This window comes from Sphingobium sp. TomTYG72 (assembly GCF_055394715.1).
Genome location: NZ_AP027337.1, coordinates 352,672 through 408,642, shown reverse-complemented (window position 1 = coordinate 408,642; position 55,971 = coordinate 352,672). Strand labels below are relative to the sequence as shown.

The following is a 55,971-nucleotide window of genomic DNA, read 5'->3' as shown; positions in this document are numbered from 1 at the left end:
GTTGCGTGGCCTTGATGTACACGCCATCGGGCACCCACTGCGCAATCAGCAATAATGTCCTTTCACCAGAGTGGAACCGTGTGCCTGCGGCAGAGGTAACGGCATGCTGACGGTTAGCCGACCAGGGCGGATACCCTAAATCCTTTTCAAAGCGGCAATCCCACATAATTTTCCGCGATAGCCGCCTGCGCCGCCCTGGAAGAGGCAATATAGTCTAGCTCAGCAACCTGCATTCGCCGGTCGAACGCATCCATTTCCGGAAAGCGGTGCATCAGCCGCGTCAACTGCCAGGAAAATCGTTCCGCTTTCCAGATCCGCGCCAGCGCCTGCTGGGAATAGCCCGCTATCGCGTCCCCGTCCCCCCGCCGGAACCATCCGATCAAGGCTGCAGAAAGGTAGAATATGTCCGACGCCGCGAGGTTCAGCCCCTTCGCTCCCGTCGGCGGCACGATATGCGCGCTGTCCCCCGCCAGCATAAGCCGCCCATATTGCATCGGCTCGAATATGAAGGATCGCAGCGGCGCGATCGACTTCTCCAATGCTGGCCCGCGTACCATCCGCGCGCCCGCTTCAGGCCCCAGCCGCACTGCCAGCTCATCCCACAGCCGATCGTCCGGCCAATCCTCGATCCGTTCATCCAGTGACACTTGAATATAATAACGGCTGCGCGTCCCCGACCGCATTGACGCCAGTGCAAAGCCGCGCTCATGATTGGCATAGATCAGTTCGTCATCGCACGGTGGCACGTCCGCCAGGATGCCGAGCCAACCGAACGGATATAGCTTCTCATAGGCCGTCGCCACGCCAGCCGGAATGGCTCGCCGCGAAGGGCCGTGAAAGCCGTCGCAACCGCAAATGAATGCGGCGTCAATCCGCTCCTGCCGGTCATCCTTGCGATAGGTCAGGTACGGGGCGTCACTATCAATGTCATGCAGTGCCACCTCATCGGCTTCGTAGATGATCTCCAGACCACGCCCGGCCGCCGCTTCCATCAGGTCGCGGGTCAATTCCGTCTGGCCATATACCATGACCTGCCGTCCGGTCAGGCCCGCGATGTCGATGCGGATCGACCGCTCGCCGCTGGCCAGGTGAAAACCGTCATGCGGCAACCCTTCACGATGCATCCGCTCGCCAAGGCCCAACCGGTCCATCAAATCCGTCATGGTCCGCTCCAGCACGCCTGCGCGGATGCGGCCCAGGACGTAGCTGGGCGATGCTCGCTCCACCACGATGACCTCCAGCCCCTCCGCCCGAAGCAAATGGCCGAGCAACAGCCCGGCAGGCCCCGCGCCTATGATGGCGACCTGCGTCTTCATGAAAGCTCTCCCGCATCTGACGCCGTGCATGATGTGCGGAACGCGCCTTGCCGGACATGGGCGAACTGGCCTATGACTTGGATGATCCAGCAGCTTTCTATGGCGAACCATGGCCAATCCCGTCCACAGCTTTTACCTTTATGGAGAGCCTCAGCGCAGCGTTGCGGAGGGCTTTGTCCATGTCGAAAGCCTGGACGACCGCTCCCGCCCCAGCGAGTGGACGATCCAGCCACATCTCCATCGCGATCTCAACCATATCATCCTCATCGCGGAGGGCGGCGGATCGATGCGGGCGGATGGGGAAAGCGTCACATTTGAAGCGCCCTGCCTGCTGCTGATCCCGGCCGGGATCATCCACGGCTTTTCCTGGCACCGCGACTCGCGCGGGTGGGTGACGACCATCGCGGACAGCTATCTGCGCCACCTGCTGGAGCGTGACGCCGACCTTCAGCCGCTCTTCCGCGCGCCCCGCGCCATCGCCATACCCAGCGCCGCCGAAGTGGAAACCCGCATCGGCGCGCTCGCCCGCGAGCTTGCATGGTCCGGGCCGGGACAACGCGCGGCGGTCGAAGCGCTCCTCCTCTGGCTCATGGTCCAGGCGCTGCGCCACGCCGCCCTGTCCGACGCCAGCGCCAGCAGCGGCGGCCGCCAGGCCCGTCTCGTCGCCCGCCTGCGCGATCGGATCGAACAGCGTTTCCGCCATCGCGAGCCTGTCGCCGACCACGCCCGCGCGCTGGGCGTCAGCGAAACCGCGCTCCGCCAAGCCTGCGCCCGCGTCGCAGGGCTCTCCCCTGCCGCCATGCTCGACGAGCGCGCCCTGCTCGAAGCCCGCCGCCTGCTCCTTTATTCCAACCTGTCGGTCGCGGAGGTCGGCTATGCCACGGGGTTTGACGACCCCGCCTACTTCTCCCGCTTCTTCGCCCGCCACACCGGCCGCTCACCCCGCGACTGGCGCGCCGCCCGGGGACAGAGTGTCAGCGGCGGATAAGGGCGCATCTCTCACCCCGCCCCCGATATGACTCCCTTCAACTCAAGCGATCGCGACATAATTTTTGGTAAAACGATCGCTATGGATTTCCCACAGGACCGACGTGCCGCGTTCGACGAACCATCCATCTCCGGGACCATAGGTCGTGGCTTTACCCGTGCTCTCGTCTGTCAGCGTAACGCTGCCTTCGACCACGATGGCATGTTCGGAAAAAGGATAAGTCATGCGGAACTTGCCCTTGACCGTCGCGAAATATCCGCATGAAATCGGCATGTCGGGCGATCCATGGACCATCTTGCCAAAGCACAATCCCTCGCCCTGGACTATTTCGGAACCCAGGTCGGCAACAGTGCCCCAGCTATCAAGGTCTGGAACAACATTCTGATGAATGGCGAACATGATTACCCTCCTATGCCCCGCTGATCAGCGGCGGCCATTGAAAAAACCCGAAATTTGATGCCAGGTCTTGGCGCCCGATAACATGCCCCGGCGCAGCGAATCCTTGCCCAGTACGCGCAGATGCGGGATCGAACTCATCAGGTCGTAGCGGGCCGATCCTTCGCTCATTCCCTCTGCCAGCACCTTGCAGACGATATGCGACGGGGTGACGCCAAAGCCCGAATATCCCTGAACAAAGAAAGCGTTCGGGCGGCCGGACAAGGTCCCGATCTGGGGAAACAGATTGGCGCTGCACGCCATCGGCCCGCCCCAGGCATACTCAATCTTCACATCCTTGAGATAAGGGAAAGTCTTGAGCATCAACGGCCGGGTCCAGGCAGCGATGTCGGACGGAAAATATTCGACCATCTGCGTGGCCGATCCATAAAGCAGACGGTTGTCAGCGGTGACGCGATAATAGTCGATTACCGGCCTGATGTCGCTATAGGCGCCCCGGATCGGACTGATACGCTGGATCAGTTCATCAGGCAGCGGCTCGGTCGCGATCTGATAAGCATAGGTGTTGATCGTCTTCCCGTATATTTCCGGTTCCAGACCGGCCAGGAAACTGTCGCAGGCCCAGAGCAGCTTGGACGCCCGGACGCTGCCTGCATTGGTGCGGACGGTGATGCGGTCGCCATATTCGACGCTGATAACCGGGCTGTTTTCGAATATCCGCGCGCCATGACCAACTAGAGCCATGGCTTCGCCAAGCAACAGGTTCAGCGGATGGACATGGCCACCCCCCATATGCTTGATAGCGCCAGCGAACCGGTCCGATCCGATCACCTTCTGGACGTCCTTGCCCACCAGCAATTCTATATCCTCGCCGGGGCTGGCGGCACGAAATTCATCAACCCAACCGCGCAGCGTTTTGAGTTGGCGATCATTGTAGGCGAGATAGGCGTAACCGCGCTGGACGTCGGCATCGATGCCATATTTTTCCGCCCGCCCGCGTAGAATGCCCGCGCCCAGGCTGGCAATGTCGAACAGCGTCTCCAGCCCTTCCTTGCCAACATGCCGAGCAACCTTGTTGATGTCGTGACCGATGCCCGCCATCACTTGCCCGCCATTACGGCCCGTGCCGCCATAACCCAAATGGCGCGCTTCCAGGACAACGCTGTTGGTGAAGCCTTTCTCGGCAAGTTCAAGCGCGGTGTTGATGCCTGAAAAGCCACCGCCGATCACGACGATGTCGACGTCAATGTCCTGCGTCAGGCGGGGATATTGAACGTCATATTTTTTCGTGGCCGTGTAATAATTGAGGGCGTCCAGCCGCCGCATCACGTCTCCCATCGACCCTCTCCCCAAAGTTCAGGAGAAAATCTGGCCCGGAAATGATCGCACCGATATGGCAGGTTGCGACAAGAAAATGGCAAAATGCGCCAACGGCTGTGTGACGGACGGGGCGAGGTTTATCCCCCCCGCAGCACCTTCCGTCCCCGCACCAGGGAGCGCCCAGTCCAGTTCCGATAGGCACGAGACAATACCGACCGCTCCGAATAGCCGAGGGCCTGCGCCAGCCCCGCTACATTCCCCCGTCCTTCGCCCAGCCGCGCATCTGCCAGCCGCGTGCGGTGATCGCGCAGCAACTGACGTAGCGAAGTTCCCTCTTCGGCAAGACGGCGTTGCAGGCTACGAGCGGGAAGACCCAGCGCGGCTGCGATCCCCTCCAGCGTGATCGGGCGCTTGTCGAGATACATGCCGATCAGCCACTCAACGCGTCCGGCATAGCTGTCCTCCGCTAGGTGGACCTGGAGCAGTTCGGTGACGTGCCGCTCCAGAACGTGCAACAGGTCACGATCCTCCACACGGTTGATCCGCTCGACATCCTGCTTCGCCAGCAGCAATCCGTTCGTAGGCTGATCGAACAATATCGGCGCACGGAACAATCGGCGCAACGGCCCGGGGTCCGCTGGCGCGGCATGTTCGAAATGCACCTCGATCGGCCACCATGGGGTTGTCAGGCAGCTGCGGATCAGCTCGCAAGTCGCCATCACCGCATATTCCGCGTCCTGCCGCCGGGGCCAAATCCGCGGGTCGTGGATCCGGTACGCCCACAACATATGCTCGCCCGCATTCAGAAGACCGGAGGACGTCGATGTCTGAAAGGCGGGCAGGTAGCGGCCCATGCGCGCGAAGGCATCGCCAAGCGTGCCCGACAGGGAAAAGAGCAATCCGGTAGGGCCAATATCGGCGGGCCGGAAACAGCTGCCCATCTCCGCGCCCAAATGCGGCGCGTCGAGCAGGTCGGCGGCGTCCTCCAACAGCGCGACATAATGGGCGAGCGGCATGATCGCGTAAGGATCGAGCAATCCGGCAAGGGCAACCTCGTGCCGGGCCAGCAGTGCGGCGACCTTTTCATCATCCTTGTCGATCCGCTCAAGCAGGCGTTGAACGCTCACCGCCCTGATAGTCGGAACCTGCGGCGCGCCGGATGATTTTCGCTGCGGCAATGTCGTGCCCTCGCCTTTATTTTCGCGATGCGGTTCGCGTCTGTCCATCATGAAAATGCCAATCGCGGAAACAGAAAACCATATAGAGATCCATCCCTTGAATAATTTATCATGATAAGTTATTGCAGCCAACATCTAAGCAGAAGGATGGCCGCGAATGACATATGCTGGCGCTATCATAGCTGGGTCGCCTGAATATGGCGAAACGCTGTCCACTATAGCGAATCCCGCGACCGGGGATGCTGCGGGGGCGATTGCCACAGTTGATGCTGCGGCATGCGAACGCGCAATCGCGGCGGCGCGTGCCGCCTTCGCCGGATGGGCTGCGACGCCCGATGCGGATCGGCAGGCCGCTGTTGCCCGCTGCGCCGACATCATCGAAGAGCATGCCGAAGAACTTGCCCGGCTGCTGACCGCCGAACAGGGCAAGCCCCTGAACGGCATGGGCTCGCGTTTCGAAGTGGGCGGCGCGGCGGCGTGGACGCGACATACGGCGGGTCTGGTGCTGCCGGTCGAATATGTGCAGGACGATGAAGCCGCGCATATCGCAATCCATCGCCGTCCGCTGGGCGTGGTCGCGGCGATCACGCCGTGGAACTGGCCGCTGATGATCGCCATCTGGCAGATCATGCCCGCGATCCGCGCCGGGAACACGGTGGTGATCAAGCCGTCGCCCTTCACCCCGCTGACCGCCTTGAAGCTGGTCGAATTGTTGCAGTCGGCGCTGCCGCCCGGCGTCCTCAACGCCGTCGCTGGACCCGATGAGCTTGGCGGCGTGCTGACCAGCCATCCCGACATCGCCAAGGTCTGCTTCACCGGGTCCACAGCGACGGGGCGCAAGGTGATGGCGAGCGCGGCGCCGACGCTGAAGCGCCTGACGCTGGAGCTGGGCGGCAATGATGCGGGCATCGTCCTGCCCGATGCTGACCCGCACGCCATTGCCGAAGGGCTGTTCTGGGGCGCGTTCATCAACAACGGCCAGACCTGCGCCGCGTTGAAGCGCTTGTTCGTCCATGACAGCATCTATGATGCCGTGTGCGATGCGCTGGTCGCCTATGCCGCGTCGGTCAAGACCGGCCCGGGCACGGAGGAGGACAGCCTGCTCGGCCCGCTGCAAAATGACATGCAGTTCCGCAAGGTCGCCCGACTGGTCGATGAAGCGCGCGCGGATGGCGCGCGGGTGTTGACCGGCGGCAGCCCGATGGCGGGCGCAGGCCTTTTCTATCCCGTCACTCTGGTCGCCGATGCAAAGCCCGGCATGGCGCTGGTGGACGAGGAACAGTTCGGCCCCGCGCTGCCGATCATCCGCTATTCCGATGTCGGCGAAGCGATCGCCTCCGCCAACGCGGCGGAGGTCGGTCTGGGCGGGTCGGTCTGGTCGTCTGACATCGATCGCGCCCGCGACCTCGCGCTGCAACTGGAATGCGGCACCGCCTGGGTCAACAAACATGGCGCGATCCGTCCCGACACCCCCTTCGGCGGGGTCAAGGCGTCGGGCTTCGGCGTCGAGTTCGGGCCGCATGGCCTGAGTGAATTTCTGTCCTTTCAGGTGCTGCATGACTGAAGCGGCCCTTTCATCCCGGAGTTTGCCGATGACTGACAAGCGCGCCCTTGCCATGGCGGCGATCGATCGTTTCACCGCTGCCCCGCTGGGCCATTTCATCGGCGGCAAACCGGTCGCGGGGGAAGGGACGCTGTTCGACATACTGGAACCGGGCACGGGCGATGTGCTGGGCCAGTGCGCCGATGCGACCGAAGCGCAGCTGGAGGCCGCCGTGGCCGCCGCGAGTGAGGCGTTTCCCATCTGGGCGGCCACCCCGGCTGACGAACGGCGCAGGGTCCTTAACCGCATGGCAGACCTGATCGTGGCTCACGCGGACGAGATCGCGGCGGTCGAGTGCCTGGATGCCGGGCAATGCTGGCGCTTCATGTCCAAGGCGGCGCTGCGCGGGGCGGAAAATTTCCGCTTCTTCGCCGACCGCGCACCCACCGCCGCTGACGGGCAGGCACTGTCGGCGCCCGATCATCTTAACTACACTACGCGCAAGCCGATCGGCCCGGTCGCGGTCATCACCCCGTGGAACACGCCCTTCATGCTGTCCACTTGGAAGATCGCGCCCGCCCTGGCGGCGGGATGCACGGTGGTGCACAAGCCCGCCGAATGGTCGCCCTATTCGGCGCGGCTGCTGGTCGAAATCGGCGCGGAAGCCGGGCTGCCCGCGGGCGTGTTCAACGCGGTCAACGGCCTTGGCGAAACCACCGGCCGCCGCTTGACCGAGCATCCGGGCATCAAGGCCATCGCCTTCGTCGGCGAATCCTCCACCGGCAGCGCGATCATGCGGCAGGGCGCGCAAAGCCTGAAGCGGGTGCATTTCGAACTGGGTGGCAAGAATCCCTGCATCATATTCGACGATGCCGATCTGGATGCGGCCCTGGATGCGGCGATATTCATGATCTATTCGCTCAATGGCCAGCGTTGCACATCCTCGTCCCGACTGCTGGTCCAGCGCAGCATCTACGACGCCTTCGTCGCGAAGGCAGCCGAGCGGGTGAAGGCGCTCAAGGTCGGCGACCCGTTCGATCCGGCGACAGAGGTCGGCCCGCTGATCCACCCGCGCCACTTCACCAAGGTCGCAAGCTATGCCGGGATCGCCGTGGAGGACGGCGCGACCATCGCCGCTGGCGGCAGGCCGATCGATGGAACGTCGGGCTTCTTCTTCCAGCCCACGCTCTTCACCCAGGCCGAACAGTCGATGCGCATTGCGCGCGAGGAAATTTTTGGCCCGGTGCTGACGGCGATCCCCTTCGACGATGAAGCCGACGCGATCGCCAAGGCTAATGACGTCGATTACGGGCTGGCGGGCTATGTGTGGACCCGCGACCTTGCCCGGTCGCTGCGCGTGTCGGAAGCGCTGGACGTCGGCATGGTGTGGGTGAACAGCGAGAATGTTCGCCACCTCGCCACCCCGTTCGGCGGGGTAAAGGCAAGCGGCATCGGCCGGGATGGCGGCGACTGGAGCTTCGACTTCTACATGGAGACGAAGAATGTCGCCCTCGCGCGCGGCACGCACCAGACGCCGCGACTGGGGGTCCAGTGACACTGGACCTGAGGCCTGACGCTTGTCTGATCGGCGGTGAGTGGCGCAGCGGCAACGAATGGCTCGACGTCCGCAACCCCGCCGACGATAGCCTGATCGCGCGCGTGCCCGCCATGGGTTCGCGGGAGACGCAGGAAGCGATCGCGGCGGCGGCGGATGCGCTGCCCGGCTGGGCCGCCCTCCCCGCCTCCGCGCGCGCCGATGCGCTTCGCCGCTACCATCAGCTGGTCATGGAGCATCAGGAGGAGCTGGCGCGCATCCTGACCGCCGAGCAGGGCAAGCCGTTGGCCGAGGCGCGGGGCGAGATCGCCTATGCCGCCAGCTTCCTCGAATGGTTCGCGGCCGAAGCCATGCGCGCCTATGGCGAAGTCATCCCGGCGACGCAGGCGGACCGCCGCATCATGGTGATCAAGCAGCCGGTGGGCGTGGTCGCCGCGATCACGCCATGGAATTTCCCGGCGGCGATGATCACCCGCAAGCTCGCGCCCGCGCTGGCGGCGGGATGCACCATCGTGATCAAGCCCGCCGAACAAACGCCGCTCACCGCCTTCGCGCTGGGGGTGTTGGCGCAGGCCGCCGGGATTCCGCCGGGCGTGGTCAACATCGTCACGGGCGACCCCGTGGCGATCGGCGGCGCGCTGACGGCAAGCCCCATCGTGCGCAAGCTGAGCTTCACCGGATCGACCCGTACCGGCGCGCTGCTCTATGCACAATGTGCGCCTACCGTGAAGAAGCTCGGCCTCGAACTCGGCGGCAACGCGCCCTTCATCATATTCGACGATGCCGATGTCGACGCGGCGGTAGCGGGCGCGATGATCGCCAAGTTCCGCAATGGCGGCCAGACCTGCGTCTGCGCCAATCGCTTCTATGTCCAAACCGGCATCTACGATCGCTTCGTCCAGGCCTTCGCCGCCGCCGCCGCTGCGCTGACGGTCGGCCCCGGCGACGCGCCCGGCACCGCGATCGGCCCGCTGGTCGATGATGCGGCGGTCGCCAAGGTGACGGCGCTGATCGCCGACGCCAGGGCGAAGGGCGCGGTGCCGGTGGGCACGGAAAGGCCTGTCGAAGGCCGGTTCGTGCCGCCCATGATCCTGGCCGATGTGACGCCCGGCATGCGCCTTTTAGAGGAAGAGATTTTCGGCCCCGTCGCGCCGGTCATGCGCTTTGCCGACGAGGCAGAGGCCATACGCCTGGCGAATGCGGTGCCCGATGGCCTTGCCGCCTATGTCTATACAAGCGACCTCGCGCGCAGCTGGCGCGTGGGTGAAGCGCTGGAGGCCGGGATGGTCGGCGTCAATACCGGCGCTATCTCCACCGAGGTCGCGCCCTTTGGCGGCATCAAGATGTCGGGCCTTGGCCGCGAAGGATCGCGCCATGGGCTTGACGATTATCTGGAACTCAAAACGATGACGGTCGCGCTATGACGGGCTGGCCGTCAGCGGTCGGGGGAAAAGCGTTCGAGCGCCTTGGCCAGTTCACGCGCTTCGGCAATGAAGTCGCGCAGCCGCTTCTCGCCAAAGGCTTCGGCATAGGCGGACAGCATGGGCACCGTATAAACCGCCGTGCCCTCCACCAGCTTCCGCCCTTCGTCGGAAATGGAAATGACCGATCGGCGGCCATCGTTCGGATCGATGCTGCGAACGACCCATTGACGTTCGGTCAATTCCCGCAGGATGCGCGTGACGGTAGGGGCATAGAGCAAGGCTTCCTTGGCGATGCTGCTTGCGTCCAGCTCATCGACTTCGGCCAGTACGCGCAGCACGCGCCATTGCTGTTCAGTCACATTCGCTTCCCGCAGGATCGGACGGATCGGCGCCATCACCGCTTCGCGCGCCGCCAGCAAGGTGCCCGCCAGCGATTGCGAATATCTGGTCAGTCCCGCCTTTGCCTTCGCCACGTCCACCCCCTTCAGCGGAAGCCCCGGTTGATTCCGGTGCAACCGCTTCCCCTGTTACCCTGTGCCCGCGAGAGGACAAGATGATGATTTGCAATGGGCACATCTATGGGGTGGTCCTGAACGACCGGGACGAGTTGACCCGGCTCGCCCCGGCCTTTCATGAAAAGCCCTATCTCGCGCCTCCAGCGGCGCCCGTGGTCTTCATGAAACCTGCGGTGACCCTGTCGCGCGGCGCCGTGCGGCTCGAACCGGGACGAAGCGCCGTGGCGGCGGCGACGGTCGCGCTGCTGATCGCGCGGGACACGACCGGGGTGAGCGCGGAAGACGCGCTGGACTGTGTCGGCGCGGCCGCCATCGCCGTCGATATCGCGTACGGACAGGCCGATTATTATCGGCCTGCCATTGCGCAACGTAATGCCGATGGCTCCCTACTGATGGGAGAATGGCGAGCGCCCGCTCTGCCTGATCAGGTCACGACTTCTGTGGATGGCAAAGTGGCGCATGAATGGCCGCTCGACCGCCTCATGCGCGCACCGGGCCAACTGATCGCGGACATATCTGCCTTCCTGACGTTGCGGGCAGGCGATGTGCTGCTGATTGGCCTGCCCGGCGACGCCCCCGAAGTGGAGGCGGGCATGGCTTTACGCGCGGAGGCGGCGGGTTTCGCCCCGGCCACTGCTCTTGTTGAGGAGTATGCACGATGAAGCGTGCGCGCATCTATCATCGTGGCCGGGACATATGGGTGCGGGTGTCGCAGGACGAACAAAGCCTGATCCTGCCCGGTGGATCGTCCATCCCCGCCGCGTCCGCGCAATGGCTGCCGCCGGTCGTCCATGGCGCGGCAGTCTATGCGCTGGGCCTCAACTTCGCCGATCATAACAAGGAACTTGGTTTTGCCCCGAAGCTGGCGACGCCGCTTGTGTTCATGAAAGGCGGCAATTGCTTCGTCGGGCATGAAGGCGACACGCCCCGACCCGCCGACGGCAACCAGATGCATCCCGAATGCGAGCTGGTGGCAGTGATCGGTCGGCCCGCGCACAACGTGGCGGAGGCCGAAGCGCTGGCCTGCGTCAGCGGCTACACCGTCGCCAACGACTATGCGATCCGCGAATATCTGGAAAATTACTATCGGCCCAATGCGCGGGTGAAGAACCGTGATGCGACGACGCCGATCGGCCCATGGATCGTCGATGCGGCGGACGTGCCCGACCCGCAGGCGCTGAAGCTGACGACCCATGTGAATGGCGAGCTGGTTCAGGACGGCACGACCGCCGACATGATCATGTCCGTGGCGGATCTGGTCGCCTATCTGTCGCGCCACACCACATTGATGCCCGGCGACTTGATCCTGACCGGCACGCCGCAGGGCGTCCATTTCTGCGCGCCCGGCGATACGGTGGTGACGCAGGTGGAAAGTGTCGGGCGGCTGGTCAATCATCTGATCGCGGCCTGAAGGGGAGGAACGCGCATGGCCCATGCAACTGTCGAATATACCGCCAATATCGAGGGCGCGTTCGACCTCGACGCGCTGCTCGCCCTGATCGCGCGCCATATGCGCGAGGAGGCCGATGGCGTGTTCCCCGTTGGCGGTATCCGCGTGCGCGGCATCAGGTTGGACCATTATGTCATCGCCGATGGCAAAGGGCCTGACGACGCCTTCGTCAATATCGACGTCAAGATGGGCGCGGGCCGTCCCGCCGAGTTCCGCCAGGCCTATTTCGATGCCCTGTTCGCCGCCATCCGCACCTTTCTGGACCCGCTGTTTGCGCAGCGCCCGCTGGCGCTGTCCATGTATGTGGAGGAAGCAGAAGGCTGGAAGGCGAACACCATTCACCAGCGACTGCAAAAGGCAGGCGTAGTTCACGGCGCATAGGTTTTGAGGAAAAGGAGTGCCGCAATGGGCAAGGTTTCACTGGTGGCCAAGATCACGCATGTGCCGTCCATGTATCTGTCGGAACTGGATGGCCCGCACAAGGGCTGCCGCGAGGCCGCGATCGAAGGGCATCGGATCATCAGCCGCCGATGCCGGGAATTGGGCGTCGATACGCTGGTCGTGTTCGACACGCACTGGCTGGTGAATTCAGGCTATCATGTGAACTGCTCGGCACGGTGGGAGGGCGTCTATACCTCCGGCGAGCTGCCGCATTTCATCAAGGACATGCCCTATGCCTGCGACGGCAATCCGGCGCTGGGCGAATTGCTGGCGGCGGCGGCCACACAGGCGGGGGTGCATACGCGCGCGCACCAGATCGCGTCGCTGGAGCCGGAATATGGCACGCTGGTGCCGCTGCGCTACATGAACCCGGACCAGCATTTCCGCGCCGTGTCGGTGTCGGCGCTCTGCATGGTGCATACGCTTGAGGATTCCATGACGCTCGGCCGCGCCATGCGCGAAGCGGTGGAGCGCGACTATGACGGCAATGTCGCCTTCCTTGCCAGCGGGTCACTGTCCCACCGCTTCGCCCAAAATGGCGAGTCCGAAGAATATAGGGACAAGATCTGGAGCCCGCTGCTCGAAGCCGTCGATCGGCGTGCCGTGGAAATGTGGGAACAGGGCGAATGGCGCAGCTTTGCGGGCATGTTGCAGGACTATGCCAGCAAATGCCATGGCGAAGGCTTCATGCACGACACCGCGATGATGATGGGCGTGCTGGGCGGCGCCGACTATACCGGCAAGGCCGAGGTCGTGACGCCCTATTTCCCCTCATCGGGTACTGGACAGATCAACGCCATCTTTCCGGTATGACGCGCTGAAACTCTCCTGTGCTCCTGCCGCGCAGGAGCGCCTATTCTTCCGGGATCAGTTAGCGTCGGCGAAAGCGCCATGGGGATGGATCATGATGACATGCCGCTTGCGCAGCGGCAGGATCAACAGGACGAAACTGAGCAGGAAGCAACCGATGCAAACCGCTTCCACCAGGGTGAAATCGCCGCTGCCGATCAGGCGTCCCGACAGGATCGGCCCGCCCCCCAGGCCGACCATCTGCACGGCGATCGCGGCGCGCATCATCAGGCCCTTGCCGTCCATCTCGTTGACCGCGCCCAATATGAAGGGCTGCACCATGTTCCAAAGGAAGTTGAACCCGCACACCCCAATCAGGAAGACCGTGGCGCCCGGCTTGCCGATCAGCATGCCGATGCAGGCGACACCCCCCAATATTCCCGCCGCGAAGACGGACATGCGTCCGATCCGTTCGGCGAGCACAATGGCGGCAAGCGCGCCGCCCACCGCCACGACTTGAGAGATGAAGAGGGCATCGGCAACCTTTTGTTCGCCAAGACCAGCCGCAATGCCGATCAGGAACAGGTTCGCCCATGCGATGCCCTGCGCCAGATTATAAACCAGAACGCCGGTAAGCGCAGAAACCATGAGCAGTCCAGACGATCGCGGCGCGACCTGTCCTTCGTGCCGATCGGCGTCACTGGACGATCGCGGCAAAAAAGGTGCGCAACCGATGGACAGCAGCGTCGCCGCCATGAAGATCAGGAATATCCCCTTCAGCCCGATCGTCGCAAACAGCATCGGCGCCTGCCATATGCCGAACGCGCCGTAAGCGAGCAGGAGGACGAGATAATAAGCCAGATTACGGTCGGTGCGCCGGGTCAGGCCCACAAAGCTGAAACTCAGGCTGATGACCCCGCCCTCACCCAATCCGGCGAGGAAGCGCGCTGCGCCGAAGCCGCTTCCTCCCGCCGTCACCGCCGACGCCAGATTGCCCGCGCCCGCGACCAGCAGGCATCCGATGGTCAGCATGCGCCAGTCGAAGCGGTTGCCCACGAACGCCAATATGACGGTCATCAGCGCGACGGCCGACATCTCGATCCCGGCCAGGTCCACCGCCTGCGCCTCGGTCAAGTGGAGCTGCGTGACGAAACCCTGAACCAGAGCGGGCTGCACGATGAAGGACAGGACGCCGATCGTCCCCAACAGGACAAAACTGGCGATGGCCAGCGGATGGTCGGGGTGGGATCGATCGCGCGCCGGACCCCGCATCACAGGGACACCCGCACCGTCGCGCCATAGCTGGCGGGCGGCGCATAATAGGATGTCGTGCCAAGGATGCCGAGGTTCAGGGTATAGGCCCGATACTGCTCGCCAAAGACGTTCTTGCCCCATAGCGATACGTCGAACCGCTTGCTTGGATCGGTCCAGCTGATCGACGCGTTCGTCACATTATAAGCGGGCTGGACCGAAGAGGCGGCGTTGGTGACTTCCAGATACTGCTTGTCGTACCAGGCTCCATCGACCTGCACCGCGCCCGTGCCTGCGCCGACGTCGAAATCATAGCGGACAAGATAGTTCAGGCTGAACCGTGGCGCGTTGGGGAATTCCGCGTTCCTGACGGTCGCATCGGGAAAGACGCAGCGGAAGGCGCCGCCGATATTGGTGCAATATTGCGCGTCCGGCGCGCCGGGGAACAGTTCCGGCCCGATCTGTTCACCCGCGGCGCGCACGGTCTTGACCTTGGACGTTTCCCAACTGCCGCCCAGCATCATGTTCAGATGTTCTACCGGCTGCCAGGTAAGTTCAACTTCCGCGCCGGTAGCGAGCGCATCGCTATTCGACACTTGCGGCGTGCCGCCGATCATGGCGAACGCCTGATAATCTTCGTAAATATAGTGGAACAGCGTGGCGTTGACCCGCAATTTCTGATCCGGGGTCGACAGCTTCGCGCCAAGTTCGAAACTGTGCAAGGTTTCGGGCTTATGCTGGAACAGTTCCGCCGTCACCGTCGGGGCGAGCGTCCAGTTTCCGCCCTTGATGCCGCGATTATAGGACGCGAACAGCAACAGGTCGCGATTGGGCTTGTAATTGATCGACACGCGCGCGGCGTAATCGCCATGGCTGATGCGGTTCGCGCCGGGTCGCTGGCTCGCAAATGTCTCGTCAGTCGCAAGCGTCTGGTCCGGAAAACCCGCATCGCTGAGCGTCGAGATATAATCCATGGACTTCGTGTCCTTGGAATAGCGCAGACCCGCGATCAGCGACAAGGCGGGCGACAACTGATATTCGCCCTGCCCGAACACGGACCAGTTCTTCGACACCAGCGAATAGCGTTCAAGCACGCGCGGGGCGTTGGCCGAACCATTCAGGTCGATAGCGTTGCCGATCACGGGCGCGCCGATCGTGGTCATCGTCCCCTTGGTGCGCATGTCGAGATAATAGCCGCCGACCTGCCACTTGAGCGGCCCGGACTCGCCCGACAGGCGCAATTCCTGCGAAACCTGGTCATATTTGGCGGTCGTGCCGAACACGATCACTTCGATCGGCAGGCCGTCACCATCCTCCAGATAATCTTTCTTGAGACTGGTATAGTTGGTGATCGACGTCAGTTCGACCTCGCCCAGCGACCAAGTGACGTTCGCCTGGCCGATATGAACGCGGCGATTGAGGTGCCCCGCCGTGCCGGAGAAATTGTCATAGGGCGACGCTTTCGCTCCGGTAATGCCATTGACCACACCGCCGGGACCATTGGTCAGCCCTGCGGAGTTGACGCGGCAATAGCCATTCGCCTCGAATACGCAATTTTCGAAGGAATAGGCGCCGGTCGGCACTTCATGGTCGCGCGAATATTTATACCATAGTTCGACCATCAAGTCGGGCGTCACGTCGATCTGCGTTGTCGCGCGCAGGGAAAAGGCGTTCTGCCCGCCGACATCTTGCCCAGAACTGACCAGACCATTGGCCGCGTCGGTATCCTTCGCCTTGATATAGTTGCCGCCCAACGCCCGGCGCATGGACAGGCGAGCGCGCCAGCCTTCCGCAATCTGTCCGCCCACGGCGCCTTCCAGCGAGCGCTGCCGAAAACGGCCATAGCTGCCCTCGACATAGCCGTTCAGGTCGCGGTCGGTCGCGCCATGGCTGAGATAATGGACGACCCCGCCCGTAGCATTGCGTCCGAACAACGTGCCTTGCGGGCCGCGCAGCACCTCCACCCGTTCGATGTCGAACAATTGTCCGCTGATGCCGTTGATCGAACCCATATAGGCATTGTCGGTATAAACGGCGACAGGTGCTTCCAGATAGTCGGTGAAGTTGTTCTGAGAAATACCGCGCAGGTTGAATATCGTCACATTGGGCGACCATGCATTGATGTGCATCGCCGGGATCTGCTGCGTGATTTCAGTAGTGTTGGTGATACCCAGCTTCTTGAGTTGATCGCCGGAATAGGCAGAGATAGACACCGGCACGTCGCGCAGGCTCTGTTCGCGTTTTTGCGCAGTGACGGTAATTTCGCCGAAGGGACTGGGAGGCGTTGGCGTCGGATCGTTCTGAAGCGGTGGAGAGGCGTTCTGTGCCATGAGCGGCTGGCTGCACAGCAACATCGCCGTCAAGGATACCGAGCTCAACCGTGAAGCAGACAAGGTCATCATCAATCTCCCCCTATTTTGTCACTGCCGCGTCCAACATTGTTATGGTTATTCGACAGGTCGTTCGGCCAACCGTCATGGCGGCACAGGCGAAAGCTTCTCACTCAAGCCTATTGAGTAACTTATCATGATAAGTTACTCAATAGGGAAATTCGGCCGTATCCACAATCACCAGAGAATGAGAGATGGCGACAAGATTTGACGGCAAGGTCGCGCTGATAACGGGCGGCGGCAGCGGGATCGGGGCCGCCACAGCGCAACGTATCGCGAACGAAGGCGGCCGGGTCGTCTTGTTCGGGCGGCGGCACATATCGCTGACGCAGGTCGCCGAACAATGCAATGGCATCGCGATTGTGGGCGACACCACCAGCCCAGCCGACGTACAATGGGCGGTCGACAAGACGACGGCGGAGCTTGGCGGCCTCGACATTCTGGTGGTCAGCGCGGGCACCGAACAATTCGGATCGGTGGAAAGCATTTCGCTGCCCGACTGGCATCGCGCGTTCGACGTCAATCTGGATGGCGCGATGATGGCGGCGCGGGCTGCCATCCCGGCGATGCGCGCGCGCGGCGGCGGGTCGATCATATTGATATCATCGGTTGCTGCCTCAGCCGGAGCGCCGTCCTATGCCGCCTACTGTGCATCAAAAGCGGGGTTGCTGGGGCTTAGCCGGTCGATCGCCTTCGACTATGGACCGGAAAATATCCGCTGCAACGCGATGTGCCCGGGCTGGACGCTCACCGAAATGGCGCAGCGCGAAATTCAGGACATGGCGCGGGAAAAAGGCATCGATCCCGCCCGGCTTCAGCAAGAGCTGACCCGCGCCTACCCCTTGCGACGCATGGCGCGGCCCGACGAGATGGCGGCGGTCGTCGCCTTCCTCGCGTCCGATGATGCATCCTTCATGACGGGGACGGCGCTTAGCGTCGATGGCGGCGGCGGCATCGTCGATGTCGGCACTCTACCTTTCCTGTAACTGTCAGCAGTGGTTCAGCATTTCCGACGACTACGACTTCGTCTTCAGATACCGTTCCGCCAGATCGCACGTCCGTTGGATTATCATCGGCCCCTGGGTCTGCGCCGTTTCCGTTTCATAGCGCGTTTGCGTCCAGCCCATATAGGTCGTGCCGCGCAGGAACAGGAAGAGCGGCAACAGCGCTTCATGCTCGGCGGGCAGCACGCGCTCCTGACGATAACCGCGCAGCAGCGCTTGCGTCAGCGGCGCATAATCCTCCTGATGATGCAGGAAGAACAGCGCGGTCGCCAGTTCGAACATATGCCAACCAAAGCCGCAATCGTCGAAATCGATCAGATTGATCCGCTCGCCGTCGAACAATAGATTTTCCGGCACGAAATCGGCGTGGATAAGGCCGTATCGATCGCCATCCATGCCAAAGGCCGCCAAGTCGCGCGCGGCGTGCTTCCGCGCTTCCTGCAATAGTGCAAGCTGCGCCGATGTCAGCCCCGGCATTTCCCAGAAGCGCCCCCAAAAGGGTTCCGATCCGATCAACCCATCCGCGTCCCACGCATGACGCACCATCGTCCCCGCACTTGCGCATGCGTGCGAATGACCATGCACGCGGGCCGCAAGCGCCCCGACTTTTTCCATTGCCGCGATTGCATCCGCGCCAGTCAGGGACAGGCCGTGGTCCGCCGACCCGATCGGCGTTCCGGGCAACCATTCGAGGAAATCGACCTGGCGCGGCTCTGGCACTGCGGGATGCGCCACCGCGACCAGCGCCTCGCCCGTATGGCTAAGCGCGGACAGGGGCGCACCCACGCCCGCATCGGCCAATGACCGCATCCAGGCGAGTTCCGATCGCAGCGCCTCGGGGCTGTGGTATCCATATCGGTGGATGCGCACGGCAAAGCGGCGGCCATCGTCGCGGAACACCGAAAATACGGCATTCTCCCGATATTTGACGGGCGTCAGCTCCGTGAAGCGCCCCGGCCATTGCGTCAGCGCCGCTTCCGCCAGCAGTTGAAGCGCGGCGATCTGTTCATCCGGCGTCCGGGAGTAAAAAGCGTCGTTTGATGCGGGCATCAGCAGGCCATTTCTTCCAATGTTTCGTCAAGCGCCGCCAGAAGGATGTCCGCCTGTTCGCAGGTGAACACCATCGACGGCCGCATCTTGAGGATGTTGTCGAATGGACCAATGCGGCTGAGCAGCACGCCCTTGTCCTTCATCGCGTTGACGATCCGGCCCGCATGGGGCGAAGGTTCTTTCGTCGCGCGATCCGCCACCAGTTCAAGGCCGAAGAACATGCCGCGACAACGCACATTGCCGATGATCTCATAGCGCATCATCAACGCCTTCAAACGCTCTTCGACATAGGCGCCAACGGTGGCGGCGTTGGCGATCAGCCCTTCATTCTCTATGACGTCCAGCACTGCGGCGGCGGCGGCCGTCGCCACAGGGTTTCCGCCGAAAGTGTTGAAATAGTTCGCGCTCCGGCCAAACTCGTCGATCACGTCATAGGTCGATATGACGCTGCCGATTGGGAAGCCATTGCCCATCGGCTTGCCGGTGGTGATGATGTCTGGAATGATGCCGTGATATTGATGAGCCCACATCGCGGCACCAGTTCGGCCAAAGCCTGATTGCACCTCGTCCGCGATGATCAGGCCACCTGCCGCACGCACCAGTTCGACCAGGCCGGTAAGGTATCCGGGCACGAATTCGGGCAAGCCTTCATTGGCCAGGGAAGGATCGATCAGCAGGGCCGCCAGCTTGACGCCACTATCCTGCAACGAAGCGATCGCGCCGCGCGCCTCATCCAGATAATGACTCGCCAACTCGGCGTCGGATCGGCCCAATCGGTGGCGATAAGGGTCGGGCACCTGCACCAGCCGGGCGAAGTCCGGAAAGGGTTCAGGGACTGGAAAGGCGGTGCACAGGGATGCGAGCACTGCCGAATTGCCATGATAATTGACGCTGCTGGCGATGATGCCCGTGCCGCCCGTCACATGCCGGGCGATGCGCAGAGCCAGCTCGTTCGACTCCGTCCCGGTACATGTGAAGAAGACGCCGGCATGATCATAATCGGTAGTGGCGGCCAGCCGTTCGGCGTAATCGACGACATTGTCGTGCAGATAGCGCGTATTGATGTTGAGCGTCGCCAATTGCCGCGACGCAGCCTCCACCACATGGGGATGGCAATGGCCGACATGCGGCACATTATTATAAACGTCCAGATATCGGCGCCCTTCCGCGTCCAACACCCACGCTCCCTCGCCCCGGACCAAATGCAAAGGCTGGTCGTAGAAAAGCGGCGCGCCCGTCCCCAGCACCTGCCTGCGTCTTTGCAGGAGAGATTGGTCGTCATCATTCATGCAGGGCATCTCCCAACTCACTCATGATTTTATTTATCATGATAATTTATTGCCGTCCAGAGCGCCGCAGTCCAAGTTTACGCTCTAGGGCCGATCGACATTCAGGAGATGGCGAGCCGAAAATGGTGGTTTTCCGTGACCCGGAGCACAGCGTACTCAAAGTACGTGAGCACCGGAAGCGCGGAGAACCGCCATTTGCAGGCCGCCAGAACTGAATGTCGATCGGCCCTAATCCTTGTTCTCGTCGGCCAGCTTGCGCTGCTGCGCCCGCCAGCGGGCCGGAGACAGGCCGGTTTCCGCGCGAAACGCCCGGCCGAAATGCGCCGGATCGCTAAAGCCCAATGCAAAGGCGACATCTCCCGAATTAAGGGCGGTATAATGGAGCAGCCGCTTTGCCTCCAAAAGGACCCGGCCCCGGATCACTTCAGACGCATTCCGCCCCGCCCCTTCCCGGCACGCGCGATTGAGCAGATAGGGCGTCGTTCCCAGCTGCGCGACATAGGCATCGACCGTGCGGCACTCCCGAAATCTCTGTTCGAGCAGGCTGATGAAGCGGGAAAACAGCGTGGCTGCCTTCGGCGGGGCATGGCACGCAAGCCGGTCGGCCTCGAACAAGCGGGCGAGCATGACCATGATCAGTTGCACGTGCGCGCTCACCACATTTTTCAGGCCCCAGGACGGAAACTGATGTTCTCGTTCCAGGTCCAGAAACGCCTCCCGTACGCGGCCAGTCAGTTCCGCAGGCATTTTCGAGATCAGCGGGTTCCGGGCAAGCGCGTCAACCGGCACGGCATCGACATGGTCAAGGACGTTGGACAGGAAATCATGCGACAGGCTCAGCACGATGGCGTCGGCCGCCGCGTCCGCCCTGAAACCGTGGACCGCGTTCGCGGGTATCCATGTCAGCGTGCCGGGCGAAAGGTCATGCTCTGCGCCGTCGATGGTGAAACGGCCTTCGCCCTGCAACCAATAGGAAAGCTGATGCAGGTGGGGATGGACGTGCGGCTCGACATTACCATGGTGCAGCGTGCCGCGATCGCTGATTCTCTCGACATGGATAAAGCGCGGATCGAGATCGCGGATATGTTGTCCGTAGATGAAATAATAAGGGGGCATGGTGGACTGCGGCACCGCCTAAATCCTATTCGATTTTTGAGTAAATGGCCAAAGCTTTTCGCACGTCACCAGCGCCGTGCTCCTTCTTAAATGCCATGTTGGGGCAAGGATTGAAGGAGAGACAGGATGTTCATTCGCGACGCATGGTATGTCGGCGCATGGAGCCACGAACTGGACGTGACGTCGATGATGTCGCGCAGGTTGCTCGGCGACAACATCCTGTTCTTCCGCACGACGGGCGGCAAGGTGGCCGCCATTCGGGATCGATGCAGCCACCGCTTCGCTCCACTGTCGATAGGGCGGCGGGAAGGCGACTGCGTACGCTGCATGTATCATGGCCTGTTGTTCGACGCCGATGGAAAATGCATCGAGGAACCCGGCCGAAAGGGGGTCAGCCCCAACACCAATGTGCGCAGCTACCCGACGGTCGAACGGTACAAACAGGTATGGATATGGATGGGCGACCCGGCAAAGGCCGATCCCAACCTCATCCCCGACTGCCATTATCAGGACGATCCGGCCTGGGCGTCCATTCCGGCATATATACATTACAAGGCCGATTACCGTCTGATCCTGGATAATCTCCTCGACTTTTCCCATTTGACCTATGTGCATGAAAATACGCTGGGCGGTTCAGCGACGATCGCCCATATTCGCCCCAAGATCGAGCGGGATGCCGACAAGGTGCGGCTGACCCGCTGGTATTTGGGGGAGCCGGGCATCGCCCCTTATCTTAAGGGCTTCAACACGTTCGAAGGCCCCGTCGATCGCTGGCATATTTATGAATTGCACATCCCGGGCAATGTGTTCCTGATGGATTCGGGCAGCGCCCCTGCAGGCAGCGGCGCCCCCGAAGGCCAGCGCGTCAGCGAGGCGATGCAGTTCCGCGCGACGCAGATCGTCACGCCCGAGGACGAACAGAACAGCCACTTCTTCTGGAGCTATGCCCATAACTTCAACATCGGCGACCGCGAATTCACGGCGAAACTCGCCGCTCGCATAGCCGAAGGCTTCGAAGAGGACCGGCTAATGATCGAAGCGCAACAGGGCGAGGTCAACCGCAGCGCCGGGGATCAAATGGCGTTCATCATCGCCGATAACGGCCTGGCGCTTGGCCGCCGCATCATCGAGGAAAGACTGGCCGCAGAGAAAGCCGGGGCCGGCAATGGCGGCCCCCAGTGATTCCGCCGCTTCTCACTCCAACTGCTTCTCCAGCTCCCCAAGCACCCGATAGCAGTCGAACACCTTCGCCACGCTCGAATTAGCCTCCCGCCCCTCCCGGATCGCGCTCACAAATTCGCGGTCCTGAAGCTCGATCCCGTTCATCGACACGTCCACCTTGGACACGTCGATCGGCTCTTCCTTGCCGTTCACCAGATCATCGTAGCGCGCGATATAGGTGCCCGTGTCGCCGATATAGCGAAAGAAGGTCCCCAGCGGCCCGTCATTATTGAAGCTAAGCGAAAGCGTACAGATCGCCCCGCTCTCGCTCTTCAGCTGGATCGACATGTCCATGGCAATACCAAGCTCGCGATGGATCGGCCCCTGCATCGCATGCGCGTCCACGATCCGCCCCGCCTGATAGGCGAACAGGTCCACCGTGTGCGCCGCATGGTGCCACAACAGATGGTCGGTCCACGACCGCGCCTCACCCTTCGCATTGATGTTCTTGCGCCGGAAGAAATAGGTCTGCACGTCCATCTGCTGGACGTTGAACTCGCCCGCCTTGACCTGCTGATGCACCCATTGGTGGCTCGGGTTGAAGCGCCGCGTATGCCCAACCATGCAGGTCAGCCCCGTCTCCTGCTGCTTGGCCAGCACCGCCAACGCATCGCCCCAACTGTCGGCCAGCGGTATCTCGACCTGAACATGCTTGCCCGCATCCATGCAGGCGATCGCCTGTTCCGCATGCATCTGCGTCGGCGTGCACAGGATCACCGCATCGACATCATCGCGCGCCAGCGTCTCGGCGAGCTCAGTCGTCGCATGCCCGATCCCATATTTCGCCGCGATCGCCTGCGTCGGCTCCAGATTTCGCCCGACCAGCGAGGTGACGGTCACACCGTCGATATTCTTCAAGCCATCCAGATGCTTTTCACCAAAAGCCCCCGCACCGGCCAGCGCGATTCTCATATACTAACTCCTCATCTTACTGGCCGCGCGCTCTGGCTATCGCTGCATCAGCGCGCGCATCACCGTCATGAATTGCTGATAAGTCTGCCCCACATTGGCTGCGGACTGACTGTATGCCGGGTTCTGCCGGTCGATTTCGACGACCGGCCAATCCGCCTGGTGCAACGCCGTCGCCGTGCGGAACTTGCCAAAGGCATCGCGGAACCGGCGACTATCCTCATCGGACAGGTTCAGCTGCGCATCCGCCTGGCACAATCGGTTGATCTCTTCCTGCAACGCCCGCCGAGCCTGCAAATATTGCTTTTCCCAGCCCGGCTCCGCACCGGTGGATAGCGCACCCAGTTGCTTATGCACCTGCTCCAGCCTAACCAATGCATCCTCGATGTCGGCGCGCGCCATGATCCATCCCTTCGATTGTCGTTATGAATCGTCGGGTTTCAACACCAAATGCCCGACCGCCGTATTGGATGCGGGAACATGATAATGGCGATGCAGCGGCGTGACCTTCTTGCCCAGCGCACCGCGCATGATCAGCCACATCACCATCTCGATCCCCTCCGATCCGGTTTCCCGCAGATATTCGATATGCGGGATGGCGCGCAACTGCCCATTATCTTCGGCACTTAACAGGTCCAGGAAGCGATTGTCCCATTCGGCGTTGATCAGACCCGCGCGTGGCCCCTGCAACTGATGGCTCATCCCGCCCGTGCCCCACACCTGCACGTTCAGATCCTCGGGGAAACTTTCCACCGCCCGCGCGATCGCCTCACCCAACAACCAGCAGCGATTGCCCGATGGCGGCGGGTAGGTGACGACGTTGACGGCAAGCGGGACGACCTTGACCGGCCATTTGTCGGGCTGCCCGAACAGCAGGCTCATCGGCACGGTCAGCCCATGATCGACGTCCATCTCGTTGATGATGGTCATGTCGAACTCGTCCAGGATCAGGCTCTGCGCGATATGCCAGGCAAGGTCCGCATGCCCCTCCACGTCCGGCACCGGGCGCGGCCCCCATCCTTCGTCGCAAATCCCGTACCGGTCGGCACAGCCGATCGCGAAGGTCGGTATGATCTTCATGTCGAAGGCGGACGCATGGTCGTTATAAACCAGTATGACGACGTCCGGCTTTTCCTGCGCGATCCATTGGCGCGACCAGTCATATCCGGCGAACACGGGCGCCCAATAGGGTTCGCCCACTTTCCCATTGTCCATCGCGGCGCCGATCGCCGGCACATGGCTGGTCCCTACGCCAGCGGTAATGCGGGCCATCAACGTTTCTCCCTTATCGAACGCTGGCCCTCTGGTGATCGCCCTCCGGCGACCATCATGGCCTGATACTCTTCCGTGCTCATGCCCGTCATCGTTCCTACCGCCTGCAAGAATGACATGCCGTCGGTCGAAAACACCTTGGCCAGGAAATAGATATTGCCCCCCAAATCCAGGCAACGATTATAGTCGCGATCCAAAATCGCCTGCCGCTGATCTTCGGTCATCGGCCATTCGTTCAGATAGGCGCGCTCGTCCGCCTTCCACCGTTCGCGATTATCGCCTTTCATCAGGCTCATCGCGAACTGGTTCATCCAATAACCCTGCCGCGCGCGCTTTCCGGTATAGACGCGCGTGCCGGGGATATCGTCGAACTCGGCCAGATATTCATGGATATCAACGCTCATCGGCGGTTCTCCAGACAAAGAAAAATCCATCTCCCGCCCCGTCCTTCCACAGCAAGGACGGGAGATGGACCCACCCCCCAAGGGGCTGCAAGGGGGGTACGGTAGCTCACAACCCGCGCGCCTTCAGCTGCGCATCCAGACGCGGGAAAACACGGCGAGCATTGCCCTCGAATATCGCGTGTCGTTCCGCATCGCTGATATCCAGCGCATCGACATAGCGCTTGGTATCATCGAAATAATGGCCGGTCGTCGGATCGATCCCGCGCACCGCGCCAACCATCTCGGACCCAAAAAGGATATTCTTGTTGTCGATCACATCGGCCAGCAAATCGACGCCCGGCTGATGATAAACGCATGTGTCGAAAAAGATGTTGTTCATCAGATGCGTGTCGAGGTTCGGCTTCTTCAACATGTCGGCAAGGCCCCGATACCGCCCCCAATGATAGGGCACCCCGCCGCCGCCATGCGGAATGATGAAGCGCAATGTCGGGAAATCCGCGAACAGGTCGCCCTCCAGCAACTGCATGAAGGCGATCGTGTCCGCCGCGATATAATAGCCGCCGGTCGCATGCATCGCCGGGTTGCAGCTGCCCGACACATGGATCATCGCCGGAACCTCCAGCTCGACCATCTTCTCGTAAAAGGGATACCAGTAACGATCCGTCAGCGGCGGATGCTCAAAATGCCCGCCGCCGGGATCGGGATTAAGGTTGCACCCGATAAAGCCCAACTGCGTGACGCACCGTTCCAGCTCGGCAATGCTGTTGCCCATGTCTGCCTTGGGCGACTGCGGCAGCATGCACACGCCAGCGAAAGTCTCGGGGTACAACCCCACCACCCGCGCGATCAGGTCATTGCACCGCATCGCCCATTCCCGGGCGACCTCCGCATCCCCAACATGCGGCGCCATCGCCGAAGCACGCGGGGAAAAGATCGTCAGGTCCGCGCCTCGTTCCTTGATGAGGCGCAACTGATTGGACTCGATCGTGTCGCGAATTTCATCATCGCTGATGTCCGGATAAGGCGGCGCAGCAACGCCCGCCTTGAACGCCGCCTTCTGCTCTTCCCGCCAGGCATCATGCCCCTTGGGGAGCACCGTATAATGGCCATGGCAGTCGATAATCAGGCTCATTCGTCTCTCAGTCCTTCAATCACAGCATTCATACATCGCCGTCATCCGGCACCTCGTCATCCCAGCGAAAGCTGGAATCTCACGCCTCATTCTGCCCCTACCAAGCTCGTCACCCCGGGCCTGACCCGGGGTCCCGCTTTCCCTTCATCGACGTCCCGCCAAGTCAGCGAGACCCCGGATCAAGTCCGGGGTGACGAAGGGGGGAAGCGCCATCGCCTAACTCCCGTCATCCCAGCGAAAGCTGGGATCTCGTGCCCCCAGGTCGAACCTCGCCCGCCTGAGATCCCAGCTTTCGCTGGGATGACGAGACCTCGTTAATAGCGCCCGCTAAGAGCCCTCGAGAATTCCACCCCTTCAAGCCGCAATCCCACAACCATCACCGGCCACATCCTCACCCCGCGCCAAAACCACCCCAAGCTTCCCGCTCAACCCCTCGGGCACCACCTCCACGCCCAGCGCCCCAATCGCCCGCTGCCGCTCCACCGTCCCGCGCGTCATCGCAGCCCCGGTGCCCAGCGCCTCCAGCGTCTTCACAACCTCTTCCATCTCCGCCGCACGGCGCAGCCCATGAACCAGCATCCGTTCCAGATTATAGTCCGCCCGCTCGCCCCAAGGCCGCGCCTTCTCGCTCGCATCGAGCGACGCCAGCACCTCGTCGCGCACGCCCGCCGCCTCCGCCGCCAGCACGCATTCCGCTGTCAGCGCCTCCAGTCCCTTGACCATCACCGACCGGATCATCTTGATCGCGGACGCACGGCCCACCGCGTCACCGACAACCCGCACATTGGTAAAGCCCAACGCTTGCAACCGCGTTGCGGCCTCTTCCGCCATTCCCCCGCTCAACAGCAACGGGACGGACAGCGCCGCCGGGCGAACCGGCGCCATGATCGCAACATCGACATATCGTCCGCCTGCCGCCTCGATCGTCCGCGCCGCTTCCTGCTTCGTCTGCGGCGCCACGCTGTTCATGTCGCAATAGATAGCGCCGGGCGCGATACACTCCGCCGCCGCTTCGGCCACCGCCAGTGCCTGATCCGCCGTCACCAACGAAATCACCAATCCCACGCCGGAAAGCGCATCTTCCAGAAAGCGCGCGCCCAGCACATGGGCGTCCGCATAGCTGGCGATCATCGCGTCACGCGCCGCCGCATCTTCAGTCTTGCTGTCGAATATATGCGCCCGCGCGGCCCAGCCCCCTGCCAATGCAAAGGTCGAACCCGCCTCGCCAAATCCGATCAGACCGACTTCCTGCTCCATTTGCCAAGGGATGGCCGATCCCTATCGGCCCCGCCAATCGAATCCCCGGCGGCTTCATAAGTTTTTACGAACTTATGTTTTCGACCTCCTGATCTATCGCTGCCATGAAACAGTGTTGCAATCGTGTCGGGCGCCAATCCGTTCTGGTGGTCAGCCCGATCATGCGGCTGATCGCGCCGGGCGCGGGACCGATGTCGATCACCAACCCGGCGTTAAGCTCCAGCGCCAGTTGATCTTGCGATAGCATCGTCAGGTAATCGCCGTTCACCAGCAGCTCGCGGATCGTCATCACCGATCCGCATTCGATCGGCACGGCAGGCAATTCGCCGCCCAGCGTCTCCACCATCTCCCGCCACAACTGCCGCAACGGCGTCCCTTCCGGCGGCAATATCCATGGGAAACGCCGTAGAGCGTCCGCGTCCCATCCCCCCGCCAGCGGATGCCCGGCCCGCGCCATGATCGTCGGCCGGTCCTCGAACAGCGGCTTTTGCACCAGGTCCTGCCCGACCGACGCATCACGCAGCGCGCCGATCATCATGTCCACCTCGCCATCGCGCAACGGGCCGACCAGTTCGGCATGTGATCCTTCATGGACGCTGATATGCACCTGCGGGAACTCGCGCCGAAACCGGCTGATCACGCGGGGCAGCAGCCTTGCGCGAGACAGCGGCATCGCGCCCACGACGACGCGCCCGCTCTCCTGCCCTTTCAGCGCCTCGATCTCTTCCAGCCCCGACCGCAGTTCCGCCAGCGCCAGCCTCAGCCGTCGCGCCAGCGCCGCCCCCGCATTCGTCAACGCCACGCCCCGGCCACGCCGCTCCGCCAGCCTGTATCCCATCGCGAGGCCAAGGTCGCCCACCGCCCGATGCAGCGACGGCTCTGTCACGCCTGCCTCGGTCGCCGCCGCCGCATAGCTCCCCGCCCGCGCCAGCGCGACAAAGGCCCGGATTTGCGCCGCCGTCGCCCGGTTGCTGCCGATCAGCCGCAACGCCGCTTCCAGTCGGGGCGCAAGCCTCACCGCCGCTTCCGTCGGCGTCATGCCGCCGGGGTGCCGCTCGAACAGCGGCAGGCCCAGCTGCGCCTCCAGCTTGGCGATCCCCTGAGTCACCGCAGGCTGCGTCAGATTGACGGCACGCGCCGCCAGACTGACGGTCCCTTGAGCGACCACGGCGGCGACGGCAGACAGGTGCCGGATATTGAACTGATCAGGTGTCATCACGAACACTTAGCAAAAACTAATAATAATGACACAGTTCAAACTTGTTCAACCCGTTTTTTCTCGCCACTTCCTTCATGCTTTCGCCAAAGGAGCAAATCGCATGTCCGGCATCGTCGTCCAGAATATCGACCGGGCGGACCTTTCCACCATCGACGCCCTCGCCCATTGCGGCGTCGCCACCGTCCACGAATCCCAGGGCCGCACCGGACTCCTCGCTCCCTATATGCGCCCCATCTATCCCGGCGCCCGCATTGCAGGCAGCGCCGTCACCATCTCTGCTCCTCCCGGCGACAACTGGATGATCCACGTCGCGATCGAACAGCTCCGCGAAGGCGACATCCTCCTCCTCGCGCCCACCAGTCCCTGCACCGACGGCTATTTCGGCGACCTCCTCGCAACCTCAGCCCAGGCGCGAGGCTGTCGCGGCCTAGTCATCGACGCAGGCGTCCGCGACATCCGCGACCTCACCCAAATGAACTTCCCCGTCTGGTCAAAGGCCGTCCATGCCCAAGGCACGATAAAGGCGACGCTCGGCAGCGTGAACATCCCGGTCGTCTGCGCCAATGCCCTCGTCAACCCAAGCGACATCATCATCGCAGACGATGACGGCGTCTGCATCGTCCCACGCGCCAACGCCGCCGCTGTCCTCGAAAAAGCCCAAGCCCGCGAAGCCGCCGAAGAAGCCAAGCGTGTTCGCCTCGCCGCTGGCGAACTCGGGCTCGACATCTACAACATGCGCCCGCGCCTTGAAGAAATGGGCCTCAAATATGTCTGACTCGGCCCGTGTCATGTGGATGCGCGGCGGCACGTCAAAGGGCGGCTATTTCCTCGCCGATGATTTGCCCGCCGACCCTGCTGCCCGTGACAGCTTCCTGCTGCGCATCATGGGTTCACCCGATCCCCGGCAGATCGACGGCATGGGCGGCGCCGATCCGCTGACCAGCAAGGTAGCCGTCGTCAAAAAGTCGGCGCGGCCCGGCGTGGATGTCGACTATCTCTTTCTCCAGGTCTTCGTTGACCAAGCCATTGTCACCGACGCACAAAACTGCGGCAACATCCTCGCTGGCGTCGGCCCTTTCGCTATCGAACGCGGCCTTGTCGAGGCACGGGATGGAGAGACCCGCGTCGCCATCTACATGGAAAATACCGGCCAGACCGCGATTGCGACCGTGCAAACCCCGAACCGTATCGTCCATTATGACGGCGACGCGAAGATCGACGGGGTCCCCGGCACCGCTGCCCCTATCCCGCTGGAATTCCGCGAAACTGCCGGTTCGTCCTGCGGCGCCTTGCTGCCGACTGACAATGCCTTTGACGAGATCGAGGGCGTTCGCGTCACCCTGATCGACAACGGGATGCCTTGCGTCGTCATGAAGGCGCAGGACTTGGGCATCACCGGCTATGAAGATCGCGACGCGTTGGACAAGGACACCGCCCTGAAGGCTCGCATCGAGAAAATCCGTCTCGCCGTTGGAGAACGGATGAACCTTGGCGATGTAAAGGAAAAATCCGTACCCAAGATGATGCTGGTAGCACCCCCGCGCCACGGCGGCGCGATCACGGTGCGCAGCTTCATTCCCCATCGCGCCCACGCCTCCATCGGCGTGCTGGGCGCGGTCAGCGTCGCCACCGCCTGCCTCATTGAAGGCACGCCAGCGACAGAGCTTGCCGCCATTCCCGATGGCAGGATCAAAAGCCTTTCGGTAGAGCATCCCACAGGCGAAACCACCTGCGTCATGGAACTGGACGATCAGGGCCAGGTCGTCAGCGCCGCCTTGCTGCGCACCGCTCGAAAGCTGATGGACGGAGAGATTTTTGCATGACGGATCGTGTTGTTAGCTGGCACTCCAATCCGTCAGCCCCTCGCTTCACGCCACCCCCGGGCGCGGTCGATGCGCATTGCCATGTCTTTGGCCCAATGGCGCGATTTCCATTCAGTCCCAAGGCAAAATATCTTCCAGAAGACGCAGGGCCGGATATGCTCTTCGCGCTTCGGGACAGGCTGGGATTCTCCCGCAACGTCATCGTCCAGGCAAGTTGTCACGGAACGGATAATGCCGCGACTTTGAACGCGATAGCGCAGTCAAACGGCATGGCGCGCGGAGTGGCGGTGGTCGATCCGGAAATCAGCGACGCAGAACTTGAAACGCTGCACGAAGGCGGCATTCGCGGAGTGCGGTTCAACTTCCTCAAGCGCCTCGTCGATGATGCGCCAAAGGACAAATTCCTCGAAGTCGCCCGCCGCATCCAGCCGCTTGGATGGCATGTGGTCGTCTATTTTGAACCCGACCTTCTGGAAGAACTACGCCCTTTCCTGGACGCCATTCCCACCCTCATCGTCATAGATCACATGGGCCGTCCGGACGTCACCCAAGGGCCGGACGGCATCGACATGCGCGCTTTTCGCACCCTGCTCGACAGCAGGGACGACATCTGGACCAAGGTCACATGTCCCGATCGGTTGGACCCGCAAGGTCCCCCGTGGGACGATTTCGCAAGGACCGTCGCTCCTCTGGTTGCAGATTATCCGACCCGCGTGCTTTGGGGCACCGATTGGCCGCACCCGAACATGGAAAAGGCAATTCCCGACGACGGCGCGCTGGTCGACATGATCCCGCGCATCGCGCCCACCGCCAGCCTCCAGCATAGTCTGCTCGTCGCCAATCCCACCCGGCTTTACTGGCCCGAGGAAATGGCTGTCGATTAGTTTACAGCCGAAACCACCTCAAGGCACTGCTTCCTAGTCCCAACTTTTGTGCTCTCCTGTCCGCGCAAGCCCGGACGCGCCGATCTATCCTGACAGCGAAAAACGGCCCCGCCGATGGGCTGACACAATGCGGAGAGGCAGATGTTCCTTAAGAATTGCTGGTATGTAGCCGCCTGGAGCAGCGAGATCGGACGCGCCCTGCTGGAACGTCAGATCTGCAATGAATCGATTGTCTTCTACCGCGCGGAAAATGGCGATCCAGTCGCTCTCGGCAATGTCTGCCCGCACCGCTTTGCCCCGCTAAGCGCCGGAAAGCTGATCGGCGATGATGTCCAGTGCGGTTATCATGGCTTCCGTTTCGGCACCTCCGGTGGCTGCACCCGAACGCCGCTGATCGACGGCATCATCCCGGCGAAGATGCGGGTGAAGCGCTATGCCGTGGTTGAACGCTACGACATGATCTGGCTGTGGCTCGGCGATGCGGATCATGCCGACGAAAGCACGATCCCCGATTTTTCCTGCAACAATCACCCGTCCTTCCGCCGCATCGAAGGCATGATGGAGGTCGCGGCCAACTATGAGCTGATCAGCGACAACCTGCTCGACCTGACCCATGCCGAATTTGTGCATGAAGGCGTTTTGAACAGCGAAGCGCTGACCCGCAGCAAGCTGGAAACGCTGCAAAGCGGCACCACGGTCTGGTCCAACCGCTGGGCGCATGACGGAGCGGCGGCGCCCGCCTGGGCCGCCGCCTTCGACAATTATGCCGAAAATGTCGATCACTGGGCCTATATGCGCTGGGACCCACCGGGCAACCTGTTGCTCGACGTTGGCGTGACGCCGGTGGGCAAGACGCGGGATGAGGGCGTCTGGCTCTATGGATGCGACCTGTTGACGCCCAAGGATGCGACCTCCAGCTGGTATTTCTGGTCCTTCGCCCGCAACTACAAGGTTGACGATCCGGCGGTGGACGAACTGTGGCGCGCCGCGATCGAGATCGCCTTCGTCGGGCAGGACAAGCCGATCCTGGAAGAACAGCAACGCATGATGGGCACCCGGACGCTCGATGAGATGGGACCGGTGATGGCGTCAGCCGACGTCGCGGCAACCCGCGCCCGCCGCATCATGAAGAAATTGATCGCCGATGAGGCCGAAGGCGCCCTGCCTCAGCCCGGCGCAGAAGCACCCCTTGACTTGCTGAGGCGCAAGGCCGGTACGCGCCTGCCGGTCGAACCGGTGGTTTGAGGCTGACCATGGCGAAGCTGATTGACGGGCTGGCGCTCGAAATCACCGGGCGGACTCTGCTAGCCCCGGACATCGTGCGGATCGACTTCGCGCGTGCTGATGGCGGTGAGCTGCCGCCCTTTAGCGCAGGCGCACACATCGACGTGGCGGTGGATGATGGACTGGTGCGGCAATATTCGCTCTGCAACGATCCCGCGGAGCGGCACCGCTACCAGATCGCGGTGCTGCGCGAACCACAATCGCGGGGCGGGTCTATCCGAGTGCATGACGCCTTCCACCCAGGGCGGCAGGTGAGCGTCGGCACGCCGCGCAACCTGTTTGCGCTCGCCCAAGGAGGCAGCCGACATGTGTTGATCGGTGGCGGCATCGGCATCACGCCGATCATGTCCATGGCGGCTACACTGGCGAGCCAAGGGAAGTCCTTCGATCTTCATTATTGTTGCCGGACGCCCGAAAGCGCTGGGTTTGGCGATGCAGTCGAGGCGGTGGGCGGACGCACCTATTTCAGCCGCCATGACGGAGCGCCCCGCTTCGAGCCGGCAGCAGCGCTCGGGTCGCCCCGCGCGGACACCCATGTTTATGTGTGCGGGCCGGCAGGCTTCATGAACGCCGTGCGGGACGAGGCTCAGCGGCTTGGCTGGGCGGATACCAACATCCATCGCGAACTGTTCGAAGCCGCCGAACCGCTGGTACAGGCAGGCGACCAGCCCTTCGATGTGTGCATTGCCAGCACGGGCGCGACCTTTACGATCGCGCCCGGTACGTCGGTTGCCAGCATTCTGGCTGACGCGGGGATCGACGTGCCGGTCAGTTGCGAACAAGGCGTGTGCGGCACCTGCGTCACCGCTGTGCTGGACGGCGTGCCCGACCATCGGGACAGCTATCTGACCGATGAAGAACGGGATGAAGGAAAGCTGTTCACCCCCTGCTGTTCACGGGCGCGGTCACCGCTGTTGCTTCTCGACCTCTAACCCAACGTCCTTGTGGCGCGCCCCCGCCTTTCCCGCTATCGTCGCGGCCTAGCGCGCGATTGACGGCGCGGGAAGGAGACGGACTGCGGGTGAATGGCCCCGGCTATCACGTATCGACCGCCGCGCTGGACGGCGCGCCCGCCTTTGACCATTGGCACGGGCAGGTGCAGGCGCATGTGACGCCCATCGACATTCGCGTGCCGGATCGTACAACATTCCGCGGCGAGTTGCGGCAGCAGCATATCGGCGACGTGCAATTCTCCGTCATCAACGCAACCAGCCAGGAAGGCGTGCACGACGCCAGCGGACGCCACGGCGCCTCGCCGCGCTTCGACCTTGTCTATATGCGCAGCGGCGGCATCACCCTGCGCCAGAATGGGCGGGAGGCTACGCTGGGCGCGGGCGAGGCATTGCTGTTCAGCCATCTCGACAATTTCAGCTTCGTCACATCCGCATTTTCGGAAGCCTATCTGGTCGCCCTGCCCAGTGTCTGGATCGAACGCTGGCTGGCCGATCCCTATGCCTGCACCATCCGCCCGCTGATCGGATCATCGCCATGGGGCGTCGCGATCGACGGGCTGTTGCACAGCGTCGCCCATGCCGTGGAGGAAGAACGGCCCCTTCCCGCTCACCTGATCGCTGATCAGCTTGGCGGCTGCCTGGCGCTGATGTGCGAGGGGATGGCGGGCGAGGAAACCACCCATCGCCGCCGCCTGGTGCACCAGATCCGACGGACGCTAGCCAGCGGCTTCGCGGACCCGGACCTGACGCCCGCAGCCATCGCCGCGCAGCATGGGATCTCGGTCCGCTATCTCCATAGCCTGTTCGCCGCGTCGGGCAGCAGCGTCGGGCGCGAACTGCGCACGATCCGCTTGGGCCGCGTCCGCGCGATGCTGGAGGACAGAGCGTGCCGCAGCCTGACCGTCAGCGAAATCGCTTATGCGTGCGGCTTCAATGACCCGGGCTATCTCGCCCGCTGTTTCGCGCAGGAATATGGGCGATCGCCGACTTCTTTTCGGAAGGATGGTTAGGGGCTCAGCTTCTTTCCGGCGTAAACCACATCACCGTTCGCCCTGAGCCTGTCGAAGGGCTTTCCTGCCCCTAAGAACAAGAAAGGGGCTTGGGCAAGCTCAGCCCGAACGGGGAGAATATGAGCTATTTCCAGGCATGATCGTCTCATGCCTATCAGCGCCTCACTTCGACATCGATATCGTGACCGACGCCATCCCCGAAGGCAGCGCGCGGGGCTTGTCGATCACCACCTCCGCCTGCCGCACATGGTCGAAGGCGAGGCAGGCTCGCGCCAGTTCCGCGCCGAACGTCTCGATCAGTCCGATGCGCTTTTCCGCGAGCATCCGTGCCAGCTCATGGACGCGGCGATAGTCGATCGTCGCGCCCAGCATGTCCTCGGTCACAGGATCGACCAGCAGCGTGATGCTGACCACTAGCGGCTGGAACGTGCCAATCTCGTCGGGATTGATGCCGATGTCCGCCATCAGCGGCAGGTCGCGCACGGCGACCCGCGTCGTGGAGCAGGACTCAACCAAGGAACGCCGCCCGCTTCGCCGCCTGCACCGTATTGGCAAGAAGGCAGGCAATGGTCATCGGCCCCACCCCGCCCGGCACTGGCGTCACCGCTCCGGCATGGGCGAGTTCGTCAAAAGCGCAATCGCCCACCAGCTTTTCCTTTCCATCCTTATCCGTCACGCGGGTGATGCCGACATCGATCACGATCGCGCCCGGCTTCACCCAGTCTCCTCGCACGAGGCGCGGGCTGCCTGCTGCGGCAACGACGATGTCGGCCGTGCGCACGATGTCCGCCAAGCCCTTCGTCGCGATATGCGTGACGGTGACGGTGCATTCGCGTTCCAACAGCAGCATGGCGACTGGCTTGCCGACGATGTTGGACTTGCCGATCACCACGGCGTTGAGGCCGCGATACTCCTCCACGACCGTGTCGAGCAGGCGCATGCAACCAAGCGGCGTGCAGGGCACCAGCCCACCAATTCCGGTCGAAAGCCGCCCGACATTGACGGGATGGAACCCGTCTACATCCTTGGTCGGGTCGATCGCGTCCAGCACCCGCGTCGCGTCGATCTGCCGGGGGAGAGGCAACTGCACCAATATGCCGTGGACGCCCGGATCGGCATTCAACGATGCGATCAGCGACAGCAAATCGGCTTCCGCGATGGAGGCATCCAGCCGATGCTCGATCGACCGCATGCCCGCTGCCTTCGTCTCCTTGACCTTGCGGCGGACATAGACCTGGCTTGCCGGGTCCTCACCCACCAGCACAACGGCGAGCGTAGGCAGCACCCCGGTGCGCGCGTGCAGCTCCGCCACCTGGCGTGCCGTCTCCGCGCCGATCGTGCGGGCGAGCGCCTTGCCATCAATGGTCCGGGCCACGCGCGGATCAGTTGCGGAAAACGACTGTGCGACCGTCATTGACCAAGACCCTGTCTTCCAGATGAAAGGCGACCGCCGTCGCCAGCACACGCCGTTCGATGTCGCGGCCCTTGCGGACGAGGTCGTCGGGGCTGTCGGCATGACTGATCCGCTCGACGTCCTGATGGATGATCGGCCCTTCATCGAGGTCGGCGGTGACGTAATGCGCGGTCGCGCCGATCATCTTGACGCCGCGCGCATGGGCCTGGTGATAGGGCTTTGCGCCCTTGAAGCCTGGCAGGAAGCTGTGGTGAATGTTGATGCAGCGGCCCGACAGATAAGCGGCGAGGTCGTCTGACAATATCTGCATGTAGCGCGCCAGCACGATCAGTTCCGCGCCGGTTTCCTCGACCACCGCCTTGATCTGCGCTTCCTGCTGCGCCTTCGTGTCCTTGGTGACGGGCAGGTGATGATAGGGAATGTCGCCGATCATCGTGGTGTTCAGCGCGGCCATCGGATGGTTGGACACGATGCCGACCACATCCATCGGCAATTCGCCGATGCGGTGGCGGTAGAGCAGGTCGCCGAGGCAATGGTCGAACTTCGATACCAGCAGCAGTACGCGCCGCCGTTCCGCCGCATCGCGCAGGCTCCAATCCATCTCATGATCGGCGGCGACGGTGGAAAAGGCCGCGCTCAGCTTGCCGATGTCATTCCATGGCTCCGCCAGCTCGGCCACAACGCGCATGAAGAACAGCCCGCTTTCGCGATCGTCGAACTGCTGGGCTTCAAGGATATTGCCGCCATGCGAGGCGAGGAAAGCGGCAACGGTGGCGACCAGGCCCGGCCGGTCGGCACAGGACAAGGTGAGGATGCAGGTCTGGGTCAATCGATCCCCCTATGGATGATGTGCGTTAATTCTGGTTAGACCGGTGCTGTCCGATCCACTCCGCCGTCCGGGCAAGCCCGCCGAACGGATAGAAATGCAGCCGCACCGGGCCATGACTGGAATGGAGGCCAGCGGCGATATCGCCCACCAGCCGGTCTGGGCCAGCAGCGCCCAGCAGGCGCGACAGGGAAATCCCATACTTAGCAAGCACCGACGCAGACGCGCCCACGCCGCAATGGGCAGCAAAGCGCAGCAGCGTCTTGATCCCCGCCGGTCCCGGCACGCCGATCCGCACCGGCGCATCGATGCCCCGCCGCCGCAGGTCGATCAGCCAGTCGAGCACCGGCGTCGCATCAAATCCGAATTGCGTGACGATCAGCGGAGCCATGCCGCGATCCGACACCTCCGCGCATTTCGCCAAAAGTGCGCTCCACCGGGCCTCTTCGTCCATCACCGGATGACCTTCCGGGTGCCCCGCAATACCGATCGCCTTCACGCCATTGTTTTCGAACAGACCCGTGCGCAGCAGCGAAAGCGCATCCTCGAACGGCCCCGCAGGAACAGGAGGATCGCCCGCCACCAGGAACATGCGGCGCACACCCGCCTCTTGAGCCGACCGACGCACCGTCTGTTCCAGCTCCTCAAAGGACCCGATCCGCCGCGCCGACAGATGCGACATGGGTTCAAAGCCAAGGTCGCGGACCAGCTTCGCCGCATCGATCCGCGCATCGATCGTCTCGCCCGGCAGGAAGGTGATGGCGATCGGCGTTTCGGGCGCCAGCATCGACGCGGCAGCGCGCAGGGCGTCGCAATCCTTGGCCGTCATCTCGATCGAATAGCCATCGGTGATCCGATCGGGGATATGCTGTTCCCAATTCGGGTGGATCGTCGCCGCGCCCGCCATGACCGCTCTCCTGAAATCTTTGCGCTTTGCCGGGCAGCTGCGGCCACCCGATCTTTTTGCCATTTCTTCTCTAGCGCCTTTCCTTTAATTCGTATATAGGAAATTTCACGAATACGAATTAAGGCGATTTCATCGTGTCTGCTTCCGCCGCAAATCTTGTCCTTCTGCCCGGCCTTCTCTGCGATTCCCGCATGTTCGCCGCGCAGCTGAAGCGTTTCCCTGACGCTTTGGCGATCGATGGCTTTGGCGCGTGCGACAGCATCGTGGAAATGGCTCGGCGCGTGATCGCCTCTGGCACCGAGAAGATGGCGCTGCTCGGCCATTCCATGGGCGCGCGAGTCGCGCTGGAGGTTGTGCGGCTAGCGCCCGAACGGGTCGAAAAGCTCGCTCTGATTAGCACCGGCACACACACTGTCCGTGAAGGAGAGGCAGAGAAGCGCCACACCCTGCTGGCGCTCGGCCGGGCGGAGGGCATGGCCGCACTGGTGGACCGCTGGCTTCCCCCCATGGTCGCCCCTACCCGCCGCGCCGATCAGGAGTTAATCGCACCGCTGCACCTGATGGCGACACAGGCGGGGATCGACACCTATGCGGCGCAGATCACGGCCCTTCTTAGCCGCCCGGGGGTCGAATCGCTGCTGCCCAACATCGCCTGTCCAACGCTGGTCGCGGTGGGCGACGCTGATGAATGGAGCCCGCCCGAACAGCACCGCTACATAGCCGCGCGCATCCCAGGTGCGCACCTCAAGATCATCGCCGAGGCGGGCCACATGCTGCCCGCCGAGGCGCCTGATGCCCTAAACCAAGCCATAGCCGACTGGCTCGACATGCCCGCCGGTTCCAATGTCAAAATGGGAGACGATGAATGACTGAAAGCCTGCAAAATCTGGTCGAAGGCAAGGGTGACCTCGTTCACTTCCTGCGCAACCAGCAGACCGGCCCCAACGCCTATCCGGGCGTTCCTGCGGAATATTCCAACTGGCGCAACGAACAGACCGCATGGGCGCAGAAGGCCGTGCTGTTCAACCAGTCCTATCACATGGTCGATCTGGAAGTCAGCGGGCCGGACGCCTTCGCGATGCTGAACCATCTTGGCATCAACAGCTTCAAGGGCTTCATCCCCGACCGCGCCAAGCAGTGGGTGCCGGTGACGCCCGACGGCTATGTCATCGGCGACGTGATCCTCTTCTATCTGGAGGAAAACCGCTTCAACCTGGTCGGCCGCGCGCCAGCGATCGAATGGGTGGAATATCATGCCCAGACCGGCAAGTGGAACGTCACCGTCGAACGCGACGAGCGCACCGCCGTTCGCCCCGACCCGGAAAACCGCAAGTCCTACCGCTACCAGCTGCAAGGGCCGAATGCGATGCAGACGCTGGAGGCGGCGATGGGCCAGACCCCGCCTGACCTCAAATTCTTCCACATGACCACGCTCGACATCGCCGGTTGCAAGGTGCGCGCTCTGCGCCACGGCATGGCGGGCCAGCCGGGCTATGAGCTGTTCGGTCCCTGGGCCGAGCGCGAAACCGTGCGCCAAGCGCTGATCAAGGCAGGCGAACCCTTCGGCCTGACGCTGGTCGGGGGCCGCACCTATTCCTCGAACACACTGGAATCGGGCTGGATCCCCTCCCCGCTGCCTGCCGTCTATAGCGGCGAAGCGCTGAAGCCCTATCGTGAATGGCTGACCGCCAACTCCTACGAAGCCAAGGCATCGATCGGCGGCAGCTATGTGCCCGACAGCATCGACGGCTATTATCTGACCCCCTGGGATCTCGGCTATGGTCCGTTCGTCAAGTTCGACCATGACTTCATCGGCCGGGAAGCGCTGGAGAAGATCGCAGCCGGACCGCATCGCAAGAAAGTGACGCTGGCGCTCGACAGCCAAGACGTCGCCCGCGTCATCAGCTCCGCCTTCCAGAAGGGCGACCGCGCGAAATATTTCGAATTTCCCTCGGCCGTTTATTCGATGCACCCTTATGACGCGGTGCTGGTCGACGGCAAGCAGGTCGGCCTGTCCACCTGGGTCGGCTACAGCGCCAATGAAGGCCGGATGCTGACGCTCGCCATGCTGGACGCCGAATATGCAGAGCCCGGCACGAAGGTGACGCTGCTGTGGGGCGAACCCGATGGCGGCACCAGCAAGCCGACCGTCGAGCCGCATATCCAGGTCGAAATCCACGCCACTGTCAGCCCCGCGCCCTATTCCGAAGTCGCGCGTGACAGCTACGCGGATGGATGGCGGACCCGCAAGACCGCCTGATCATCCAACCGGCGGGGCGTTTTTCTCCCTGGCGCCCCGCCGGATTTTTTTTGGGGGGGGGCAGTGCTGCTGTGCTCCTGCGAAGGCAGGAGCCTAGTTCGGCGCTTGGACCTGGGCTCCTGCCTTCGCAGGAGCACGGCATATATCCATCACCCGTTTGCCCTGAGCGCGAACGGCGCCGGGATCAGCGGCATACTTCAAGCAATATCAAACAAAGCCGCCGTCCGTGTCAGCGCGGACACCACGCGCCGGTCAAGTTCCTCATCGAACCGCACTACCGGCACGGCGACGCTGAACGCCCCGGCCACTTCCCCATCCGCGCGCGCCACATAGGCCAAACCGTAGATGCCGGGCGTGCTTTCTTCCCGCGTGCGCGCCACGCCCGTCTGCCGCACCAGCCTGATCTCCTGCCGGAGGGCATCCGCGTCCGTGATCGTCGTGGGAGTCAGCGCCTCGCGACGGCTTTCCTCCAGATAGCGTTCGAACTCTTCGTCTGGCATCGCCGCCAGCAGTGCCTTGCCCGCCGAAAAACAGTGGAGCGGCGTGCGGCGGCCGGTCTGCACCGCATAGCGCAGCGCATGATCGCTGGTTTCGGTGACCAGCGCCTCCATCTCCCACCCTTTGCGCACAAAGAAGGAGCTGGTCTCGTTCAACTGGACGCGCAGCGACCGCACCAGCGGCGCGGCCCGTTCGGCAAGGGAGAAGGCAGGCGTCGGCCCTTGCAGCCGGGCCAGTCCCGGCCCCGCGCTATAACGCCGCCCTTCGCGTTGCAGATAGCCGCGCTCCGTCAGCGTCGCCAGCAGGTAGGACAGGCTACTGACCGGGATCGACAGCGCCTGCGCGATCTCCTGCGCCACCAGCGGGCGACGGCATGACACGACATATTCGATGATGTCGATCGTGCGCATGGCGGATTTGACGGTGGGCGATAGCGTCTGTTCGTTCATGGCCCGACTTTAGCATCAGGAATGAAATGGAATAGCCTCATGCCGAAAAGATGAGCGATCCGCTGCGTTCCAGGAAACGCCATCCTCCAGTGGTGCGGATGAACCTGTCCTTGAATGATCCCACCAACGGCGCGCCTGGGCCGACGAACAGCAGCATAGCGCTTTCGCCTGTGGCCTCATCTGTGCTGAGTATGTCGATGACGACATTGGCGCAGACATGGCGGGTGGTACGCGGCGGGCGGGCGAGGAAAGCGGCCAGTATGGCTTCGCGGCCAACAATCGGCTGATCGGGCGCGGTTGGCCGGGATAGTCGGCCATCATCTGTGAACAAGTTGGCTGCGGCTTCCCATTTCGCCGCATCGTTCAGGTTGGCATAATGGTGGACGAGACGGGTACAATCCCACTCGATTGCGCGGCGCTGGTCGGGGGTTGGGAAACTCATGAGGCCTTCGGCGCTGTGGCGTGTGCGGCTTTGCGTGGCAGAGGCCTGCTCTTGGTCATTTTGCAATCCATCCGCCGGGAGGCGGGCCTACTCCTCCCGGCGGACGCCCCCTTCAGAGATAGAGTTGCGGGTTGATGGGAATGTTGTTTTCCCGGCAGTAGCTTTCATAATGGTTGATGAACCACCATACGTCGACGGTCTCCACGAACTGGCCCTGGTCGTCGTAGAATTCGATCGGACCCTGCATCCATCCCCACAGCTTGCCGCCCTGCGGATGTTCGCTGACCAGCGTGTGGCGTTCGCCGGGAACTTCCAGGAAGAAGTCGCCCGGACCTGCGACCCAGTCATGTTCCAGATAGCGCAGGCTGCCTTCCAGGCACATCATGACCAGTCGGCCGCGATGCTTGTGGGTGCCCAGCACGCCTGGACCCTTCAACCACAACACGTTGCAATAGATGTTCTGGCGGACGTCAAAGGCCAGGTGACGAATGGCGGCATTTTCGCCGAACGGCACCCAGGGGCTTTCCGCTTCCGATGGTCCGACGAAGCTGCCCTGCACGCCACGCGCTTCGATCACATGCGCCAGATTTTCGGGAACGTCGACGATCTTGAAGGCAGTCGACGGAGGGGCGTTCATTGTAGTGGCCATGATGCTATCCTGTATTCCGTGTCTGGATTTGTTAGAATTTCACGCCCAGCCTGGCATACCATTCGGCCGGACGATTATAGGTGCCGTAGAATTGCCCCCCGGCGATCTGCGCCTGACCCGTGGTCAGGAAGCGTTCGTTGAAGACGTTGGTGCCGCCCACCGTGACACTGTAGCGGTCGTCGGGCAGGCGCAGCGTGACATTGGCATTGACGACGTTCGAAGCCTTCCGGTTGAGCAGGAAGGTCCCTTCGGTGTCGTTGCGCATCCGCGACGTGTAGGTCCAGTCGGCCAACATGATGAGCTTCGCGCCGCTGCTGCCCACATCCAGCTCGACGCGCGGGCTGACATTGACCTTCCAGTGCGGCGTCTTGGGCAGTTCCGCGCCGACGAACACACCGCCCTGGATCACGCTGGGCGCCACCACCGCGCCCGGTAGCACCGACGTATATTTGGCGTCGATATAGCCGAGCGATGTCGTCAGGGCGAAGGCTCGGATGGGCGCGAACACCGCTTCGGCCTCGAACCCCTTGATGCGGGCGTCACCGGCGTTCTGGATGGTGGGGGACACGCCCTGCTGGAAGTTCAGCTGGATGCCCTTATAGTTGGTGGTGAAGGCTGCGAAGTTCAGCTGCAGACGCCGGTCGAACAGCTTCGACTTTAGCCCGATTTCCCAAGTCGTCGCCTTTTCCTCGTCAAAGTTTGGGGCCTCGGGCAGCGGGTTCGACAGACGCGTGGTCCAACCGCCGGTCTTGTATCCCTTCGACCATGACGCATAGGCCATCACATCGTCCGTAGGATAAATCTGCACGCCGATCTTGGGCGAGAAATTGTCGAACGTCTTGCGGTTCACGCCACCAGGATAGAGTTGCAGCGGTGCATTGGCGTTGGGGAAGCCCGCGGCGATGCGGCAATCGTCGCTGATCGGCGTGAGCGATGCGCAGGGCGGGACGCCAAAGCCGTTCAGGATCTTGTAGGTCAGGCCGTTAAGATCAGACTGGAACCCTTCGAAGGACTTCTTTTCCTTGGTATAGCGCGCACCGACCGTGATGCCGATCAAGTCAATGGGCTTGAAGTCCAGCTGGCCGAACAGGGCGCCATTCTTGGTACTCAGGAGATTGTTGCCATCGACCTGCAATAAGCCTTCGGCGAAGGTCACATAATCGTGAAGATTGCCGGACTCCTTGAAGTAATAGGCACCCAGAACATATTTCAGCCGCTCATCCAGCGCATTGCCCAGAAGCTGGAATTCCTGACTGAACTGCTTCTGGTTCATTTCGAAGCTGATCTGGAGCATGTTGAGCGGCGAACCGTCATTGTCCATGCCCACCTTCCAGTGCAGTTCGCGATAGGAGGTGATGGATTTGACCGTCAGACTGTCCGACAGGTCATATTCGATCGTGCCAGCGCCGCCATAGGATTGCATGCGGGCGAAGTTCAGCCCCGTCGCATAGCTGCTATCCTTGTCCCCAGTGACGAAGCGATTGTCATAAGGCAGGCGATTATTATCGGGGTTCGCGTCGGCATTGACGCCGAAGATCGCGGGCAGGTCAAACATGCCGGTACGGCCAGCGCGACGGTAGCCATAGGCGAAGGACGGCGGACCGTTGCCGCATCCCGTCGACTGCCCGGCAATGGCGCAGTTATAGCTGCCCGCGAAAACGTCGAACGCGCCGCCCGCAACATTGGGCGTGGTCGCGAGCAACGTATTGGGAAGCTGTTCCTGCCTGCTGCTGCTATAGTCGCCGCTCAGCGTTACCCGCACCGCATCGCTCGGTTCCCAGCGCAGCTTGGTGCGCACGCTCCACGCATCTTCGCCGCCTTCGCGGCCTAGGCCGGTATTTTCATAACCCGCTCCAACATAGGCGGTGGAAGGTTCGACCTGATAGGTGCCCGGCTGCGCACCCGGAAATGGCTTGCGCTTGAAATAGCCGTCTCGCGTCTTGACCGAGAAGGACACCGAGCTCGACAGCCCATCCGCGATCGGAATGTCCGCCGTGCCGCGCGCCTGGAACAGCTTGTAGCTGCCCGTTGTTGCGTCGCCGATGAAGCGGAACTTGTCGCCCGGATCATGGGTGACGATGGAAATCGCGCCACCGATGGTGTTGCGGCCGAACAGCGTGCCTTGCGGACCTTTAAGCACTTCGATCCGCTCGACGTCGCCCAATTCCTGGTTCGCGCCGACCGAACGTGCAAGGTAGACGCCGTCCAGATAGACGCCGACACCCGGATCTATATTGAAGGCGAAGTCGTTGGACCCGATGCCACGAACATAGGCGGCCAGCACAGATGACGATCCGGAAAAGGGCGTTCCTGCGTCAAAGGTGACGTTGGGTGCGAGCCCCGACAGCGCGGCGACGCTCTGCACCGCGCGCTCCTGCAACGCATCATTGGTGAAGGCGGAAATCGCGATCGGCACCTTCTGCACATTTTCCGAACGCCGCTGGGCGGTGACGACGATATCCTGGATACCGCCGCTCTGGGGCGCTTCTTCCGTGGCGGGAACTGGCGCAGGCGTCGCTTCCTGGGCGTAGCCCGGTGTCAAAGTCCCGGCCGCTATGGCCAGCACCGACGCAACGGGCAATGCGGCTATCATCTTGATCATGGTTCCTCCCCTCGACAATGGACGCTTTTCGCGTTCATCATCGAAATGACAGAAACCCGCCTCCCCTGCTTGCACTGGAGCGCTACCGATCAGGACTCCAGCGCAATTTGATTCATTTCCACGAATTTTTCACGGATGTGAATTATCGCCTTGGTCAGGTTGCCAGATAGCCGCCATCGATCGGGATGCACGCGCCGGTGATGAAGGCCGCCCTGTCCGACAGCAGGAAGGCCGTAAGGTGCCCGCACTCCTCCGGCTCGCCCAGCCGCTTGATCGCCTGGGGCACAAGCAGCGCTTCCAGGAACTCGGGCGAAGTGCCGTCGAGCAACTTGGAGCGGATCGCGTTGGGAAGGATGGCATTGACGCGCACATTGACGTCCCCATTCTCCCCTGCCGCCGTTCGCGTCAGGCCAAGGATCGCATGCTTGGTCGCCGCATAGACGCCTGCTTCGCGCAAACCCACCGCTCCCGCGATAGATGAGACGTTGACGATGCTGCCGCCGCCCTGCTCCCGCATGACGGCCAGAGCGCCGCGCATGATGCGGAAGCAGCTTTTGAGGTTCACATCGTTCACCTTGTCCCACAGATCATCGCTGCTGTCCGCCAGCATGGATTTAAGGCCGATGCCCGCATTGTTGACGGCGAAGTCGATACGCCCGTTGATCGCGCGCGTCTGCGCAATCAGCGCGTCGATATCGGCCGCGCTGGTAACATCGGCCGCCATAAAGCGCGCGGTGCCGCCCGCCGCTTCGATCTCCGCGACCGCTTGCGCGCCTTCCTCGGCTGAGGAGGCAAGGTCGCTCAACACGACATTGGCCCCTTCCGCCGTCAGCACCTTGGCGATGCCGCGCCCGATGCCGCTGGCAGCGCCAGTGACAAAGCCCGTTTTCCCGGCCAGCAATCCGTTGGTCATCTGCGTCACTCCTGCATGCTGATGATCGGCGCGCTCCTGCGACCGGAGCGGCCGAGGGACGATCTTTGGAAATATACCGCTGGTCAGGCGCGCGCGATCTGGCGGCCTTCGCGGGGTGTATAGCCGTGCCGCTTGCGGAAGCAGCGCGCGAAATAGGCCGGGTCGTTGAAGCCGAGTTCGAGGGCGATCGCGGTGATGTTCGCCGCCCGGTCGCCCGCGAGCATCTCCAGCGCCCTTTCCAGCCGCCTGTCCAATATATAGGCGCGTAGCGTCGTGCTTTCAGCCGCGAACCAGGTCTGGATCGTTCGCGGCGATATGCCGACTTCGCGCGCAATGGATTCCGTATCGAGGTTCGGATCGCCCAGCCGCGCCTCCACTATCGCTTTGACCCGTGCCAGTCCCCGGCCATCGACATTGGGGCCGCCGCGCACAGCGCTGCGCAAGGCAAGGCCCAACAGGTCCAGCATCAGCGTTTCGGCGCCCTCGGCCCAGCTTGGATCAGGCGGCGCGGCGCGGCTCTCCGCCTCCCGCCACAGGGCAAGGGCGAGTTGGTGAAAGCTGTGGACGGTCGGCGAATTGCCGGGCGTCGGACTGCCGATATGGAGGTCCAGCTGCGGCACCCGCTGTTCCAGTTCATGGCGGGCAACGTCGACCACCATCATTTCATGGGATGCAACCTCGATCCGCATCGGCGCGGCCGTGGTGCAAATGGAAAGGTCGCCCGGACGCAGCACGCATTCGCGGCCGGATTGACGCTGCTCGCTAAGACCACGGGTCTGGAGGTGGACCAGCAGCCGCTCTTCCCCGTGGTGCCGCGCGCTGCGCGACACGACCGAAGATTCCGCCCGCGCCTTGAAAATGGTGAGATCGCCCAGCGTCCAACAACCGAGCTGACCTAGAAATTCGCGATTGGAACTGTCGATCATCAGCCCGGCGGACCGGCCAGAGGCGATCCTGTTCCAGTAGGCCAAGCGATCACGCCTGGCGACGTCCTGCGTCGAGAATTGCTCGATCATCCACCGCTCTCCTGACTGGGACAGTTTCACATAAATTATGAAAAGGAAATAGTGGCGGTCGTCATCCCCTTGACGTTCATCCGGCTCGTCGCAGATGATGGGGCCATAAGCATCGTCAAGATCCTGATAAATCTTATTTTATCTCCGCTCCCTTCCCTCCTGTGGAATATAGCGTCGGACTAAGACTTAGGAAAAATGAATATCTGCGGATCAGTTCGAATGATCGCTACGGCCCGATGTGGGGCCACAGCAGACCTAAAGCTCGTTCGGAGACCGAAGATTTCTCGGCGCGTGCGACGTGGAGCGTGCAATGAACCATCTTCTTACTGTGCCGTCGCAATCGGCCCGACCAGAATGTGGTGTGAAGGCCATGGGTTTCCTGTCGGCCTTCGATCAACCCTATGTGCTTTTAGACGACGCATCCTCGCCCAACGGCGACGTCACGCTCTTCACCCATCCGTTGCAAGTGATTGAGGCTGCGACGCTCTCGGAAGTTGCACCTGCACTGGAAGCGGTGCGCGCGGCCACGAGACAAGGCGCACACGCCGCCGGGTTTGTCAGCTATGATGCCGCTGCCGCCTTCGATACCGCCATGCCGGTTACCCGCTCCTGCGGGCCGCTCCTCTGGTTCGGGATATTCGGGACTCCATTGGTACTGTCGTCACAAATGTTCGCGGACCTGCTGCCCAGCGACACAGCGTTCCGCATGGGACCACTGACGCCCGCCAGCACTAAAAGGCAGCATATGGAGCGGATCGAAGACCTGCTCGAACTCATTCGTGCAGGCGATCTGTATCAGGCCAACCTCACTTTCCGCGCCGGGATGGACTTCGACGGTGATCCGCTGGCGCTCTACACCCGGCTGCGGCAGCGCCAGCGTGCCCCCTATGGCGCGATCATATCCACTGGCGCAGACCTCATCTTCTCCTTCTCGCCGGAGTTGTTCTTCACGGTGACTGGGCGCGACATCGCCTGTCGTCCGATGAAGGGTACGGCGGAGCGACACGGCGATCCCTCAGCGGATGCCGCTGCCGCCCAGTCGCTCGCCACCGATCCCAAACAACGTGCCGAAAATCTGATGATCGTCGACCTGATGCGCAATGATCTGTCGCGGGTGGCGGAGCCTGGATCGGTGAAGGTGCCGCAGCTTTTCTCAGTCGAAACCTATCCGACGGTCCACCAGATGGTCTCTGCCGTGACAGCGCGCCGCCGTGAGGATGTGGACGCTTTCGACATCCTCGCCGCCCTGTTCCCCTGCGGCTCCATTACCGGCGCGCCCAAGATCCGCGCGGCGCAAGTGATTGCAGAACTGGAAGACAGACCGCGCGGCATCTACACAGGATCGATCGGCCATTTCACCCCGGACGGTGACGCGCGTTTCAACGTCGCGATCCGTACCCTGACCGTCTCACCGGCAGAACGGCGGCTGACGATCGACCTCGGGTCCGGCATCGTCGCTGACTCCGATCCCCTCGCGGAATGGGAGGAGTGCCTGACCAAGGCACGATTTCTTGACTAGGATTTGCTTGCAGCGATGCTGCCGGGGTAAGTGGAGCTTGTTCAATCTGGCCTGATCGAACAAGCTCCAAAGCACCAATCCTGAAACCCGCCACCCGATGGCGGCGGGTTCCTTCAACTTCAGAAGGTGAAGCCAGCGCGGATGCCATATTCGCGGGGCGCCCCGTAGAATTCATTGAGACCGAACTGGCCGCTGACATAGCGCTTGCCGGTCAGGTTGGTACCATAAGCCTCGATATGGAACTGCCCCGTGCGTAGCGTGACCAGACCCGACAGCAGCCCATATCCCGCGATCCGATCCGACACGGGCGAATATGCGAGATAGGTGAAGCGCGGGCCAACATAGGAATAGCTGACCCGTGGCGTCAGCGTCACGTCGTCACCCAACTGGAATTCGTAGGCCGCCGTCCCGCCATAGGTCCATTTGGGTGAATAAAGATTAGGGCCGCCGTCGGTAGTAGTGATGGCTGGCGTGTAATCAAAGCAGACCGGAGGCGCAGAAGGCGTGCCGGGAGGGCATTGGGGACCCAGGCTTCCCGACGGGATAGCCCGCGTGTTGATGAAGGTCAGCCCGGCCAGCTTCGAATGAACATAAGCGACGTTAGCGTCAAAACTGAAGCCGCCGAACTTGCTCTGCAACTGCGCTTCGAAACCCTTGATCTTGCCTTTTGAAATATTCTGGACGCCGTTGAAGCCGGTCGTCGGTTCGATCACTTCGAACTGGAAATCGGAATAATCATTGTAGAAAGCCGAAATCTGCGTGCGGACATGCTTGTCGAACAGGCTCGCCTTCCAGCCGATTTCATAGTTCCAAACCATTTCCGGCCGGAACTCGGAATTCACAGCATTGAAGCCGCCGGGCTTATATCCTCGTGCCACGAAGGCGTAGAGCAGGTGGTCGTCGTTGACCGTCCAGTTGATCGCGGCTTTGCCGGTCACGCGCCCATCCTGATGCGTGCCCGCCAAGTTCGCGACGGGCAGGCCGCCCGGAGGGAAGATCGGGATGCCAGCGCCGATGCGCACCTGACCTACGCCGCTGGCCTTATAGTGCGAATAGCGCGCGCCCAGCTGTAACTGGACGTCGGGCGTCATGCGGTAGCTGCCCTGCGCGAAGATGCCCAGCGTTGTGCGTATATTGTCGGGATCAATGTCTGTCGGGAAGCCCGCTTGCAGCTGATGGATCCGCACCTTGATCTCGTTGCGCTGGAAATAGCCGCCCAAAATCCATTCCAGCGTTTCGCCGGTCGGCGAGATCAGATTGATTTCCTCGCTATACTGGCGTTCTCGGGCATAATAATCCTCGGCGATGCCACCAGGCGCCTGCGATGCATCGACATCGTTGACGCCCTCGATCTTCTTGCTCTGATACCCGCTCAATGACCGCAGCACGATGCCGTTGGCGAATTCCTGCCGCAGTTCCAGGCTGGAAATGAACGCCTTTTCACGGATTGCCACCGGTGTATCGTAGCTCAGCGTGTAGATGTCACCAACAGGAGCGGGATTGAACAATACTCCCTGGATCGGGCGATAGGCATAGCCGCCAATGTCGCGGTCGTTATACTGAACCTTCAGCAGCGCGCGAAAGTCTCCGGGTTGCCACAGCACGCCGATGCGCCCGCCCTTCTCGTCCAGCTTGCCCGCCTTGTTGTTAAAGGGGCCGACATCCTTGAAATAGCTATCATGGCCCCGGTAGAATCCAGCGCCGCGCACAGCCAGCGTGGAGGACAGCGGCACGTTCACCGCGCCTTCCAGCCCGTAATTGCCTCGGTTGCCAGCGCTCCCCTCGGCATAGCCATTGACGTCGCTCAAATCAGGATTGCGCGAATTGATGAAGATGGCGCCACCGGTCGAGTTACTGCCGACCAACGTGCCCTGCGGACCGCGCAACACTTCAACGCTCGCCAGATCGTAGAAGCTGTTCGCCTGGACGATCGGCGGCTGGAACAGCCCGTCGATATAAGTCGCCACGCCCGCCGTTACGTTAGGCGAGTTGCTGGCAAGGCCGATGCCGCGAATGTTGACGGCCGATGTGATGCCCGCGTCGGAAATGGACAGCGCGGGCGTCGCATTTTGAAGATCGTTGAGGCGCACGACGGCGTTCGCCTTGAGGTCGCTTGCGTCGAGCGCGCTGGCGGCAACCGGCACCTTTTGCAGATTTTCGGTTCGGCGCTGGGCCGTCACGACGATCTCGCCCAATGTGCTGGATGACTCAGGCTGCGGAGCGGCCTCTTGCGCCCCGGCGGACGCTGTCCACAGCGTCATGATGGCGGTGGAGCCCATCAACAATATGCGCTTCATTCTACCCTCCCTTATTCTTGCTATTCTTGCGATTATTTCGGTGACCACGCCGATACGGCTTTCAGAAAAGCGCCGGTTTCTGCCGTCGGCTTCTCATCACCCGGCGGGAAATAGCTGATCTTGACCACGACGGTGCGGGATCGCGGATCGACGTAGATGAACTGGCCCTGCAACCCCACGGCACTGTAAGCGCCACTATTGTCCAGCAGCCACCATTGCATCGCATAGCCGGTCGGAATGCCCGGCATCTTGTCATCGGCTGGCGCGGACGGCGCCGTCGATGTGCGGACCCAGTCGGCTGGCACCACCTGCCGCCCGTTGGCGCGGCCACCGTCCAGCATCATCTGGCCGACCCTGCCATAGTCGCGCAGCGTGGCGTTGAAGCCAGCGCCGCTGAATTCGCGGCCGGTGCCCGGCTGCCCATCCATGATGTAGAAGCCGTCCTGCTCCGCGCCCAGCGGCTCCCACAATTTCTGCGCGGTATAGCCCGCGACGGTCGTACCGCTGACCCGTTCGATCAACCAGCCAAGCACGGCGGTGTCCAGCGTCTTGTACTGGAACACGCTGCCCGGTGCATGCAGCCGCTTCACCGTCCGCGCGGCATCGGCAAAGCGCGCGACATTCTTAACCAGCGCGTCGACATGATTGCGCGCCGCGATGCCGGGATTGGCGAAGTCGTAGCGTTCCTCATAATCGACGCCAGACCGCATCTGCAGGATCTGCCGAATGGTCACGCCGTCATATCCGCCGCCCTTCAATTCGGGCAGGTAAGCGGTGATGTCATCGTCCAGCGACTTGATCCGCCCTTCCGACAGCGCACAGCCGACCAGCAGCGACGTGACTGACTTGGTCATGGACCAGCCGATGAAGCGGCTGTTTTCGTCGCTGTTGTTGCGGTAGATTTCGCTGATGATCTTGCCGTCCTTCATCACCAGCAGCGCGTTGGTGTAGGTGCGATCCAGGAAATCCTGCGCCGTGTAGCGCTTGCCGCCGAAAGTGTAGCTGACATCCAGCGGCGCGTCGGCGCGCGGCAGCCGCCAGGGCGTTCCCGCATGGGCGACGGTGCGCGTGGTAAACAGCCGGTCCATGCTGCGGAAAGTCAGCGAGTTGATGTCGCCATCCAGCATGTGCCAGCGAGCGATCTGGACTGCGACCGGGACGGTGGACGGCGGGCCGTCGGCCAGTACCGGCGGCAATGTCTGCTGCGCTGATGCAGGCTGAATTGCCGCGCACAACGCGCCAGCGGCCAAACTCACAATTAATCCCGATGCTTTGCGCACGCGCACATCCTCTACTTTCGGCCGCAAATAGTCGTCGGCTCGTTACTGGCATTTTGGACTTGAGAACTAAGCGGCGCGGCTCCCAAATGGGATATGCGGCGCAGCATCTTGTTCAATGCATGCTGCCATGCAATTGAGCGATGACGGACCCATAGAGCTTGCCAACCAGATCGGCCTGGCGGCGGCTGTCCGTCTTTTCGAGGATTCGCTTCATCTGGATCCGCACGGTGCCGACGGAAATGCCGCGGCGGCTGGCATAGGCATTGAGCGATGTGCCTTGCGACAACGCGACGGCGAGTTGCGCCTCCGCAGGCGTCAGGCCGAACAGCGACGTGACGTGCCCCGCCGACAAGGGAGGCGCCTGCGATGGATCGATCAGGATCAAGGCGACACCGTCCCGGTCATCGTCCCAGCCATGCGCCGCCGCGCCCTTGAAAGCGTCGTTTGGCAGGGCGATGGCCTGCATTATGCTGCCCTCAAGATCGCCGAAGGTCGCCGTGACCATGTCGCCATGGCAAGCAGGCGACAAAAGCCGCGCCAGCCTCTGACGACTTTCGGCGGACACCCCGCGCAGTTGGCCCTGTCCCAACGTCAAGGGCGCGCCATTCCCCAGCATCGCCGCCGCCGCGCGATTGTGCCAACGCACCTCGCCGCTCGCGTCGCAGAGGATCACCCCCGCCCGTAAACGGTCCAGGATCGAGGCCAAGGATGCCTGCGCAGCCTGTGCCGCCTGCACCGTGGCCGAAAGGCGCGACATGGCCAGCAGATGCGGGGCGATGTCAGCCAGGAAGGTGGCGTCATAGCCGTCGCGCTCTACCGTGTCGCTGATGTGCCGGTGCAGGATCAGGCTGAACCAGCGCGACGGCGCAAATTCGAAAAGCAGGCCCGACCCGCCCCTTAAGCCAACTTGCGCCAGACGATGCCGCGTTTCCTGCAATTGCGGCGATGCGGAAGCAAAACGCTGTTCATCAGTGCGCACCGCGAGCTGCCCTTCCAGGCGATCGCGCGGCACGACAGCGAGCCGGGGATTGTCGGGATTGTTGATCCATCGGTCGTGCAGCGCGGCGTTCGCATGGGAATAGCTGTCCCGCTCCTGCCAGCGCTGGATCAGGTGGTCGCCTTCCTGCCGATAAATCTGCACCGCCGCGCTGCGGACGCCAAGACCAGAGCAAATCTGGTCCAGCGTCGGCCGCCAATTGTCCGGACGTTCACAGCATCCGTAAAGCGCGGGCAATATCTGCGCGCTGAAATTGGCCTCCATTGCATCCCTCCCTGCTTGCCGCGCACTGTTTTTACTGCGGCGATAGGCTCCCAAATGACGTATGCTCCGGGAGGATAGCGCGGCCTACATGACCGCCGCTTCCCTCTCCTCATCCGTGGCATTTTCTTCCTGTTCCAGAACGTCCAGCACTACGCGCAGCGCATCCTGATATTCGGGCGTCAGCAAGCGTGTGTAACGGTGTTCGTGCGCGGACATGATCGCGTCCGCCTCGCTGCGCGCGTCCTCTCCCTGGGCGGTCAGGCACAGAGCGAAGGAGCGTCCGTCGACCGGCGACTTCTGCACCAGGTCCTTCTGGATGAGGCCAGTGATCAACGGCACCATATTGGCGCGCTTGATGCCCAGCATGCGGCCTATGTCGCTTTGGATGCAGCCCGGATTGGCGCCGATCGTCAGGAGGATCGTCGCTTCCACTGGCCGCAGCCCGACCAATTCCAACCCCGCGCCCAGCGTCGCCATCATCGCGGAGGAGGAACGCCGCAGCCGATAACCCAGCCGCGATGCGACCGGATTGACCAACCTGTTGTCGGAAGGACTCGTGCTCATGCCACCCTCATAATGTTATTGCTCAGAACAATCAACATTGATATGCAACATAACATTAGGAGAGGACCTGACACATGTCCGCATCGGAAATTTCCCTGATTATCGGCGGCGAATCGCGCAGTGCCGCATCGACTTTCGAACGGTTGAACCCGGTCACTGGCGCCGTCGCCACCCGGGCCGCCGCCGCCAGCGTCGAAGACGCCATTGCTGCGGTAGACGCCGCCAAGGCAGCATCCCCCGCCTGGTCACAGACCGGCCCCAATGCCCGCCGCGCGTTGCTGATGAAGGCCGCCGACGCGCTCGACGCCCGGGTCGATTACTTTGTCGATGCGATGATGACAGAGATCGGCGCGACCGAGGGCTGGGCGCGCTTCAACCTGATGCTATCCAGCTCGATGGTGCGCGAAGCGGCCGCCCTCACTACCCAGATCGGCGGAGAGGTGATCCCGTCCGACAAGCCCGGCTGCATCGCCATGGCGATCCGGGAACCTGCAGGCGTGGTGCTGTCGATGGCGCCGTGGAACGCGCCGATCATCCTCGCCACCCGCGCCATCGCCGTGCCGCTCGCCTGTGGCAACAGCTTGGTGCTCAAGGCATCGGAACAATGCCCGCGCACCCATGGCCTGATCGTTCAGGCCTTTGTGGAAGCAGGCTTCACTGGCGGCATCGTCAACCTGATCACCAACGCGCCACAGGATGCGGCCGATGTGGTCGGCGCAATGATCGACCATCCAGCCGTGCGCCGCGTGAACTTCACCGGATCTACGCCGGTCGGCCGGATCATCGCGAAACGCTGCGCTGAACATCTGAAACCTGTGGTGCTGGAGCTGGGCGGCAAGGCGCCGCTGATCGTGCTGGAGGACGCCGACCTTGAGGAGGCAGTGAAGGCCGCCGCCTTCGGCGCTTTCATGAACCAGGGCCAAATCTGCATGTCGACCGAACGGATCATCGTGGTCGACGCCATCGCCGACGCCTTTGTAGAGAAGTTTCAGGCAAAGGTCGGCACCATGGCGGTGGGCGACCCGCGCGAAGGCAAGACGCCGCTGGGCGCGGTGGTCGACAGCAAGACCGTTTCCCATGTCCGTACGCTCATCGATGATGCGTTGGCGGCAGGCGCGATCCAGCTGAACGGCGGCAAGGCGAATGGCGTCTTGATGCCCGCCCATGTCATCGACCGCGTCACGCCGCAAATGAAGCTGTTCCGCGACGAAAGCTTCGGCCCGGTCGTCGGCATCATCCGCGCCCGCGATGAAGCGCATGCGATCGAACTGGCCAACGATACCGAATATGGCCTGTCCGCATCGGTCTTCACCCGCGACACGGCGCGCGGCCTCAGGGTCGCTCGGCAGATCCAGTCCGGCATCTGCCATGTGAATGGCCCGACCGTCCATGACGAAGCGCAAATGCCCTTCGGCGGCGTCAAGGCATCAGGTTACGGCAAGTTCGGCGGTCGCGCCGGGATCGACAGCTTCACTGAACTGCGCTGGATCACGATGGAGACCCAACCCGGCCATTATCCGATTTGAACCAACCGCATTCACCTACGCGTCATCCCAGCGAACGCTGGGATCTCAGGCGGACAGGCACGACTTAGCCGCCCGAGATGCCAGCTTTCGCTGCCATGACGACCAAGAACAAGGACTTTACCATGACCAATTTCCTGCATGCCGATGGCGTCGAGCAGGCCGAAATCGAAACCGTCGCCTTCACGGTGGAGAACGGCGTCGCCTGGGTCAGCCTGAACCGCCCGGACAAGCGCAATTGCATGTCGCCGCGTCTCAACCGCCAGATGATGCGCGTGCTCGATGAACTTGAGTTTCGCGACGATGTCGGCGTGCTCGTCCTGACCGGCGAAGGCACGGCGTGGAGCGCGGGCATGGACCTGAAGGAATATTTCCGGGAAACCGAAGCGCAGGGCCTGAAGGGCACGCGCGATGCGCAGCGGGAAAGCTATGGCTGGTGGCGCCGCTTGCGTTGGTATCAAAAGCCTACCATCGCCATGGTCAACGGCTGGTGCTTTGGCGGCGGCTACGGCCCGCTCTTCGCTTGCGACCTCGCCTTCGCGGCGGAGGAAGCGCAGTTCGGCCTGTCCGAAATCAACTGGGGCATCCTGCCCGGCGGCGGCGCGGCCAAGGTAGCTACGGAACTTACCAGCTTCCGTAACGCCATGTACCACGCCCTGATGGGGGAGAATGTGGACGGCAAGACGGCGGCGGAATGGGGCTTCGTCAACGAAGCACTGCCGCTTGGCGCATTGAAGGGCCGCGTGTCTCAGGTTGCGCAGACGCTGCTGACCAAGAACCCCGTGGCGCTCAAGGCGACCAAGGACGCCATCCGCCGGGTGCGCGAAATGACCTATGACAATGCCGAGGATTATCTGATTCGCGCGCAGGAAGCGGCCAACAGCTTCGACAATGAAGGCCGCAAGGAAGGCATCAGGCAGTTCATCGACGACAAGAGCTACAAGCCGGGTCTAGGCGCGTACGACAAGTCGAAACAGCAGGCCTGAACAGCGGCAAATTGGCGGGACCGATCGAAAAGTCGGCCCGCCCAAACAGTTTTTTGGAGAGACGGACCCATGACGGCCGACACCCTCAATCCGCCCGTCGCCGCCGCCCGCACCGGCAATGCGCTCGATCGGCTGCTCCGCCCGCGATCGGTGGCGATCGTCGGCGCATCGGACAAGCCGGG

General features: G+C 62.5%; 54 protein-coding genes (1 of these 54 only partly in view). 23 read left to right on the top strand and 31 right to left on the bottom strand.

Going from position 1 to position 55,971, the window contains the following annotated elements; all coding sequences use genetic code 11:
• Positions 1 to 146: 146 nt before the first annotated feature.
• Positions 147 to 1,316: a 4-hydroxybenzoate 3-monooxygenase gene (gene pobA / locus ACZ5U1_RS15295; protein ID WP_464780741.1), complete on the bottom strand. Its 1,170-nt coding sequence runs from the start codon at positions 1,314 to 1,316 to the stop codon at positions 147 to 149.
• A gap of 109 nt (positions 1,317 to 1,425) precedes the next feature.
• Here pobA and ACZ5U1_RS15290 point away from each other — a divergent pair, with 109 nt between their 5' ends.
• Entirely contained in the window at positions 1,426 to 2,304 is an 879-nt protein-coding gene (locus ACZ5U1_RS15290; RefSeq protein WP_464780740.1) for a helix-turn-helix domain-containing protein, read from the top strand.
• Positions 2,305 to 2,346: 42 nt separating this feature from the next.
• Here the strand turns inward: ACZ5U1_RS15290 and ACZ5U1_RS15285 are convergent, their stop codons facing one another.
• The 3 genes from ACZ5U1_RS15285 to ACZ5U1_RS15275 all read right to left on the bottom strand — a co-directional run bounded on the left by ACZ5U1_RS15285 (position 2,347) and on the right by ACZ5U1_RS15275 (position 5,249).
• On the bottom strand, positions 2,347 to 2,703 hold the full coding sequence (locus tag ACZ5U1_RS15285) for a cupin domain-containing protein (RefSeq protein WP_464780739.1): 357 nt from the start codon (positions 2,701 to 2,703) through the stop codon (positions 2,347 to 2,349).
• A gap of 24 nt (positions 2,704 to 2,727) precedes the next feature.
• Positions 2,728 to 4,038 carry an NAD(P)/FAD-dependent oxidoreductase gene (locus ACZ5U1_RS15280; RefSeq protein WP_464780738.1) on the bottom strand — a complete coding sequence of 437 codons (1,311 nt, stop codon included), beginning with the start codon at positions 4,036 to 4,038 and terminating at the stop codon, positions 2,728 to 2,730.
• A 119-nt stretch (positions 4,039 to 4,157) separates the two neighbouring features.
• Positions 4,158 to 5,249 (bottom strand): AraC family transcriptional regulator, encoded by a 1,092-nt coding sequence (locus tag ACZ5U1_RS15275; RefSeq protein WP_464780737.1) that lies wholly within the window; start codon positions 5,247 to 5,249, stop codon positions 4,158 to 4,160.
• Positions 5,250 to 5,355: 106 nt separating this feature from the next.
• Here ACZ5U1_RS15275 and ACZ5U1_RS15270 point away from each other — a divergent pair, with 106 nt between their 5' ends.
• From ACZ5U1_RS15270 to ACZ5U1_RS15260, 3 genes are read left to right on the top strand one after another with little or no spacing between them, the layout of a single operon-like run.
• On the top strand, positions 5,356 to 6,762 hold the full coding sequence (locus ACZ5U1_RS15270) for an aldehyde dehydrogenase family protein (RefSeq protein WP_464780736.1): 1,407 nt from the start codon (positions 5,356 to 5,358) through the stop codon (positions 6,760 to 6,762).
• Positions 6,763 to 6,790: 28 nt separating this feature from the next.
• A complete protein-coding gene (hpaE, locus tag ACZ5U1_RS15265; protein WP_464780735.1) occupies positions 6,791 to 8,296 on the top strand; it encodes a 5-carboxymethyl-2-hydroxymuconate semialdehyde dehydrogenase in 1,506 nt (501 codons plus the stop codon).
• The gene (locus tag ACZ5U1_RS15260; protein ID WP_464780734.1) at positions 8,293 to 9,720 is read left to right on the top strand and encodes an NAD-dependent succinate-semialdehyde dehydrogenase; all 1,428 of its coding nucleotides are present in this window, start codon (positions 8,293 to 8,295) and stop codon (positions 9,718 to 9,720) included. The genes hpaE and ACZ5U1_RS15260 overlap by 4 nt, the downstream gene beginning before the upstream one ends.
• An 11-nt stretch (positions 9,721 to 9,731) precedes the next feature.
• On the opposite strand, the gene ACZ5U1_RS15255 is transcribed toward ACZ5U1_RS15260, so the two are convergent.
• Positions 9,732 to 10,193: a MarR family transcriptional regulator gene (locus tag ACZ5U1_RS15255; protein ID WP_230463394.1), complete on the bottom strand. Its 462-nt coding sequence runs from the start codon at positions 10,191 to 10,193 to the stop codon at positions 9,732 to 9,734.
• A gap of 80 nt (positions 10,194 to 10,273) precedes the next feature.
• Here ACZ5U1_RS15255 and ACZ5U1_RS15250 point away from each other — a divergent pair, with 80 nt between their 5' ends.
• From ACZ5U1_RS15250 to hpaD, 4 genes are read left to right on the top strand one after another with little or no spacing between them, the layout of a single operon-like run.
• Positions 10,274 to 10,897 carry a fumarylacetoacetate hydrolase family protein gene (locus tag ACZ5U1_RS15250; RefSeq protein WP_464780733.1) on the top strand — a complete coding sequence of 208 codons (624 nt, stop codon included), beginning with the start codon at positions 10,274 to 10,276 and terminating at the stop codon, positions 10,895 to 10,897.
• Positions 10,894 to 11,646 carry a fumarylacetoacetate hydrolase family protein gene (locus ACZ5U1_RS15245; RefSeq protein WP_464780732.1) on the top strand — a complete coding sequence of 251 codons (753 nt, stop codon included), beginning with the start codon at positions 10,894 to 10,896 and terminating at the stop codon, positions 11,644 to 11,646. Before ACZ5U1_RS15250 ends, ACZ5U1_RS15245 begins: the two co-directional genes overlap by 4 nt.
• A gap of 15 nt (positions 11,647 to 11,661) precedes the next feature.
• Entirely contained in the window at positions 11,662 to 12,066 is a 405-nt protein-coding gene (locus ACZ5U1_RS15240; protein WP_464780731.1) for a 5-carboxymethyl-2-hydroxymuconate Delta-isomerase, read from the top strand.
• A 24-nt stretch (positions 12,067 to 12,090) separates the two neighbouring features.
• A complete protein-coding gene (hpaD, locus tag ACZ5U1_RS15235) occupies positions 12,091 to 12,939 on the top strand; it encodes a 3,4-dihydroxyphenylacetate 2,3-dioxygenase (RefSeq protein WP_464780730.1) in 849 nt (282 codons plus the stop codon).
• Between the two features lie 54 nt (positions 12,940 to 12,993).
• On the opposite strand, the gene ACZ5U1_RS15230 is transcribed toward hpaD, so the two are convergent.
• Together ACZ5U1_RS15230 and ACZ5U1_RS15225 are read right to left on the bottom strand one after the other, a co-directional pair.
• Positions 12,994 to 14,187, bottom strand: coding sequence for an MFS transporter (locus tag ACZ5U1_RS15230; RefSeq protein WP_464780729.1), 1,194 nt, complete (start codon positions 14,185 to 14,187; stop codon positions 12,994 to 12,996).
• Complete coding sequence (locus tag ACZ5U1_RS15225; protein ID WP_464780728.1) at positions 14,187 to 16,496, bottom strand: TonB-dependent receptor; 2,310 nt, start codon at positions 16,494 to 16,496, stop codon at positions 14,187 to 14,189. Before ACZ5U1_RS15225 ends, ACZ5U1_RS15230 begins: the two co-directional genes overlap by 1 nt.
• Between ACZ5U1_RS15225 and ACZ5U1_RS15220 the strand changes: the two genes are divergently transcribed.
• Complete coding sequence (locus tag ACZ5U1_RS15220) at positions 16,495 to 16,686, top strand: hypothetical protein (protein ID WP_464780727.1); 192 nt, start codon at positions 16,495 to 16,497, stop codon at positions 16,684 to 16,686. The two genes, ACZ5U1_RS15225 and ACZ5U1_RS15220, sit on opposite strands and share 2 nt — an antisense overlap.
• Before the next feature lie 64 nt (positions 16,687 to 16,750).
• Positions 16,751 to 17,542, top strand: coding sequence for an SDR family NAD(P)-dependent oxidoreductase (locus ACZ5U1_RS15215; RefSeq protein ID WP_464780726.1), 792 nt, complete (start codon positions 16,751 to 16,753; stop codon positions 17,540 to 17,542).
• 30 nt (positions 17,543 to 17,572) lie between these two features.
• On the opposite strand, the gene ACZ5U1_RS15210 is transcribed toward ACZ5U1_RS15215, so the two are convergent.
• From ACZ5U1_RS15210 to ACZ5U1_RS15200, 3 genes are all read right to left on the bottom strand, one after another.
• Positions 17,573 to 18,610: a phosphotransferase enzyme family protein gene (locus ACZ5U1_RS15210; RefSeq protein WP_464780725.1), complete on the bottom strand. Its 1,038-nt coding sequence runs from the start codon at positions 18,608 to 18,610 to the stop codon at positions 17,573 to 17,575.
• Entirely contained in the window at positions 18,610 to 19,899 is a 1,290-nt protein-coding gene (locus ACZ5U1_RS15205) for an aspartate aminotransferase family protein (RefSeq protein WP_464780724.1), read from the bottom strand. The genes ACZ5U1_RS15210 and ACZ5U1_RS15205 overlap by 1 nt, the downstream gene beginning before the upstream one ends.
• 228 nt (positions 19,900 to 20,127) lie before the next feature.
• Positions 20,128 to 21,030, bottom strand: a complete 903-nt coding sequence (locus ACZ5U1_RS15200; RefSeq protein WP_464780723.1) for a helix-turn-helix domain-containing protein — start codon at positions 21,028 to 21,030, stop codon at positions 20,128 to 20,130.
• Between the two features lie 111 nt (positions 21,031 to 21,141).
• Between ACZ5U1_RS15200 and ACZ5U1_RS15195 the strand changes: the two genes are divergently transcribed.
• A complete protein-coding gene (locus ACZ5U1_RS15195) occupies positions 21,142 to 22,197 on the top strand; it encodes a Rieske 2Fe-2S domain-containing protein (protein WP_464780722.1) in 1,056 nt (351 codons plus the stop codon).
• Positions 22,198 to 22,209: 12 nt separating this feature from the next.
• Here ACZ5U1_RS15195 and ACZ5U1_RS15190 read toward each other — a convergent pair whose 3' ends face one another.
• The 7 genes from ACZ5U1_RS15190 to ACZ5U1_RS15160 all read right to left on the bottom strand — a co-directional run bounded on the left by ACZ5U1_RS15190 (position 22,210) and on the right by ACZ5U1_RS15160 (position 28,426).
• On the bottom strand, positions 22,210 to 23,148 hold the full coding sequence (locus tag ACZ5U1_RS15190; RefSeq protein ID WP_464780721.1) for a Gfo/Idh/MocA family oxidoreductase: 939 nt from the start codon (positions 23,146 to 23,148) through the stop codon (positions 22,210 to 22,212).
• Between the two features lie 36 nt (positions 23,149 to 23,184).
• Positions 23,185 to 23,547, bottom strand: a complete 363-nt coding sequence (locus ACZ5U1_RS15185; protein ID WP_464780720.1) for a hypothetical protein — start codon at positions 23,545 to 23,547, stop codon at positions 23,185 to 23,187.
• 21 nt (positions 23,548 to 23,568) lie between these two features.
• Positions 23,569 to 24,417, bottom strand: a complete 849-nt coding sequence (locus ACZ5U1_RS15180) for a class III extradiol dioxygenase subunit beta (protein ID WP_464780719.1) — start codon at positions 24,415 to 24,417, stop codon at positions 23,569 to 23,571.
• Complete coding sequence (gene ligA, locus ACZ5U1_RS15175) at positions 24,417 to 24,821, bottom strand: protocatechuate 4,5-dioxygenase subunit alpha (protein ID WP_464772535.1); 405 nt, start codon at positions 24,819 to 24,821, stop codon at positions 24,417 to 24,419. The genes ACZ5U1_RS15180 and ligA overlap by 1 nt, the downstream gene beginning before the upstream one ends.
• A gap of 106 nt (positions 24,822 to 24,927) precedes the next feature.
• A complete protein-coding gene (locus ACZ5U1_RS15170) occupies positions 24,928 to 25,953 on the bottom strand; it encodes an amidohydrolase family protein (protein WP_464780718.1) in 1,026 nt (341 codons plus the stop codon).
• A 354-nt stretch (positions 25,954 to 26,307) separates the two neighbouring features.
• Entirely contained in the window at positions 26,308 to 27,210 is a 903-nt protein-coding gene (locus tag ACZ5U1_RS15165; protein WP_464780717.1) for an NAD(P)-dependent oxidoreductase, read from the bottom strand.
• Positions 27,211 to 27,274: 64 nt separating this feature from the next.
• Positions 27,275 to 28,426, bottom strand: a complete 1,152-nt coding sequence (locus ACZ5U1_RS15160) for a LysR substrate-binding domain-containing protein (protein WP_464780716.1) — start codon at positions 28,424 to 28,426, stop codon at positions 27,275 to 27,277.
• Between the two features lie 103 nt (positions 28,427 to 28,529).
• Between ACZ5U1_RS15160 and ligK the strand changes: the two genes are divergently transcribed.
• The 6 genes from ligK to ACZ5U1_RS15130 all read left to right on the top strand — a co-directional run bounded on the left by ligK (position 28,530) and on the right by ACZ5U1_RS15130 (position 34,383).
• Positions 28,530 to 29,204 carry a 4-carboxy-4-hydroxy-2-oxoadipate aldolase/oxaloacetate decarboxylase gene (gene ligK, locus ACZ5U1_RS15155; protein ID WP_464780715.1) on the top strand — a complete coding sequence of 225 codons (675 nt, stop codon included), beginning with the start codon at positions 28,530 to 28,532 and terminating at the stop codon, positions 29,202 to 29,204.
• A complete protein-coding gene (locus tag ACZ5U1_RS15150; protein WP_464780714.1) occupies positions 29,197 to 30,252 on the top strand; it encodes a 4-oxalomesaconate tautomerase in 1,056 nt (351 codons plus the stop codon). Before ligK ends, ACZ5U1_RS15150 begins: the two co-directional genes overlap by 8 nt.
• The gene (locus tag ACZ5U1_RS15145) at positions 30,249 to 31,136 is read left to right on the top strand and encodes an amidohydrolase family protein (protein WP_464780713.1); all 888 of its coding nucleotides are present in this window, start codon (positions 30,249 to 30,251) and stop codon (positions 31,134 to 31,136) included. The genes ACZ5U1_RS15150 and ACZ5U1_RS15145 overlap by 4 nt, the downstream gene beginning before the upstream one ends.
• A 141-nt stretch (positions 31,137 to 31,277) precedes the next feature.
• Entirely contained in the window at positions 31,278 to 32,381 is a 1,104-nt protein-coding gene (locus tag ACZ5U1_RS15140; protein ID WP_464780712.1) for a Rieske 2Fe-2S domain-containing protein, read from the top strand.
• A gap of 8 nt (positions 32,382 to 32,389) precedes the next feature.
• Positions 32,390 to 33,352 carry a PDR/VanB family oxidoreductase gene (locus tag ACZ5U1_RS15135; RefSeq protein ID WP_464780711.1) on the top strand — a complete coding sequence of 321 codons (963 nt, stop codon included), beginning with the start codon at positions 32,390 to 32,392 and terminating at the stop codon, positions 33,350 to 33,352.
• 89 nt (positions 33,353 to 33,441) lie between these two features.
• Positions 33,442 to 34,383, top strand: coding sequence for a helix-turn-helix domain-containing protein (locus ACZ5U1_RS15130; RefSeq protein ID WP_464780710.1), 942 nt, complete (start codon positions 33,442 to 33,444; stop codon positions 34,381 to 34,383).
• 162 nt (positions 34,384 to 34,545) lie between these two features.
• On the opposite strand, the gene ACZ5U1_RS15125 is transcribed toward ACZ5U1_RS15130, so the two are convergent.
• The 4 genes from ACZ5U1_RS15125 to ACZ5U1_RS15110 are packed head-to-tail and all read right to left on the bottom strand — an operon-like array spanning position 34,546 to position 37,530.
• Positions 34,546 to 34,899 carry a dihydroneopterin aldolase gene (locus ACZ5U1_RS15125; RefSeq protein ID WP_464780709.1) on the bottom strand — a complete coding sequence of 118 codons (354 nt, stop codon included), beginning with the start codon at positions 34,897 to 34,899 and terminating at the stop codon, positions 34,546 to 34,548.
• A complete protein-coding gene (locus ACZ5U1_RS15120; RefSeq protein WP_464780708.1) occupies positions 34,892 to 35,797 on the bottom strand; it encodes a bifunctional 5,10-methylenetetrahydrofolate dehydrogenase/5,10-methenyltetrahydrofolate cyclohydrolase in 906 nt (301 codons plus the stop codon). Before ACZ5U1_RS15120 ends, ACZ5U1_RS15125 begins: the two co-directional genes overlap by 8 nt.
• Positions 35,766 to 36,626, bottom strand: coding sequence for a formyltetrahydrofolate deformylase (gene purU, locus ACZ5U1_RS15115; RefSeq protein ID WP_464780707.1), 861 nt, complete (start codon positions 36,624 to 36,626; stop codon positions 35,766 to 35,768). The genes ACZ5U1_RS15120 and purU overlap by 32 nt, the downstream gene beginning before the upstream one ends.
• Before the next feature lie 25 nt (positions 36,627 to 36,651).
• Positions 36,652 to 37,530: a methylenetetrahydrofolate reductase gene (locus ACZ5U1_RS15110; RefSeq protein WP_464780706.1), complete on the bottom strand. Its 879-nt coding sequence runs from the start codon at positions 37,528 to 37,530 to the stop codon at positions 36,652 to 36,654.
• Between the two features lie 134 nt (positions 37,531 to 37,664).
• Between ACZ5U1_RS15110 and ACZ5U1_RS15105 the strand changes: the two genes are divergently transcribed.
• Entirely contained in the window at positions 37,665 to 38,399 is a 735-nt protein-coding gene (locus ACZ5U1_RS15105) for an alpha/beta fold hydrolase (protein WP_464780705.1), read from the top strand.
• Positions 38,396 to 39,790 (top strand): syringate O-demethylase, encoded by a 1,395-nt coding sequence (gene desA, locus ACZ5U1_RS15100; protein ID WP_464780704.1) that lies wholly within the window; start codon positions 38,396 to 38,398, stop codon positions 39,788 to 39,790. The genes ACZ5U1_RS15105 and desA overlap by 4 nt, the downstream gene beginning before the upstream one ends.
• 197 nt (positions 39,791 to 39,987) lie before the next feature.
• Here the strand turns inward: desA and ACZ5U1_RS15095 are convergent, their stop codons facing one another.
• From ACZ5U1_RS15095 to ACZ5U1_RS15070, 6 genes are all read right to left on the bottom strand, one after another.
• Positions 39,988 to 40,737 (bottom strand): IclR family transcriptional regulator, encoded by a 750-nt coding sequence (locus ACZ5U1_RS15095; protein ID WP_464780703.1) that lies wholly within the window; start codon positions 40,735 to 40,737, stop codon positions 39,988 to 39,990.
• Between the two features lie 37 nt (positions 40,738 to 40,774).
• Complete coding sequence (locus ACZ5U1_RS15090; RefSeq protein ID WP_464780702.1) at positions 40,775 to 41,179, bottom strand: nuclear transport factor 2 family protein; 405 nt, start codon at positions 41,177 to 41,179, stop codon at positions 40,775 to 40,777.
• A gap of 112 nt (positions 41,180 to 41,291) precedes the next feature.
• Entirely contained in the window at positions 41,292 to 41,828 is a 537-nt protein-coding gene (locus tag ACZ5U1_RS15085) for a 2,4'-dihydroxyacetophenone dioxygenase family protein (RefSeq protein WP_464780701.1), read from the bottom strand.
• A 31-nt stretch (positions 41,829 to 41,859) separates the two neighbouring features.
• Positions 41,860 to 44,430, bottom strand: coding sequence for a TonB-dependent receptor (locus ACZ5U1_RS15080; RefSeq protein ID WP_464780700.1), 2,571 nt, complete (start codon positions 44,428 to 44,430; stop codon positions 41,860 to 41,862).
• A 154-nt stretch (positions 44,431 to 44,584) separates the two neighbouring features.
• Entirely contained in the window at positions 44,585 to 45,343 is a 759-nt protein-coding gene (locus ACZ5U1_RS15075; RefSeq protein WP_464780699.1) for an SDR family NAD(P)-dependent oxidoreductase, read from the bottom strand.
• An 83-nt stretch (positions 45,344 to 45,426) separates the two neighbouring features.
• Positions 45,427 to 46,359, bottom strand: a complete 933-nt coding sequence (locus tag ACZ5U1_RS15070; protein WP_464780698.1) for an AraC family transcriptional regulator — start codon at positions 46,357 to 46,359, stop codon at positions 45,427 to 45,429.
• A 310-nt stretch (positions 46,360 to 46,669) separates the two neighbouring features.
• Between ACZ5U1_RS15070 and pabB the strand changes: the two genes are divergently transcribed.
• Positions 46,670 to 47,878, top strand: a complete 1,209-nt coding sequence (gene pabB / locus ACZ5U1_RS15065; protein ID WP_464780697.1) for an aminodeoxychorismate synthase component I — start codon at positions 46,670 to 46,672, stop codon at positions 47,876 to 47,878.
• Positions 47,879 to 47,997: 119 nt separating this feature from the next.
• Here the strand turns inward: pabB and ACZ5U1_RS15060 are convergent, their stop codons facing one another.
• From ACZ5U1_RS15060 to ACZ5U1_RS15045, 4 genes are all read right to left on the bottom strand, one after another.
• The gene (locus tag ACZ5U1_RS15060; RefSeq protein WP_464780696.1) at positions 47,998 to 50,175 is read right to left on the bottom strand and encodes a TonB-dependent receptor; all 2,178 of its coding nucleotides are present in this window, start codon (positions 50,173 to 50,175) and stop codon (positions 47,998 to 48,000) included.
• Between the two features lie 32 nt (positions 50,176 to 50,207).
• The gene (locus tag ACZ5U1_RS15055) at positions 50,208 to 51,431 is read right to left on the bottom strand and encodes a serine hydrolase domain-containing protein (protein WP_464780695.1); all 1,224 of its coding nucleotides are present in this window, start codon (positions 51,429 to 51,431) and stop codon (positions 50,208 to 50,210) included.
• 136 nt (positions 51,432 to 51,567) lie between these two features.
• On the bottom strand, positions 51,568 to 52,716 hold the full coding sequence (locus ACZ5U1_RS15050) for a helix-turn-helix transcriptional regulator (RefSeq protein WP_464780694.1): 1,149 nt from the start codon (positions 52,714 to 52,716) through the stop codon (positions 51,568 to 51,570).
• Between the two features lie 84 nt (positions 52,717 to 52,800).
• Positions 52,801 to 53,280, bottom strand: coding sequence for a MarR family winged helix-turn-helix transcriptional regulator (locus tag ACZ5U1_RS15045; protein WP_464780693.1), 480 nt, complete (start codon positions 53,278 to 53,280; stop codon positions 52,801 to 52,803).
• Between the two features lie 74 nt (positions 53,281 to 53,354).
• Between ACZ5U1_RS15045 and ACZ5U1_RS15040 the strand changes: the two genes are divergently transcribed.
• The 3 genes from ACZ5U1_RS15040 to ACZ5U1_RS15030 form a co-directional block, all read left to right on the top strand.
• Positions 53,355 to 54,806: an aldehyde dehydrogenase gene (locus ACZ5U1_RS15040; protein WP_464780692.1), complete on the top strand. Its 1,452-nt coding sequence runs from the start codon at positions 53,355 to 53,357 to the stop codon at positions 54,804 to 54,806.
• Positions 54,807 to 54,928: 122 nt separating this feature from the next.
• On the top strand, positions 54,929 to 55,789 hold the full coding sequence (locus ACZ5U1_RS15035; RefSeq protein ID WP_464780691.1) for a p-hydroxycinnamoyl CoA hydratase/lyase: 861 nt from the start codon (positions 54,929 to 54,931) through the stop codon (positions 55,787 to 55,789).
• 69 nt (positions 55,790 to 55,858) lie between these two features.
• Positions 55,859 to 55,971, top strand: the 5' end (the start) of a protein-coding gene (locus tag ACZ5U1_RS15030) for an acetate--CoA ligase family protein (protein WP_464780690.1). The gene runs 2,041 nt beyond the window's last position; only the first 113 of its 2,154 coding nucleotides appear in the window; the start codon lies at positions 55,859 to 55,861; its stop codon lies beyond the right edge, outside the window.

Bases quoted from the DNA above. Each gene is read 5' to 3' on its own strand.
- pobA (WP_464780741.1), bottom strand. From the start codon at position 1,316: ATGAAGACGCAGGTCGCCATCATAGGCGCGGGGCCTGCCGGGCTGTTG.
- ACZ5U1_RS15290 (WP_464780740.1), top strand. From the start codon at position 1,426: ATGGCCAATCCCGTCCACAGCTTTTACCTTTATGGAGAGCCTCAGCGC.
- ACZ5U1_RS15285 (WP_464780739.1), bottom strand. From the start codon at position 2,703: ATGTTCGCCATTCATCAGAATGTTGTTCCAGACCTTGATAGCTGGGGC.
- ACZ5U1_RS15280 (WP_464780738.1), bottom strand. From the start codon at position 4,038: ATGGGAGACGTGATGCGGCGGCTGGACGCCCTCAATTATTACACGGCC.
- ACZ5U1_RS15275 (WP_464780737.1), bottom strand. From the start codon at position 5,249: ATGATGGACAGACGCGAACCGCATCGCGAAAATAAAGGCGAGGGCACG.
- ACZ5U1_RS15270 (WP_464780736.1), top strand. From the start codon at position 5,356: ATGACATATGCTGGCGCTATCATAGCTGGGTCGCCTGAATATGGCGAA.
- hpaE (WP_464780735.1), top strand. From the start codon at position 6,791: ATGACTGACAAGCGCGCCCTTGCCATGGCGGCGATCGATCGTTTCACC.
- ACZ5U1_RS15250 (WP_464780733.1), top strand. From the start codon at position 10,274: ATGATGATTTGCAATGGGCACATCTATGGGGTGGTCCTGAACGACCGG.
- ACZ5U1_RS15245 (WP_464780732.1), top strand. From the start codon at position 10,894: ATGAAGCGTGCGCGCATCTATCATCGTGGCCGGGACATATGGGTGCGG.
- ACZ5U1_RS15240 (WP_464780731.1), top strand. From the start codon at position 11,662: ATGGCCCATGCAACTGTCGAATATACCGCCAATATCGAGGGCGCGTTC.
- hpaD (WP_464780730.1), top strand. From the start codon at position 12,091: ATGGGCAAGGTTTCACTGGTGGCCAAGATCACGCATGTGCCGTCCATG.
- ACZ5U1_RS15230 (WP_464780729.1), bottom strand. From the start codon at position 14,187: ATGCGGGGTCCGGCGCGCGATCGATCCCACCCCGACCATCCGCTGGCC.
- ACZ5U1_RS15220 (WP_464780727.1), top strand. From the start codon at position 16,495: ATGAGCGGCTGGCTGCACAGCAACATCGCCGTCAAGGATACCGAGCTC.
- ACZ5U1_RS15225 (WP_464780728.1), bottom strand. From the start codon at position 16,496: ATGGCACAGAACGCCTCTCCACCGCTTCAGAACGATCCGACGCCAACG.
- ACZ5U1_RS15215 (WP_464780726.1), top strand. From the start codon at position 16,751: ATGGCGACAAGATTTGACGGCAAGGTCGCGCTGATAACGGGCGGCGGC.
- ACZ5U1_RS15210 (WP_464780725.1), bottom strand. From the start codon at position 18,610: ATGCCCGCATCAAACGACGCTTTTTACTCCCGGACGCCGGATGAACAG.
- ACZ5U1_RS15205 (WP_464780724.1), bottom strand. From the start codon at position 19,899: ATGAATGATGACGACCAATCTCTCCTGCAAAGACGCAGGCAGGTGCTG.
- ACZ5U1_RS15195 (WP_464780722.1), top strand. From the start codon at position 21,142: ATGTTCATTCGCGACGCATGGTATGTCGGCGCATGGAGCCACGAACTG.
- ACZ5U1_RS15190 (WP_464780721.1), bottom strand. From the start codon at position 23,148: ATGAGAATCGCGCTGGCCGGTGCGGGGGCTTTTGGTGAAAAGCATCTG.
- ACZ5U1_RS15185 (WP_464780720.1), bottom strand. From the start codon at position 23,547: ATGGCGCGCGCCGACATCGAGGATGCATTGGTTAGGCTGGAGCAGGTG.
- ACZ5U1_RS15180 (WP_464780719.1), bottom strand. From the start codon at position 24,417: ATGGCCCGCATTACCGCTGGCGTAGGGACCAGCCATGTGCCGGCGATC.
- ligA (WP_464772535.1), bottom strand. From the start codon at position 24,821: ATGAGCGTTGATATCCATGAATATCTGGCCGAGTTCGACGATATCCCC.
- ACZ5U1_RS15170 (WP_464780718.1), bottom strand. From the start codon at position 25,953: ATGAGCCTGATTATCGACTGCCATGGCCATTATACGGTGCTCCCCAAG.
- ACZ5U1_RS15165 (WP_464780717.1), bottom strand. From the start codon at position 27,210: ATGGAGCAGGAAGTCGGTCTGATCGGATTTGGCGAGGCGGGTTCGACC.
- ACZ5U1_RS15160 (WP_464780716.1), bottom strand. From the start codon at position 28,426: ATGACACCTGATCAGTTCAATATCCGGCACCTGTCTGCCGTCGCCGCC.
- ligK (WP_464780715.1), top strand. From the start codon at position 28,530: ATGTCCGGCATCGTCGTCCAGAATATCGACCGGGCGGACCTTTCCACC.
- ACZ5U1_RS15150 (WP_464780714.1), top strand. From the start codon at position 29,197: ATGTCTGACTCGGCCCGTGTCATGTGGATGCGCGGCGGCACGTCAAAG.
- ACZ5U1_RS15145 (WP_464780713.1), top strand. From the start codon at position 30,249: ATGACGGATCGTGTTGTTAGCTGGCACTCCAATCCGTCAGCCCCTCGC.
- ACZ5U1_RS15140 (WP_464780712.1), top strand. From the start codon at position 31,278: ATGTTCCTTAAGAATTGCTGGTATGTAGCCGCCTGGAGCAGCGAGATC.
- ACZ5U1_RS15135 (WP_464780711.1), top strand. From the start codon at position 32,390: ATGGCGAAGCTGATTGACGGGCTGGCGCTCGAAATCACCGGGCGGACT.
- ACZ5U1_RS15120 (WP_464780708.1), bottom strand. From the start codon at position 35,797: ATGACGGTCGCACAGTCGTTTTCCGCAACTGATCCGCGCGTGGCCCGG.
- ACZ5U1_RS15110 (WP_464780706.1), bottom strand. From the start codon at position 37,530: ATGGCGGGCGCGGCGACGATCCACCCGAATTGGGAACAGCATATCCCC.
- desA (WP_464780704.1), top strand. From the start codon at position 38,396: ATGACTGAAAGCCTGCAAAATCTGGTCGAAGGCAAGGGTGACCTCGTT.
- ACZ5U1_RS15095 (WP_464780703.1), bottom strand. From the start codon at position 40,737: ATGAACGAACAGACGCTATCGCCCACCGTCAAATCCGCCATGCGCACG.
- ACZ5U1_RS15090 (WP_464780702.1), bottom strand. From the start codon at position 41,179: ATGAGTTTCCCAACCCCCGACCAGCGCCGCGCAATCGAGTGGGATTGT.
- ACZ5U1_RS15085 (WP_464780701.1), bottom strand. From the start codon at position 41,828: ATGGCCACTACAATGAACGCCCCTCCGTCGACTGCCTTCAAGATCGTC.
- ACZ5U1_RS15080 (WP_464780700.1), bottom strand. From the start codon at position 44,430: ATGATCAAGATGATAGCCGCATTGCCCGTTGCGTCGGTGCTGGCCATA.
- ACZ5U1_RS15075 (WP_464780699.1), bottom strand. From the start codon at position 45,343: ATGACCAACGGATTGCTGGCCGGGAAAACGGGCTTTGTCACTGGCGCT.
- ACZ5U1_RS15070 (WP_464780698.1), bottom strand. From the start codon at position 46,359: ATGATCGAGCAATTCTCGACGCAGGACGTCGCCAGGCGTGATCGCTTG.
- pabB (WP_464780697.1), top strand. From the start codon at position 46,670: ATGAACCATCTTCTTACTGTGCCGTCGCAATCGGCCCGACCAGAATGT.
- ACZ5U1_RS15060 (WP_464780696.1), bottom strand. From the start codon at position 50,175: ATGAAGCGCATATTGTTGATGGGCTCCACCGCCATCATGACGCTGTGG.
- ACZ5U1_RS15050 (WP_464780694.1), bottom strand. From the start codon at position 52,716: ATGGAGGCCAATTTCAGCGCGCAGATATTGCCCGCGCTTTACGGATGC.
- ACZ5U1_RS15045 (WP_464780693.1), bottom strand. From the start codon at position 53,280: ATGAGCACGAGTCCTTCCGACAACAGGTTGGTCAATCCGGTCGCATCG.
- ACZ5U1_RS15040 (WP_464780692.1), top strand. From the start codon at position 53,355: ATGTCCGCATCGGAAATTTCCCTGATTATCGGCGGCGAATCGCGCAGT.
- ACZ5U1_RS15035 (WP_464780691.1), top strand. From the start codon at position 54,929: ATGACCAATTTCCTGCATGCCGATGGCGTCGAGCAGGCCGAAATCGAA.